Origin of the sequence: Pantoea sp. Fr+CA_20 (assembly GCF_024520835.1) — a bacterium.
GTDB lineage: Bacteria > Pseudomonadota > Gammaproteobacteria > Enterobacterales > Enterobacteriaceae > Pantoea > Pantoea allii.
In genome coordinates, this window is sequence record NZ_JALNPN010000008.1 from 57,672 (window position 1) to 114,725 (window position 57,054).

At 52.8% G+C, this 57,054-nt stretch carries 56 protein-coding genes (1 of these 56 cut by a window edge); 29 read left to right on the top strand and 27 right to left on the bottom strand.

Annotated features, from left to right (window positions below; genetic code table 11):
- Window positions 1-351 precede the first annotated feature (351 nt).
- The gene (locus tag NR177_RS12100; protein ID WP_145394549.1) at window positions 352-1,038 is read right to left on the bottom strand and encodes a hypothetical protein; all 687 of its coding nucleotides are present in this window, start codon (window positions 1,036-1,038) and stop codon (window positions 352-354) included.
- 592 nt (window positions 1,039-1,630) lie between these two features.
- On the opposite strand from NR177_RS12100, the gene NR177_RS12105 reads away from it, so the two are divergent.
- The 3 genes from NR177_RS12105 to NR177_RS12115 all read left to right on the top strand — a co-directional run bounded on the left by NR177_RS12105 (window position 1,631) and on the right by NR177_RS12115 (window position 3,320).
- The gene (locus NR177_RS12105) at window positions 1,631-1,819 is read left to right on the top strand and encodes a YjfB family protein (RefSeq protein ID WP_063877794.1); all 189 of its coding nucleotides are present in this window, start codon (window positions 1,631-1,633) and stop codon (window positions 1,817-1,819) included.
- A 361-nt stretch (window positions 1,820-2,180) separates the two neighbouring features.
- On the top strand, window positions 2,181-2,816 hold the full coding sequence (locus NR177_RS12110) for a LysE family translocator (protein ID WP_145394550.1): 636 nt from the start codon (window positions 2,181-2,183) through the stop codon (window positions 2,814-2,816).
- Window positions 2,817-3,104: 288 nt separating this feature from the next.
- A complete protein-coding gene (locus tag NR177_RS12115) occupies window positions 3,105-3,320 on the top strand; it encodes a YdgH/BhsA/McbA-like domain containing protein (protein WP_063877799.1) in 216 nt (71 codons plus the stop codon).
- Between the two features lie 3 nt (window positions 3,321-3,323).
- Here NR177_RS12115 and NR177_RS12120 read toward each other — a convergent pair whose 3' ends face one another.
- Window positions 3,324-3,455, bottom strand: a complete 132-nt coding sequence (locus tag NR177_RS12120) for a hypothetical protein (protein WP_255474497.1) — start codon at window positions 3,453-3,455, stop codon at window positions 3,324-3,326.
- 207 nt (window positions 3,456-3,662) lie between these two features.
- On the opposite strand from NR177_RS12120, the gene NR177_RS12125 reads away from it, so the two are divergent.
- Together NR177_RS12125 and NR177_RS12130 are read left to right on the top strand one after the other, a co-directional pair.
- On the top strand, window positions 3,663-4,979 hold the full coding sequence (locus tag NR177_RS12125) for a PAS domain-containing methyl-accepting chemotaxis protein (RefSeq protein ID WP_218995983.1): 1,317 nt from the start codon (window positions 3,663-3,665) through the stop codon (window positions 4,977-4,979).
- 172 nt (window positions 4,980-5,151) lie between these two features.
- Window positions 5,152-6,051 carry a LysR family transcriptional regulator gene (locus tag NR177_RS12130; protein WP_063877801.1) on the top strand — a complete coding sequence of 300 codons (900 nt, stop codon included), beginning with the start codon at window positions 5,152-5,154 and terminating at the stop codon, window positions 6,049-6,051.
- On the opposite strand, the gene NR177_RS12135 is transcribed toward NR177_RS12130, so the two are convergent.
- The 8 genes from NR177_RS12135 to NR177_RS12170 all read right to left on the bottom strand — a co-directional run bounded on the left by NR177_RS12135 (window position 6,026) and on the right by NR177_RS12170 (window position 13,815).
- Window positions 6,026-6,832, bottom strand: coding sequence for a substrate-binding domain-containing protein (locus NR177_RS12135; protein WP_256852971.1), 807 nt, complete (start codon window positions 6,830-6,832; stop codon window positions 6,026-6,028). The two genes, NR177_RS12130 and NR177_RS12135, sit on opposite strands and share 26 nt — an antisense overlap.
- 15 nt (window positions 6,833-6,847) lie before the next feature.
- Window positions 6,848-8,149, bottom strand: coding sequence for an MFS transporter (locus NR177_RS12140; protein ID WP_256853005.1), 1,302 nt, complete (start codon window positions 8,147-8,149; stop codon window positions 6,848-6,850).
- Between the two features lie 360 nt (window positions 8,150-8,509).
- Complete coding sequence (locus tag NR177_RS12145; protein WP_256852972.1) at window positions 8,510-8,740, bottom strand: hypothetical protein; 231 nt, start codon at window positions 8,738-8,740, stop codon at window positions 8,510-8,512.
- 135 nt (window positions 8,741-8,875) lie between these two features.
- Window positions 8,876-10,255 (bottom strand): carbohydrate porin, encoded by a 1,380-nt coding sequence (locus tag NR177_RS12150; RefSeq protein ID WP_172898128.1) that lies wholly within the window; start codon window positions 10,253-10,255, stop codon window positions 8,876-8,878.
- A gap of 183 nt (window positions 10,256-10,438) precedes the next feature.
- The gene (locus NR177_RS12155) at window positions 10,439-10,744 is read right to left on the bottom strand and encodes a PTS lactose/cellobiose transporter subunit IIA (RefSeq protein ID WP_063877804.1); all 306 of its coding nucleotides are present in this window, start codon (window positions 10,742-10,744) and stop codon (window positions 10,439-10,441) included.
- 11 nt (window positions 10,745-10,755) lie between these two features.
- Window positions 10,756-12,138, bottom strand: a complete 1,383-nt coding sequence (locus NR177_RS12160) for a glycoside hydrolase family 1 protein (RefSeq protein WP_063877805.1) — start codon at window positions 12,136-12,138, stop codon at window positions 10,756-10,758.
- Window positions 12,139-12,150: 12 nt separating this feature from the next.
- Window positions 12,151-13,488, bottom strand: a complete 1,338-nt coding sequence (locus NR177_RS12165) for a PTS sugar transporter subunit IIC (protein WP_256852973.1) — start codon at window positions 13,486-13,488, stop codon at window positions 12,151-12,153.
- Window positions 13,489-13,500: 12 nt separating this feature from the next.
- A complete protein-coding gene (locus NR177_RS12170) occupies window positions 13,501-13,815 on the bottom strand; it encodes a PTS sugar transporter subunit IIB (RefSeq protein WP_145394556.1) in 315 nt (104 codons plus the stop codon).
- 288 nt (window positions 13,816-14,103) lie between these two features.
- Here NR177_RS12170 and NR177_RS12175 point away from each other — a divergent pair, with 288 nt between their 5' ends.
- Window positions 14,104-15,069 (top strand): LacI family DNA-binding transcriptional regulator, encoded by a 966-nt coding sequence (locus tag NR177_RS12175; protein WP_096012587.1) that lies wholly within the window; start codon window positions 14,104-14,106, stop codon window positions 15,067-15,069.
- Here the strand turns inward: NR177_RS12175 and NR177_RS12180 are convergent.
- The 4 genes from NR177_RS12180 to NR177_RS12195 all read right to left on the bottom strand — a co-directional run bounded on the left by NR177_RS12180 (window position 15,066) and on the right by NR177_RS12195 (window position 18,467).
- Window positions 15,066-16,199 (bottom strand): ROK family protein, encoded by a 1,134-nt coding sequence (locus tag NR177_RS12180; protein WP_256852974.1) that lies wholly within the window; start codon window positions 16,197-16,199, stop codon window positions 15,066-15,068. The genes NR177_RS12175 and NR177_RS12180 overlap by 4 nt on opposite strands.
- 212 nt (window positions 16,200-16,411) lie before the next feature.
- A complete protein-coding gene (dnaC, locus tag NR177_RS12185; protein WP_063877809.1) occupies window positions 16,412-17,152 on the bottom strand; it encodes a DNA replication protein DnaC in 741 nt (246 codons plus the stop codon).
- The gene (gene dnaT, locus NR177_RS12190) at window positions 17,152-17,688 is read right to left on the bottom strand and encodes a primosomal protein DnaT (protein ID WP_063877810.1); all 537 of its coding nucleotides are present in this window, start codon (window positions 17,686-17,688) and stop codon (window positions 17,152-17,154) included. Before dnaT ends, dnaC begins: the two co-directional genes overlap by 1 nt.
- 173 nt (window positions 17,689-17,861) lie before the next feature.
- Entirely contained in the window at window positions 17,862-18,467 is a 606-nt protein-coding gene (locus tag NR177_RS12195) for a hypothetical protein (protein WP_096012569.1), read from the bottom strand.
- 210 nt (window positions 18,468-18,677) lie between these two features.
- On the opposite strand from NR177_RS12195, the gene NR177_RS12200 reads away from it, so the two are divergent.
- The 10 genes from NR177_RS12200 to NR177_RS12245 all read left to right on the top strand — a co-directional run bounded on the left by NR177_RS12200 (window position 18,678) and on the right by NR177_RS12245 (window position 28,884).
- Window positions 18,678-19,238, top strand: coding sequence for a DNA-3-methyladenine glycosylase I (locus NR177_RS12200; protein WP_063877812.1), 561 nt, complete (start codon window positions 18,678-18,680; stop codon window positions 19,236-19,238).
- A 116-nt stretch (window positions 19,239-19,354) separates the two neighbouring features.
- Window positions 19,355-20,017 carry an OmpA family lipoprotein gene (locus tag NR177_RS12205; RefSeq protein WP_063877813.1) on the top strand — a complete coding sequence of 221 codons (663 nt, stop codon included), beginning with the start codon at window positions 19,355-19,357 and terminating at the stop codon, window positions 20,015-20,017.
- 160 nt (window positions 20,018-20,177) lie between these two features.
- Window positions 20,178-21,161, top strand: coding sequence for a LacI family DNA-binding transcriptional regulator (locus tag NR177_RS12210; protein ID WP_096012570.1), 984 nt, complete (start codon window positions 20,178-20,180; stop codon window positions 21,159-21,161).
- 68 nt (window positions 21,162-21,229) lie between these two features.
- Complete coding sequence (locus tag NR177_RS12215; protein WP_256852975.1) at window positions 21,230-22,255, top strand: LacI family DNA-binding transcriptional regulator; 1,026 nt, start codon at window positions 21,230-21,232, stop codon at window positions 22,253-22,255.
- Between the two features lie 138 nt (window positions 22,256-22,393).
- Entirely contained in the window at window positions 22,394-23,143 is a 750-nt protein-coding gene (locus tag NR177_RS12220) for a sugar phosphate isomerase/epimerase (RefSeq protein WP_256852976.1), read from the top strand.
- Window positions 23,144-23,152: 9 nt separating this feature from the next.
- The gene (locus tag NR177_RS12225; RefSeq protein WP_256852977.1) at window positions 23,153-24,106 is read left to right on the top strand and encodes a sugar kinase; all 954 of its coding nucleotides are present in this window, start codon (window positions 23,153-23,155) and stop codon (window positions 24,104-24,106) included.
- Between the two features lie 33 nt (window positions 24,107-24,139).
- Entirely contained in the window at window positions 24,140-25,420 is a 1,281-nt protein-coding gene (locus NR177_RS12230; protein ID WP_063877818.1) for an MFS transporter, read from the top strand.
- 71 nt (window positions 25,421-25,491) lie between these two features.
- Window positions 25,492-26,466 carry a glyoxylate/hydroxypyruvate reductase GhrB gene (gene ghrB / locus NR177_RS12235; RefSeq protein WP_241568113.1) on the top strand — a complete coding sequence of 325 codons (975 nt, stop codon included), beginning with the start codon at window positions 25,492-25,494 and terminating at the stop codon, window positions 26,464-26,466.
- An 81-nt stretch (window positions 26,467-26,547) separates the two neighbouring features.
- Window positions 26,548-27,798 (top strand): valine--pyruvate transaminase, encoded by a 1,251-nt coding sequence (locus tag NR177_RS12240; RefSeq protein ID WP_256852978.1) that lies wholly within the window; start codon window positions 26,548-26,550, stop codon window positions 27,796-27,798.
- 174 nt (window positions 27,799-27,972) lie between these two features.
- Window positions 27,973-28,884: an EamA family transporter gene (locus tag NR177_RS12245; RefSeq protein ID WP_063877821.1), complete on the top strand. Its 912-nt coding sequence runs from the start codon at window positions 27,973-27,975 to the stop codon at window positions 28,882-28,884.
- Between the two features lie 76 nt (window positions 28,885-28,960).
- On the opposite strand, the gene NR177_RS12250 is transcribed toward NR177_RS12245, so the two are convergent.
- Window positions 28,961-29,878 (bottom strand): amidohydrolase, encoded by a 918-nt coding sequence (locus NR177_RS12250; RefSeq protein WP_256852979.1) that lies wholly within the window; start codon window positions 29,876-29,878, stop codon window positions 28,961-28,963.
- Between the two features lie 525 nt (window positions 29,879-30,403).
- Here NR177_RS12250 and NR177_RS12255 point away from each other — a divergent pair.
- Window positions 30,404-31,333, top strand: a complete 930-nt coding sequence (locus tag NR177_RS12255) for an Rpn family recombination-promoting nuclease/putative transposase (RefSeq protein WP_145394562.1) — start codon at window positions 30,404-30,406, stop codon at window positions 31,331-31,333.
- Between the two features lie 219 nt (window positions 31,334-31,552).
- Here the strand turns inward: NR177_RS12255 and ibpA are convergent, their stop codons facing one another.
- Window positions 31,553-31,969, bottom strand: coding sequence for a small heat shock chaperone IbpA (ibpA, locus tag NR177_RS12260; RefSeq protein ID WP_014332924.1), 417 nt, complete (start codon window positions 31,967-31,969; stop codon window positions 31,553-31,555).
- Window positions 31,970-32,251: 282 nt separating this feature from the next.
- Between ibpA and NR177_RS12265 the strand changes: the two genes are divergently transcribed.
- On the top strand, window positions 32,252-32,614 hold the full coding sequence (locus tag NR177_RS12265) for a YceK/YidQ family lipoprotein (protein ID WP_256852980.1): 363 nt from the start codon (window positions 32,252-32,254) through the stop codon (window positions 32,612-32,614).
- Here NR177_RS12265 and NR177_RS12270 read toward each other — a convergent pair.
- From NR177_RS12270 to dnaA, 6 genes are all read right to left on the bottom strand, one after another.
- On the bottom strand, window positions 32,595-33,848 hold the full coding sequence (locus tag NR177_RS12270) for a DUF3748 domain-containing protein (protein ID WP_256852981.1): 1,254 nt from the start codon (window positions 33,846-33,848) through the stop codon (window positions 32,595-32,597). The genes NR177_RS12265 and NR177_RS12270 overlap by 20 nt on opposite strands.
- Window positions 33,849-33,954: 106 nt before the next feature.
- Window positions 33,955-34,764, bottom strand: coding sequence for a sugar-phosphatase (gene yidA, locus NR177_RS12275; protein WP_256852982.1), 810 nt, complete (start codon window positions 34,762-34,764; stop codon window positions 33,955-33,957).
- Between the two features lie 190 nt (window positions 34,765-34,954).
- The gene (gyrB, locus tag NR177_RS12280) at window positions 34,955-37,363 is read right to left on the bottom strand and encodes a DNA topoisomerase (ATP-hydrolyzing) subunit B (RefSeq protein ID WP_063877827.1); all 2,409 of its coding nucleotides are present in this window, start codon (window positions 37,361-37,363) and stop codon (window positions 34,955-34,957) included.
- A 17-nt stretch (window positions 37,364-37,380) separates the two neighbouring features.
- Entirely contained in the window at window positions 37,381-38,466 is a 1,086-nt protein-coding gene (gene recF, locus NR177_RS12285; protein ID WP_256852983.1) for a DNA replication/repair protein RecF, read from the bottom strand.
- A 143-nt stretch (window positions 38,467-38,609) separates the two neighbouring features.
- Complete coding sequence (gene dnaN, locus NR177_RS12290; RefSeq protein WP_096012578.1) at window positions 38,610-39,710, bottom strand: DNA polymerase III subunit beta; 1,101 nt, start codon at window positions 39,708-39,710, stop codon at window positions 38,610-38,612.
- Window positions 39,711-39,714: 4 nt separating this feature from the next.
- Window positions 39,715-41,121, bottom strand: a complete 1,407-nt coding sequence (dnaA, locus tag NR177_RS12295) for a chromosomal replication initiator protein DnaA (RefSeq protein ID WP_063877830.1) — start codon at window positions 41,119-41,121, stop codon at window positions 39,715-39,717.
- Window positions 41,122-41,718: 597 nt separating this feature from the next.
- Here dnaA and rpmH point away from each other — a divergent pair.
- The 7 genes from rpmH to NR177_RS12330 all read left to right on the top strand — a co-directional run bounded on the left by rpmH (window position 41,719) and on the right by NR177_RS12330 (window position 47,316).
- Entirely contained in the window at window positions 41,719-41,859 is a 141-nt protein-coding gene (rpmH, locus tag NR177_RS12300) for a 50S ribosomal protein L34 (RefSeq protein ID WP_003849659.1), read from the top strand.
- Between the two features lie 14 nt (window positions 41,860-41,873).
- Complete coding sequence (gene rnpA / locus NR177_RS12305; RefSeq protein ID WP_013023999.1) at window positions 41,874-42,233, top strand: ribonuclease P protein component; 360 nt, start codon at window positions 41,874-41,876, stop codon at window positions 42,231-42,233.
- Window positions 42,197-42,454, top strand: coding sequence for a membrane protein insertion efficiency factor YidD (gene yidD / locus NR177_RS12310; protein WP_006121380.1), 258 nt, complete (start codon window positions 42,197-42,199; stop codon window positions 42,452-42,454). Before rnpA ends, yidD begins: the two co-directional genes overlap by 37 nt.
- A gap of 2 nt (window positions 42,455-42,456) precedes the next feature.
- Window positions 42,457-44,103 (top strand): membrane protein insertase YidC, encoded by a 1,647-nt coding sequence (gene yidC, locus NR177_RS12315; RefSeq protein WP_063877831.1) that lies wholly within the window; start codon window positions 42,457-42,459, stop codon window positions 44,101-44,103.
- A gap of 89 nt (window positions 44,104-44,192) precedes the next feature.
- Window positions 44,193-45,557, top strand: a complete 1,365-nt coding sequence (gene mnmE, locus NR177_RS12320) for a tRNA uridine-5-carboxymethylaminomethyl(34) synthesis GTPase MnmE (protein WP_256852984.1) — start codon at window positions 44,193-44,195, stop codon at window positions 45,555-45,557.
- A 241-nt stretch (window positions 45,558-45,798) separates the two neighbouring features.
- A complete protein-coding gene (locus tag NR177_RS12325) occupies window positions 45,799-46,389 on the top strand; it encodes a malonic semialdehyde reductase (RefSeq protein ID WP_063877833.1) in 591 nt (196 codons plus the stop codon).
- Between the two features lie 183 nt (window positions 46,390-46,572).
- Window positions 46,573-47,316 (top strand): 4'-phosphopantetheinyl transferase superfamily protein, encoded by a 744-nt coding sequence (locus tag NR177_RS12330; RefSeq protein WP_256852985.1) that lies wholly within the window; start codon window positions 46,573-46,575, stop codon window positions 47,314-47,316.
- A 45-nt stretch (window positions 47,317-47,361) separates the two neighbouring features.
- Here NR177_RS12330 and NR177_RS12335 read toward each other — a convergent pair whose 3' ends face one another.
- Complete coding sequence (locus NR177_RS12335) at window positions 47,362-48,675, bottom strand: NCS2 family permease (RefSeq protein WP_256852986.1); 1,314 nt, start codon at window positions 48,673-48,675, stop codon at window positions 47,362-47,364.
- 149 nt (window positions 48,676-48,824) lie between these two features.
- On the opposite strand from NR177_RS12335, the gene yieH reads away from it, so the two are divergent.
- Window positions 48,825-49,487 (top strand): 6-phosphogluconate phosphatase, encoded by a 663-nt coding sequence (gene yieH / locus NR177_RS12340; protein ID WP_063877835.1) that lies wholly within the window; start codon window positions 48,825-48,827, stop codon window positions 49,485-49,487.
- 3 nt (window positions 49,488-49,490) lie between these two features.
- Here the strand turns inward: yieH and NR177_RS12345 are convergent, their stop codons facing one another.
- Entirely contained in the window at window positions 49,491-50,486 is a 996-nt protein-coding gene (locus NR177_RS12345; RefSeq protein ID WP_063877836.1) for an acyltransferase, read from the bottom strand.
- Between the two features lie 281 nt (window positions 50,487-50,767).
- Between NR177_RS12345 and glyQ the strand changes: the two genes are divergently transcribed.
- The gene (gene glyQ, locus NR177_RS12350; RefSeq protein ID WP_109717925.1) at window positions 50,768-51,679 is read left to right on the top strand and encodes a glycine--tRNA ligase subunit alpha; all 912 of its coding nucleotides are present in this window, start codon (window positions 50,768-50,770) and stop codon (window positions 51,677-51,679) included.
- Window positions 51,680-51,688: 9 nt separating this feature from the next.
- Complete coding sequence (glyS, locus tag NR177_RS12355; protein ID WP_063877837.1) at window positions 51,689-53,758, top strand: glycine--tRNA ligase subunit beta; 2,070 nt, start codon at window positions 51,689-51,691, stop codon at window positions 53,756-53,758.
- A 320-nt stretch (window positions 53,759-54,078) separates the two neighbouring features.
- Here glyS and NR177_RS12360 read toward each other — a convergent pair whose 3' ends face one another.
- On the bottom strand, window positions 54,079-54,819 hold the full coding sequence (locus NR177_RS12360; RefSeq protein WP_256852987.1) for a MipA/OmpV family protein: 741 nt from the start codon (window positions 54,817-54,819) through the stop codon (window positions 54,079-54,081).
- Between the two features lie 621 nt (window positions 54,820-55,440).
- On the opposite strand from NR177_RS12360, the gene NR177_RS12365 reads away from it, so the two are divergent.
- The gene (locus NR177_RS12365) at window positions 55,441-56,001 is read left to right on the top strand and encodes an Ail/Lom family outer membrane beta-barrel protein (RefSeq protein WP_063877839.1); all 561 of its coding nucleotides are present in this window, start codon (window positions 55,441-55,443) and stop codon (window positions 55,999-56,001) included.
- A gap of 176 nt (window positions 56,002-56,177) precedes the next feature.
- Here NR177_RS12365 and NR177_RS12370 read toward each other — a convergent pair whose 3' ends face one another.
- Complete coding sequence (locus tag NR177_RS12370) at window positions 56,178-56,789, bottom strand: glutathione S-transferase (protein ID WP_256852988.1); 612 nt, start codon at window positions 56,787-56,789, stop codon at window positions 56,178-56,180.
- Between the two features lie 39 nt (window positions 56,790-56,828).
- A protein-coding gene (fdhE, locus tag NR177_RS12375) for a formate dehydrogenase accessory protein FdhE (protein ID WP_109717921.1) crosses the window boundary here: on the bottom strand, window positions 56,829-57,054 show its 3' end. 698 nt of this gene lie beyond the right edge of the window; only the last 226 of its 924 coding nucleotides appear in the window; the start codon falls outside the window, past its right edge — the gene reads right to left on this strand; it ends in the stop codon at window positions 56,829-56,831.

The following is a 57,054-nucleotide window of genomic DNA, read 5'->3' on the forward strand; positions in this document are numbered from 1 at the left end:
ACCACCCTGTTTTTTTATTAGAAGAAATCCTAAAAGCGGTTTCAGAATAAAATAGAGATGTCTGCTTAAACAAGTAAAAAATTGTGGTTGATGGCAGGGTTTAATAACTTTCAAACAACGTAAATCAAAAAAATATTCAACCCTACACCTGAGTCTGGCACCGAAAATGAAGAGTTAAATAGGCTGTTTTACCGTGTTGCCCTTTATTCTACAAATGAATATCACTCTGTTTAATCATGGAATTTTCACCCTTACATCGTAAGTTTGACGCTCAACATGCTAATTAAACGTAGTTAAGAAAGTCAGGATTAAAGCTTAAAGTGATTGAATTCATAACGCTTAAATTAACTTTTACGACGACCAGCCGCAGGCGTCAGCCATTGATGAGGCGTCTATACCCAGTTGCGTAAGAAATGCACCCATTAGCACTAATTCGCCGATAAACGCAGCGCCATCGGTTGCTAACAATGCCACCGCTTGGGCAGTAATCACGGTTGCCATGAGCACCCAGTTATACCAGGCCATGTTATCCTCAATTGCTCCCAGGATTTGGCGGATACCTGTTAATTTATAAATGGCAGAAATAAGGTTGAAGATTGCCGTTGCAGTATTCAGTGCCCCCTCTGCATTACTGATTGCCTGGAATAAACTGGAGAGTCCGTCCAGTTGAGTTCGGGTAAGGCCGTTAACAACTTCTGTAGCGGCTTCACCACAAACTTTACCTGTGATGCCAAGAAACTGAAAAAAAACGGTAAAACAATCAATCGCCACGATTATTTCTTTACTTGTGCATTCACTAATCGCAACCGATCTTCCGGCTGTTGATACAGAACGTGAACCTGACGAATCCGACCATGGAATATCATACTGACCGTGAACCAAGTCAAACATGTCACGAATTGCTTTATCTTTATCCAGCGTTTCACCAGCGGGAGGCGGATTTTCTGCAACGATTTTGTCGAGAAAAGGCGATGTTACGTTTTGAAATGTTAAAAAGTCTAATTCTTTTAAACTGTTATCAGAAAGAGGCTGGCTCATGAGTGACTATTCCTTTTGATATTTACTAAGAAAGTGGCTGTTTCCGGGTATGCTAACGGGTAATCCTGTTCGTAATTTTATTTAAAGTTAGCCCTTTTCTTTAAAAATTAAGATGGTTGTTTGCCTATTAATTTTTCAATATCAATAGGTGTTTTTTATTTTTTATGCGTTTTTGAGCATTAGTTAAGTTTAGATAGTTTAATGTTTTTAAAGAGTGTGGGAAAATAAAAAAATATAGTTTATTATTCTTTTTAAAATTTTTTATTTATTTTATTCAGTTGGTTGCGCCTTTTTGTACGACGATGGTGGTTAAGGTGGGTAGAGTTTTTCGCTCATAATTTTCATATTTTATATAAGTTTATTTTTTCAGAATCTCAATTTCACGAAAGTACTATGAGCGGCGCTGATATCACTATCCTAAAATCCTGTGTGGTGCTTAAATCTGGAAGAAATTTTCCTCTTTTCGTATTCATTCGTCAGAGTTATTAAAGTATTTTAGCCCCAGGCCGATACTTTATGCGCAACTGGCGAAATCCGTCGCCGGTATTATGTGACCCCCGTCTGGGGCTCAGTCAACATAAGGAGCAACTGCATGGATATACAGCAACTCACCACTCTGTCTGCAGGTTTAGAACAATGGCAGGCTCGCGGTGAAGCCAATGCGAATCTGTTGAAAAAAACGCTGAATCAACAGGCAGATACCATCACTACGCTTGTTGAGGGTGTGACAGCTCTTCCCTCTAATCCGGCTGTAGGGCGTAACATCAACACCACCGCCTGATAATGCCGTTACGGATCTCCGGGCGGCTTTCGCTGTGCCGCCCGTTTTAATGCATGGCGCGGTTTATTCCCTTGTCTGAATCTGGCTGAGTCAACGGCCTTGACTCAACGCTTTTATCACCGCAATTTCTTCCAGTATCCGTGAACCTCATCTGGATTAAATAGGGCATCGCTCATCTGTTGCCTGGGAATGCGATGTCTTCGCGCCTGTTATCGATTGGTTATTCAATGCCTAAAATACGTTTATTCGCGACGTACCCTTTAGATGTTCTTCGCACGACATTGAGGGGTTTTTTGACCGCTTTATGCTTCTTCACTATCACGGCCCACGCAGAGCGCCTTAAATCTGAGGAGCCATTGTTATGATGTCTTTTTCAACGGGTTTCCTGTTGAGCCTGTCGCTGTGCCTTGATATCGGCATTGCCAACATTGCCATGATTACGCTGGCGATGCAGCGTGGCTATTTTCAGGGGTTCTGGTTGGGAGTCGGCACCTGTGTGGGTGATTTGATTTATGCCGTTCTGGCGCTGGCTGGCATGGCGGTGTTGCTGCAGTTCGAGGTCGTACGGTGGATCATCTGGATAGGTGGTGGTGCTTTGCTGGTGGGGTTTACCATCAAAATGCTGCTGTCCGCCTTTCGTAACGTCAACGATATCGATACCACGCTGAGTGCGCCCAGACGGTCAATGTGGCGTGAGTTCCGGCACGGTATCGTGCTGGCAATGTCGTCGCCGACTGCCATTGTGTGGTTTGCCACGGTGGGTGGTGCATTGATTTCCCGATTCGGGCAGCAAAGCATTACGGGATCGGCACTGTTTCTGAGCGGTTTTTTTCTGGCGGGGATCGTATGGACAGCGGCCCTGTGCCTGGTCGGTAGCCTCGGCGGCAGGTTGTTAGGGCAAAAGCTATTGAGATATTCCTATATGGCTTCCGCGCTCATCTTTGCCTACTTTGCCTTATATGTGATCGTGTCAGGATATAAAGAATTTATTCTTTAGCACGAGTTGGCATTAGCAACAGGTTGTTAGTCCTGTCACGGCTTGTCCGTTTGCAAAGACGTTTTCTCACGCCACCCACTGTGCCTTGATAGATATCCCGTTCAGCGACGGCCAACATGATCTTCTGCCAGGCCACGCGCCACCGATCACAGGCGAGAGCTATCAGTGCAATAGATAGCATGATCACAATAACTGCACTTATTGTTAACTTTGTATTAATAACATTGGTTATCATAACCCCATCGAAAGCGAATTGCTTTCACACTTACAACATTAAGGAACAGGATTATGAAAACCATTAAAACACTGTCGATTGCTGCCGTTGCTGCACTGTCATTCATGTCGGCCTCAGCTTTTGCACAAACCGTTACCGCAACGGGTTCAACGCTGGACGGTACAGAAGCCAAAATTGCCGCTCAGGCCGAGCAGCAGGGCGCACAGTACAAAATCATCGAAGCCAATACGAACGATCGCGTTCACATGACAGCTGAGCTGTATAAATAAGCGTTACGGATGCGCCGGCGCGAAAAAGGGCTGCTTAATGAGCAGCCTTTTTTGTGTCTGCACAGACAGCAGCGCACCAACCTTGTCAGATTGAATCGCCGCCGTGCGCCGTTTGCGCTCTGCAAGCAGCGTCATGAATAAAAGGCCAGGCTTCCCCGCACATAAACCGCGCCAGATCAGCGTAATCTTGATGCCGTACCCGCTTCATTCAGCCATAACGTAAATTTTACAGAAGAGGTTAGCCCGGTCACAATCTTATGGTTGTTTATTCGCCATTGTCTCAAGCCCGTTCTTTATCCTGCCGATAAACCCTCCAGACCACTCAACATGGCAGTATAAAAAATGACAATTTTTAAAAAAATATTTTCTATTTTTCCTAAACACCAGCATAAACACGCCGCCGATTCGCTCAGAGCTTTGGACGATGCGGTTCCAATCATCGAATTTACCCCGGATGGCACCATCCTTCGGGCCAATGCACTGTTTCTAAGCAAGATGGGTTACGAAGCGCAAGAGATCGTGGGCCATCACCACAGTATGTTTTGCCCGCCATCAATGGTGAACTCATCTGAGTACCGCCAGTTCTGGCAGCGCCTTGCCAGCGGCAAGAGCTTCAGCGGCAAATATCTGCGTCTGGGCAAAGACAGCCATCCGGTCTGGCTGGAAGCCAGCTATGTCCCGGTGAAAGACAAACATGGCCGCGTCATCAAGGTCATCAAGCTGGCGGCAGATATCTCCGAGCGCATCAGTGAGGCACAGCAGCAGGATGCCCTGGTGCAGGCGATCAGCCGCTCAATGGCGGTCATCGCATTTAACAAAGCCGGGGAAGTGTTAGAGGTTAACGAAAACTTCCTCAAAGCAACGGGCTATAAAGCCGACGAGATTCTGGGCAGGCATCACCGTATGTTCTGTTCCGAGGAACTGCGCAGCAGCAAGGAATACCAGCTGTTTTGGCAGCGTCTCAATCAGGGCGAATTTTTCTCTGGGCAGTATCCGCGACTTAATCGTCATGGCGAAACTATCTGGCTGCGCGCGACGTATAACCCGGTTTTCGATGCCGATGGCCGGTTATATAAGATTGTAAAATTCGCCAGCGATGTTACCGAGCAGGTGCTGCAAAACCAGCAAGAAAATGAAGCGGCTCAGCACGCGTGGAAGATGGCGCAGCAAACCCGCGAAAGCTCGGTAACGGGTGCGGATGTGATTGAAGACAGCGTCAGAACCATGGCCGAGATCGCCAAAGAGATGAACAGCGTTTCCGCTGACGTCTTTGGGTTAAACGGCCAGTCAGATCGCATTGCCGATATGGTGCACACCATTCGCAACATCGCTGAGCAGACGCGATTTATCGCATTAAACGCGGCAATTGAGGCAGCCCGTGCCGGCACGTCCGGCCGCAGTTTTGCCATCGTGGCCGCCGAGGTGCGTACTCTGGCTGCCCGCATCAATGAAGCCACTGAAGAGATAGGTCGCGTGGTCTCCAGCAATAATCAGCTGGCAAAAAAGGTGCTGGAAGATATCGAAAATAACCTGAAAAACACCGCTCGCGGCGTCAACCTGATGCGCCAGGCCGGAGAGGTTATCGCCAGCATTCAGAGCAATTCGGAGCGGGCAGAAGAGGCGGTCAGAAACGTTTCACGCTCGACGTCGCCTATTTAGCGCTTAACCCTGCAGCAGCAGGTCATCCGTCTGCGCGGGTGACCTGCTGCCTGTCCGGCTGTTTTCTGTCAGGCGCTCCGCCAACATTTCACTTTGTTTGCCACCATTCGATAAGGCACTATTAGCCCTCTCTGTCCCTGCCACATCATTGTTGAAAGGAACGCCAGCCCACATGCCCGTCAATTTCGATCTCAACGATCTGTATGCGTTTCGCGCCCTGGTTGAATATGGCAATTTCCGTATCGCCGCGGAATCCATCTGCCTGTCCCAGTCGGCGCTGAGTCGCAGGATTGAGAAGCTGGAAACGGCGTTGGGGATAAAGCTGTTTGACAGGACCACCCGCCGGGTCACGCTGACGCTTTACGGCCAGACGTTCGCCGCGCGTTCCGAGCAACTGCTGACCAACTTTGAAGAAGTGATGGCGGATATCAGTAAAGTCAGCCAGGACAGAACCGGACTGGTGACGGTTGCCACGGTGCCTTCCGCCGCCTATTACTTTATGCCGGATGTGATTCGCCGCTTTCAGGTGCGCTATCCTCGGGTGCGGGTCAAGATTATTGACAGTAGCGCAGGCAACGTTATTGAAGCTGTCACCAGTGGTCAGGCAGATTTTGGCATTTGCTTCTCGGGCAACCCGCCGCCCAATACTGAGTTTTTACCGCTGGTGGAGGATGTTTACGTCGTGGCTTGCCGACACGATCATCCCCTTGCTAACCGCAAAAGCCTGACGTGGCAAGAGTTTTACCAGCAGGATTATGTCGGACTGGATAAGACCTCTGGCAATCGAAATCTACTGGATTCCGCACTGGGCCATGTTGTTCCGGCGCGCCCGAGCATCTGCGAAACCCGGCATGTAACAACGATGCTGGGCATGGTCGAAGCGGGAATCGGCATTGCTGCCGTTCCCGCGATGTCGATGCCGTCATCAGGCCATTCGGTGCTGGTTCACCTGCCGCTTACCGATCCGGTCGTGAAACGCACCGTTGGCCTGATCAGGCGCAGTGGACGCATACAGTCTTATATCGCTGCAGAGCTGGAAAAACTGATTACTGAACAGTATCACTCTGCTTAACGGGTTGCTGCGCGTTGACCGAGTGCAAACCCGTGGCATGGACGACTTCCTGAGCCGGGGCAGACGCCAGGAAATCCAGTAACGCTTTGCCTTCCTCAGGATGGTCTGCTTTGGCAGGAACCGCGCCGGCAAACCGGGTGATGTACTGCACGTCCTCAGGCAGTTCACCTACAAAGGTCACGCCCGGCACGGGCAGGAGTTCACTGACCTGCTGGAAGCCCAGCGCATAGTGGCCTTTTGCCACTTCAGACGCTACCGGGATGCGTTCCACCTCGTGCGCTTTGCCTTTCACCTTGTCTTCAATGCCTAACTTTTTAAACAACTGGCTGCTAACGTACTGACCGCTGGCGCTGTCTGAGTAGGCAATCGACTTCGCATTTAACAGGGTTTTACGCAGATCGGCATCCGTTTTGATATTGGGTTTGGCGTCGCCTTTCTTCACGACAATCCCGATCGGCGAGTCAGCCAGCTCAACGCGAGAGTCCGGTTTTATCCACTTACCTTTTTCCAGCTGACTAAGCGCATCGCCGACCATAATCACCACATCGGCTTTTTCCCCGCGCGCCAGACGGTTGGGAATCGCCTGCGGTGTTTTACCCATCGACGGCCCGGACACCAGAATAATGTTGTCGCCACTTTTAGCTTCAAACTGCGGTGTGAGTTTTTCCAGCGCGGCTTTAAAGCCGCCAGAAATCATCACGGTCACCTCTTTTGCCAGCACACCGGTGCTGACGGAGGAAAGGACCAGCGTGGCAAGGAGTGAGCGGTAAATTATTTTCATTATGGAATCCCTGACTTAGTGTTTAACGGCGGTTTGAAGATTTACAGTGCTGCGACGGTACAGATACAGCGTTGCCAGTAAGGCGCAGACGGCAGCAAAGCTCATCCAGTAACCTGGGGAGGCTTTATCGCCTGTGTACTCAATCAATGCGGTTGAAATCACCGGCGTAAAGCCGCCAAAGACGGCGGTTGCCAGGCTGTAGGCCAGTGAAAAGCCCGCCACCCGAACTTCCGCTGGCATGATTTCAGTCAGTGCCGGAATCATCGCGCCGTTATACAGACCATAGATAAATGACAGCCACAGCAGAACGCTGAGCATCATGGAAAAGCTGGGTGCAGCAGCCAGCATCGACAGGGCTGGGTAGGCGGTCGCCAGCGCGATCAGCGTCATGGTAACCAGTACAGGTTTACGTCCGAAACGGTCAGACAGCGCCCCGCCAACCGGTAACCAGAGGAAGTTAGAGATGGCAACCAGCAGCGTGACTAACAGGCTATCGGAGGCGCTGAGCATCAGCACTTTCTTGCCGAAGGTCGGCGCATAAACGGTGATCAGATAAAACGCTGTGGTGGTCATGGCCACCATCAGCATGCCTGCAATCACAACCTGCCAGTTGGCCAGCAGGGTTTTAAACACGTCGCGCATCGCCAGATGATGACGGCGGGCGTTGAACTCCTGGGTTTCTTCCAGCTTGCGGCGCAGGAAGAAAATGAAAGGCACAATCATGCAGCCAAACAGAAACGGAATCCGCCAGCCCCATTCACGAATCGTGCTTTCTTCCAGCACGGCGTTCAGGGCAAAGCCCATCGCGGCGGCGACCATAATGGCCACCTGCTGGCTACCTGACTGCCAGCTGGTATAAAAACCTTTGCGCCCCGGCGTGGCGATCTCAGCCAGATACACAGAAACGCCACCCAACTCCGCTCCGGCGGAGAAACCCTGCAGCAGGCGGCCGATTAACACCAGCATCGGTGCCCAAAGCCCGATGCTTTGATAAGACGGAATCAGGACGATCAGAAAAGTACCTGCCGCCATAATCGACAGGGTGACGATCAGGCCTTTACGTCTGCCGACCTTATCAATGTAGGCACCCAGCACCACTGCGCCGACAGGACGCATCAGAAAGCCCGCGCCGAAGACGGCGAAGGTCATCATCAGCGAGGCAAATTCACTGCTCGCCGGAAAGAAAGTGTGGGCGATATAGGTGGCATAGAACCCAAACAGAAAAAAGTCGAACTGTTCCAGAAAGTTGCCCGAGGTAACGCGTAATATTGCGCCGGCTCTGGCGCGGGTGGTCATCGGTGAAGTCGAGGAATGCATCGGTATCTCCAGTTTATCGTTGACGCTTTTTGCCGCGTCTGTTGCTGAAGACTGGATCAGGTAAATAAAGTAAATAAGCGCAATAAACTCATCGACTAATGCGCACTGTGCATCAATGGCAGTTAACAATTACCTGAGGCTATGCGCAACAAGCCTTTAACAAGATGGCGAGATAAGCGCTTACAGATGAGGGCCGGGAAACTTAATGCGCGTTTTGTGACAGGGTTCATACGGGTATTTGAATCAGAAAGCACAGCGTAAAGCGTTTGTAAGGCTATATCAGTCGATGCGGGCGCTCAGGGCGTAATGGCCGCAAAAAAGGGGGAGTAGTAAGACGTGCCAGCGCCGCTAGCCAGGCGATCAGCGCGGCTGAAAAAGCGCCGTTTCCACGGTGCCTCGCGCTATCAACGTTCTGCCCAGCCCTGACCACACAGGCGAGAAAATCCCCGTATGTCGACATACCCGGCTTCGCTGTCCTGAATAGCCTGAACCGATGACGTTGTTGCTGATAGCCATCAGGGTACATTTCTTATCTGAGGTCATGATGTGAAACAGCAGGGATACCGTTGAGACAGCAGGGCGTAACAGCAAGCGTGATCCTGACGACATAAAAGCCGATCGGGCATACGGCAGAAACGCCCGAACGGAGCGGTTTTATCAACGTTGCTGATAAACTTCTGTGCCTGTCATTCGTGAGAACGGGGTTATAAGGCTTGTCGCCTGTCCTCAGAACCAGGCTTCCCACATTGCACCCAGATTGAAGTCGTCCTGGATGTCGTTTTCACGGCCATTCACGCGCGCGGTGCGCGCATCGTCGACTTTGCCGCCGGTGACATAGAAGCGCAGCATGGGGCGGAACTCCGGTCCCATATCAATGGCGATGTTTTGCGACAGGGTCAGTTTCCAGCCATTGTTACTGCCGCCTTCATCATAGTTTACGCGCTGATAACCGGCTTCCAGCCAGGTTGAATGGACGTCATTCCAGAAATACATCGGGCGAACAATCGCGGCGTAGTTTTTCCGATTGTCGCTTTTCAGTCGACGGTTGTCGTAATCGTGATAACCCAGCAAATACTCCACCTGTGCCTGCTGGGTAAACTGATGCTTACCTTCAAAGCTGGTGTAGACAGTGCGAAGGCCCTCGGTTTTGCTGAAAACGCTGTTATCCGAGTTGTCAGAGTAGCGGGTAATCACTTTATTCACGCCGTGGTCGTTGGTGTGGCTCAGCACAAACGCGCCCTGCCAGGCTTTCAGGCGATCGTCACTGTCCACCGCTTTGGAGTCGAAACCGTAATTAGCGTAGATCTCCAGATCCAGTGCGCCCAGCTTCATGCCGTGAATTTTAGACGTCGCGGCGTAGTTGCCTTTATCCCCGGTACCCGAACCGCCCGTACAGGTGATGCGCGACGGATTGGACTCGTCGCTGAGCACTTCAGGGCTACAGGATTCCACGGCAGCAACAGCAGCGACGTCAAATTTTATCCCGCCCACGTCGAAGTTTTTCACCCCCGCGCCCTGGCCATCATGGTTCATCCAGAAATAATCATTGATGTTCTGCTGTGGACGCTGATGAAAGTCCCGTCCGGCCCAGAGATAGGCGTCAGGATTTGATGCCAGCACATTGGTGACGCCGGCATAGGCTTTTTTCAGGTTAACTTCATCGCCCCAGTGATCGATCATCACATTGACGTCCCAGATTGCACCACTTTGACTCTTAAATGCTTTGGAGAGCTGGAACTCGCCACCGTTGCCTTCGTTGCCCAGGCGGCCAATACCGGAGGCCCCGTTGTAAGAGCCGTCCACGCCAACATATTTCTGATCGCCGCTTTGGTAATGCGCACCGTAGCGTGCGTAGCCGCTGAACGTCACCCCAAACGGAATAGCCCGGTCCGGTGACTGAACCGGACTTTGTGGTTCGGTCACCTCATCCGTTGTTTTCGCCACTGCAGCATCCCTTTTTGCCTGACGTTCTGCCAGGGCTTTATCGACGGCTTTGGCGACGATGGCGTCGATTTGTTCCTGCGTAAATTCCTGTGCTGCGCTCACAGCAGGGCACAGCGCGGCGACCACCGCCAGAGGTAATGGAAGGTTTCGAATAATATTCATGGTTGTCTCGTTTGCACAGCGTCCTTCAGGTTGATTATGTTCAACCCGAATAACGGCGTGTGTTAATGAACAGACAATAACCATCCTGCACCGGTTAATTGATCACCAGAACAAGTTGATTTTTATATTATGGTATTTTCCAGAGGACGCTTATTTTTCCGTTTTTCTCCTGTGATATATCTTTTATTGCCGTTGATAGAGATGAATAATTTCTTCTGAGAGTTCACGCGCCAGTAACGACGTCATTAAATGATCCTGAGCATGAACCATAATTAACGTCATAGGCTGTCGCCCTTCGCCAGCGTCCTGCTCAATTAATCGGGTTTGCATTTGATGAGCCAGACGAGAATAGTCATCGGCTTCCCTTAGCCGATCTTTGGCCTCGTCGACGTTACCCTTTCTTGCCGCCTGCAGAGCTTCGAAACACAGGCTGCGGGCATGTCCTGCATTGACGATGATCGTCATTACGGCCTCTTCAAGTTCAATCATAATCGCTGCTCTCAATTAAAACCGTTATTTGCGGCAACCTCAGCAAACCATTTGCCGCTCTTTTTAATCGTACGTTTTTGCGTTGCCAAATCTAACTGCACAAAACCGTAACGGTTTTTATAGCCGTTCAGCCATGACCAGTTATCGATAAATGTCCACATATGATAACCCAGGCAGTTACAGCCTTCGCTAATGCCTTTATGGAGCCATTTAAGATGTTCGGAAACAAATTCGATACGATAATCATCCAGTATTTCACCGTTCTGGATAAAACGCTGTTCATTCTCTACGCCCATGCCATTTTCAGAAATAAAACAGCGTGGATTCCCATAATTAACGCGTAGGTTGGTCAGAATATCGTAAATACCGGGCGCGTAAATTTCCCATCCGCGGTATGGATTCATTTTTCGTCCTGGCATTTCGTAATGATCGAATAACCATTCCGGCATAAAAGGTGCCTCAGGATTGACGGCGCTATCCCGACACTTAACACGGCGCGGCTGATAATAGTTAACGCCCAGCAGGTCGATGATGCCATCGGCCATGACTTCGCGGTCCCCGGGCTGGCAGCGCGGAAGCTGATGGTACTGACTCAGTAAACTCATCAGATCCATTGGGTATTCGCCCTTAAGAACCGGATCTAAAAAGCTGCGGTTAAACAGCAGGTCTGCATGATGCGCGGCTTGTACATCTGCCGGATTCGCCGAGCGCGGATAGGACGGCGTGAGATTCAGCACCACGCCAATCTCGCCGTCATAACCGCCGTTACGCCAGGCCCGCACCGCCAGCGCGTGAGCCAGCACAGTGTGCCAGGCCACGGTCGCGGCGCGTCTGAAATCCACCACGTTCGGGTAGTGAAAATCATACAGATAGCCACCTTCGACCGGCACAATCGGCTCGTTAAAGGTAAACCAGTGCTTCACCCTGTCACCGAACAGGTCGAAACAGCGCTGGGCGTAGCGGCTAAACGCTTCCACCACTTCACGGTTCTCCCAGCCGCCTTTTTCCTGCATGGCCAACGGCATATCGAAATGAAACAGGGTGATAAAGGGCGTAATGCCTTGCGCCAGTAACGCATCGATCACCTTGTTATAAAAATCCACGGCTTCGGGATTCACTGTGTCGGTGCCGTCAGGCATCAGGCGCGCCCAGCTCAGCGACGTACGAAAGCTGTTGTGTCCTAACTGCTTCAGTAACGCGATATCGTGCTGCCAGTGCTGGTAAAAGCCAGAGGTGTTCTGCGGGCCAATGCCCTGATGGAAACGGTGGGGTTGCCGTGCAAACCAGCGATCCCAGGTGGTCGGGCTTTTACCGCCATTCAGGCTGTCACCTTCGGTTTGCAACGCCGAACTGGCGCTGCCCCACCAGAAATTTTCAGGAAAACGGTAGTTCATGTCACTGGCTCCTTAAGCGTGTGGATGACCGTGCACGGGATGGCCTGCTGGCGCGGCATCCTTGATTTTTTTCTCTTCAGCCTTAATCAGACTGCGTTCATAGGCTCGCAGGAAGGGTAGGTACATCAGCCCCGACATCAGCATACAAACAAGGCACATTACCAGCGGGCTGAGCGCCCAGTTGGCTGCCCAGGATGCACCAATCGGGGCGGGTGTGGTCCAGGGCGTGAGCGAAACCACCTGAGCGATCCAGCCGAGTTTTGTCGCGGTGTACGCCAGCACGGCGTTAATCATCGGAACGCACACGAAGGGGATAAACAGCAGTGGATTCATAATGACCGGGGCACCAAACAGGATCGGTTCATTGATATTAAAAAAGCTGGGTACCACGCCCATTTTACCGATGGTGCGCAGATGCAGCACCCGGCTACGCAGCAGGAGGAAGGCCAGGGGTAAGGTGGAACCCACGCCGCCAATCAGCAGGTAGTGATCCCAAAAGCCCTGCAGGTAAACATGCGGCAGGGCGGCACCGGCGGCCAGGGCTGCCTGGTTAGCAGACAGGTTAGCCATCCAAAAGGGGTTCATAATGCCGGTGACGATCAGGGCACCGTGAATACCGGCAAACCAGAATATCTGACAGAGCAGTACGGAAAGTAAAATGGCGGGCAAGGAGTCCGAAGCAGAGACCAGCGGCTCCAGTAAATGCATGATGGCCTGCGGCATAATCATGCCGGTTTGCGCTTCGATAAACAGGTTGAGCGGATGTAACGTTGCGATAATCACCAGGACTGGGATCAGAATCTCAAAGGAGCGGGCCACGCCGGTGGGCACTTCTTTGGGCAGTCGGATAGTGACATTATTTTGCTTTAGCCAGGCATAAACCCGGGTGGCGTAAATGGCGGTAATCAAGGCAGTAAAAATCCCCTGACCGGAAAGATACTGGGTTGAGATCTTTTCATCCGCATAGGGCGCGGCCACCAGTAAAAACGCCATAAACGCCAGCAAACCCGACATGATGGGATCAAGGTTAAACTGACGGCCCAGGCTGGCACCAATCCCGACCGAGATGAAAAAAGTCATAACGCCCATGCTGAGATTAAATGGCAGCATCAGCTGTTGGCGATAGGTGATGGAAAAGTCGAGCCACGCACGGGCAACGCTGTTAGTGGTGTCCGCTGAAAATGGCGGGAAGATAAATACCAACATAAACGACCCGATAATCATAAACGGCAGTGCCGCCGTAAAGCCGTCACGAATCGCTATCACATACTTTTGCTGACCTAACTTTCCGGCGAGTGGCGTAATGGACTGTTCAATTACCGTCACCATCGACTGATATAACGAACTCATAATGACACCTTTCTAGTGTGCCGCTTCAATAAGCGACAGAGCGTAATCCAGCACCTTGTCACCGCGTTGCATGCCGTAATCCGTCATATCAATAGCCCGGACAGGAATGCCGTGGGTGGCAGCTTTTTCAGAGAGCATGGCTAACATGTACTTTACTTGTGGGCCGAGCAGGACAACCTGATAGTTTGGAAACTGCGTATCAAATTCTGAAACGCCCCAGGCATCGATCTGCACACTGAGACCACGCTGTTCCGCAACCTCTACCATTTTACGTACCAGCAGGCTGGTGGACATGCCCGCTGAACAACACAACATAATCCTGATCATGAGTAACGCTCCTTTAAATGAAAACGTGGACGGATATGATTTGATACGATACGGAAACCGGTTTCCATTTGTCGCAAAAGGAACTGTGACAGGCGTCATGATCTTAAGGAAACGAGGTGTTTTATTACGATTCAGATCACGTAATTGGGGGTTTTTGTCGAAGATTGAGAAGAGATGGAAAATCGGTTTCCACAAAAAAATGAAAACGCTATACTGCCAATGGTGATAATTTGAGCCGCAGCGTTAGTCAGTAATTCAGGGGGCCTGTGGTTTTTTTAGGGGAAAATGATGTCTACTATCAACGATGTATCGCGTCTGGCTGGTGTGTCAAAAGCCACGGTGTCACGCGTGTTGAGTGGGTCACGCGGCGTAAAAGAAGCCAGCCGCGTCGCAGTATTAAAAGCGGTGGATGAACTGAATTATCGTCCAAACGTGATCGCTCAGTCATTGCTGAGCCAGTCCACCGGTTGTATTGGCGTAATTTGCGCGCAGGACAATATTAACCAGACGACCGGTTATCTTTATGCGCTGGAAAAACATCTTAGTCAGCACCAAAAACACCTGTTGCTCCGTTTCGCGAACAGCAAATCAGAAGTGATGCACTGTCTGAATGAGCTGACCTGTGGCTTGTGTGATGATGTATTGATTATCGGCGCTCGCTTCCCGCTCAATCTTCAGCAAAAAAACGTGATTCTGGTGGATTGTCTGGAAACAGGGGATGACGTGAGCAGTATCCAGTTCGATCACGCTTTCGCTGCTGAAACCGCCTGTCACTATCTGATAAGCCAGAATCGCCGCCAGATCGCCCTGATCCATCCTGACGGAATGGGTTTTTCCGAGCAGGTGTTGCTGGGCTATAAGCACGCCCTGGAAAAAAACTTTCTGCCTTTTAACCGTAACCTGGTGTTTATGGACTCCACATCCTCCTCGGTCGCCCTACAGGAGTTGTTGAATAACGCGTCCACGCTGAACTTTAGCGCATTGCTGGTGGCGGATGAACAGCAGGCCCAAAAAGTCATTCCACAGCTGCAGGCATTCAACAAACAGGTTCCCACCGATATTATGGTTTTTAGCCTGGCTGGATCGCTGAATTTACCCGGCATCCCAACCATTCCGGCGATTGAGTATTCAATGGACGCCATGGCTGCGCGCATCGTTAAGGCACTGACGGAACAGACGCGAAGCGTGCTGAACGCCTATGTGATGCGGGGTGACCTGATTATTCCCGATTTTCGCCAGCGCGAGCACCGTTAATCCATACGTTGCTCCATCTGCTCAATGATTGCCAGCGCCAGTCCTGTTGCCGGCGCAAGATGTGAGGTCAGGAAATGCACCTGAGTATGGGCGGCAATAAACGCCAGTTTGTTTGCCTGCGTCTGATTCAGTACGGCCTGGCAAAATGTCGGACTGATGCTCCAGGGGCAATCAATAATGATATTGGCGGGATTCAGTAACAGCATGATCTGGCTGAGCGCGATGCCCAGATAGTTGCCCGCCAGCTGCATGACTTCGTTCACCACGTTAGGTGCGCTGTCACGGCTTTGCCAGGTCAATCCCGGCTGACGCTGAGCCAGTTGCTGATTAATGGCGGGTTTGCTGATCATGGCTTCCAGACAACCCTGACGGTTGCAGCTACAGCGAGGGCCATTAGGTTGCACGGTAAGGTGACCGGCTTCACCTGCGGTCCAACTGTTGCCCGTGAAAACGACACCGTGCTGTACCAGCGCACCGCCAATGCCTTCAGCGATACGTAAATAAAAATGCCCGCTCTCGGCGGGCAATTTGAGTTGTTGTACAGACAGTAGCGCAGCCGCTCTGACGTTATTCATAATGCGAATCGGCAACTGTACCTGTTTGCGTAGGTTGCTCGCCAGGTCAACGTCCTGCCAGCCCAAATGGGTGGATAAATGCATCCAGCCCCGCCTGGGATCAACGACGCCAGGAAAACCCAGCCCGATGCCTAACAGACCCGGCCACTCCTCGGTAAGTTTGTCACATAAGGCGGCCACCTCGGCCAACAGCGGCCCCGGCCTGCTGGTATCTGTACGCAGGGTTTGCTCGGCAATCGTCTGGGAAAAATAATCACACACCTGCCAGTGAATCAGGTTCTTTTCCACCATGATGCCGGCGCTGACCAGCTTTTCCGGGCGCAGGGTGATATGAATTTTAGGGCGGCCCGCCGCAGAGACACTGGCCTTTCCCAGCTCCTGCACTAAATCCTGTTCCAGCAGGTCATCAATAATATGCGACACGGTATTTTTACTGATTGCCAGTATGTGTGCCAGATCCTGACGCGACGTGATACGCAGCTGACGCAGTTGTGCCATCACCCGCTTTTGGTTATTCAGCCGCATTAATGCAGGCCCTTTGCCAGTTACTTTCATGGCGGCTTACCCCAGATGTGAAAATCGGTAGCGGACCTACCAACGATGAAGTCTTATTAGTTTGATGTCTAATCAAAACTTAGCATTGGGCAGATAGGCTGCCAAACGGCAATAGCATCTGGACGGGGGAATTAAGTCAGAAATGGGTGCCAGGCCACACGATCGTGTAACGGCAGGATAACGCGCTGGCCCGCCTTAGCGGGCAGCACATATCAGTATTCATCACCGCGAACGCGGCTGCGATAGCTTTCCCAGTCAAAGCGAACCCACAAACTGTTGCCCAGGCGCATACGATCCATAACGCGCTCACCCAGCAACGCATTCATACCGGCGTGATCAAGGTTAGAGAGCATACCTGTGGGGCGTTTTGAGGATGAACGGCGGTCTACGATCTGGTTAATAATCACTTTCTCGTAGCGCGATTCACTTTGCATACCGATCTCATCGATCACCAGCAAATCAACGCTGCTGAGATCCTGAATCAGTCGCTCTTCCGTGATTCCGCTGCTGCCGCTAAAGGTGCCTTTCATGCTCGACATCAGGTCAGCTACCGTGACGATGAGCACGCTCTTACCCCGTAAAATCAGGTCGTTACCAATGGCTGCTGCCAGGTGATTTTTACCGGTACCGGGCCGGCCTGAGAAAACGAAGCTGGCAATACTGCCGTCAAATTCTGCCGCGTACTGGCGAGCAAGTTCCAGGGCTTTGCGCTGGCCTTCGTTTTCAACCCGATAGTTATCGAACGAGCAATTGATGTGTAACTCGCGAATACCAGAACGGCCCATGATGCGCTGCATTTTCATGGCGCGGTTCTCACGCACAATGGATTCTGAGCGCAGGCGGCCTTGTTCCTGATTCCAGGCCAGTAACTCTTCACCATTGGTGAACTTTGGGCGAGTGCCCGCGGGCATCATCCGTTTCAGACGGTTAAACAGATCGTTCGGCGTTTTCATTATTCACCCCGGAAACCATCAGGAATTGTGCTGTCAGGATTCGGCAACTGCGTAATATCACGTCTGGGCTGTCCGCCATTCGCGGCGCGGTTCATCTGCAGGCTGCGCGCCAGTTTCTGCTGCCACTGCACATGATGAAACAGACGGCCTTCGGCCTGCCAGTAAGCCACAAAGGCAGCCAGTTCGGCCGCCGTGACCGGCTCGCTTAGCGCCACGCCCCAGATGGCCGCCTGACGCGTAAAGTCAGCGTCCGGTTGCCAGCCATCATACATGGCAAATTTACCCACTGGCGTATGCAGCGTAGCAGAAACATCGTCATACAGGCTGTCATCCAGCGCCACATCAGTGGGTTGCTGAGAGGCTGCCTCAAGTGCCAGCAGCCGTGCCAGACGTGCTGGCGTGATGGCGTACATCACGGGCGTGTAATTTTCCAGCACCGCCAGCGTGCCGTCTTCAGCCTGCTGCAAGGCGCTGAGTGGATCCTGACGGAAAGCCTCAAGACCAATAAGCGTTGACGTTAAGATTTTGACTGACATGAAAAGACCTGCGGTTAACTTACACCGAACACCGGATAAAATAACCCGGTGCAGAAGCGCATATTGTACCTTTTTTAACGCGCAGGATCGCTGAAAAAGCGTTGTGGATAGCAACCCAACCTAATGCGTTAGCACAACCGTTGGGTTGACGTGGCAGTGTTTACCTGACGCGCTTAGCGCCGGGTTTGCCACAGATAGCGAAGCCCGGCCAGCCAGCACAGGCTGTAACCCAGCAGTTCAACGCCTTCTTCAGCCATATTTTTGACGCCTCGATTATAGTGATCGGGCATCAGGTGCTCCCACAGCGCGTTCATACCAAACAGCCGGGAGAAAACCAGCACAATCATCAATCCGGCCGCCATGACGGGCCAACGATTGTGATTCAGCAAATCCGCCAACGCGCTGATGGTTTGCTTAGGTGTTCGCATGGCTACCGCTAAACTGCCCAGCGCAATCGCCAGCGCAAACCACACCCAGCTACCATGACGGATGAGATCGAAGAAAAAATCCAGTTCACGGATAAGCATACAACTGTAAAAACCGGCAATTAAGGTTAAACCACCCCGTTGTTCGGGCCGATGACGGGCGGCAATAAAAAACAGCGCGGCAAGACTGACCAATAACAGTTCCTGCACGGTTTCGGTAAAAGACGCTTCATGCAGCGCATTATCCATCCAGACCACATCCACATAGAGGGGGCCGATCATTAAGGTGATAAACAGAGAAGTAAAAAGAAATACCGTGAGCTCACGGCCAATAAGGATTACATCGTTACGCATGGAGTTACCTGAAAATGACTATCGTTATCATTATATTTTTATTCGTCGCACCTGCCTTCGCTTTTTATGCGTGATCGATTCAGCGAACAACATAACCTGCGTTGATAGCCGAAGCGGCCTCGCAAATTACGCGGCTTAGGGTTCAAAACGTCAGGGATTGCCTCTACTATCGGGGAAATCAAAATAGCGCGCTATATAAGGACTAATGCAATGCAACGATGTGGCTGGGTAACGCAAGATCCTGTCTATCTGGCCTACCATGACAAGGAGTGGGGCATCGCGCAGAGAGATAAACAGGCGCTGTTTGAAATGTTGTGCCTGGAAGGCCAGCAGGCGGGGTTGTCCTGGATTACCGTGCTGAAAAAACGCCAAAATTACCGCGCCGCGTTTCACCAGTTTGATCCGCAGGCCATTGCGTTGATGGATGAGCAGGATATCGCGCAGCTTATGCAGAACAGCGGCATTATCCGTCATCCAGGCAAAATTGCGGCGATTATTGCAAATGCCCGAGCCATGTTGGCAATGGAAGCAGAAGGCGAGGATTTTGCCCGCTTTGTCTGGCAGTTCGTCGATAATCAGCCCATTGTCCATCATTTCGCCGACTATAAACAGAGCCCGACAACCTCCGCGCAGGCCATTGCGCTTTCAAAAGCACTCAAAACGCGTGGTTTTAAATTCATCGGCCCGACAATTTGTTATTCATTTATGCAGGCCTGCGGCCTGATTAACGATCATCAAACCAACTGTTTTTGCCATCCTGACAACATTTAACGCCGATCCTTTACAAAATAAGACATTGTCTCAGGATTTTCCTCACTTTTGCGCGGCATAATCAGTACCACTTGGGGGATAAGATGCCTCGTTGTGATGAACGTAAGGGATAAATAATGCAGAAAAAGTTAATTGCTCTCACCCTGTTGTTAAGCGGTAGCCTGGTGATATCGGGTTGTACCACCAATCCTTACACTGGCGAATCTCAGGCCGGTAAATCCGGTGTAGGTGCAGGCCTTGGCGCATTAGTGGGCGCAGGCGTTGGCGTACTTTCTTCCTCGAAGAAAGATCGCGGTAAAGGGGCATTAATTGGTGCGGCCAGCGGCGCGGCATTAGGCGGCGGCGTGGGTTATTACATGGATGTCCAGGAAGCGAAACTGCGCGACAAAATGAAAGGAACCGGCGTTAGTGTGACCCGTCAGGGCGATAACATCGTGCTGAACATGCCGAACAATGTGACCTTTGATTCCAGCAGCAGCAGCCTGAAACCGGCGGGGGCCAATACACTGACCGGTGTGGCAATGGTGCTGAAAGAGTATCCCAAAACGGCCGTCAATGTTGTGGGACATACTGACAGCACCGGCTCGCGTGCGTTAAACATGCGTCTGTCGCAGCAGCGTGCCGAAAGCGTTGCCAGCGCCCTGATCGTTCAGGGTGTCGCAGAGAATCGTTTGCATACTCAGGGCGCAGGGCCAGACAGCCCGATTGCCACTAACAGTACTGAAGCCGGTAAAGCGCAGAACCGCCGCGTTGAAATTACGCTCAGTCCGTTGAATTGATTATCCCGCCCCCGTCTCCGGGGGCGAAATACGGCTCGCTGTCATTTTTTCGACAATTTTCGGTAATAAAATTGGCAAGGGTTCCAGTTGGGAACCTGCGCACGGTGCCTGTCAACGCTTTATGCCAGAATGATTCAAATTGAACAATGGATAACGCATCATGTCACTGAAAGCCATTGCGTCAGTATTAGGTCTCTCCGTTACCACAGTGAGCCGTGCACTCAACGGTTATGAGGATGTGGCCAAACAAACACGCCAGCGTGTGGAAGAAGAAGCACAGCGACGTGGCTACCGTCCCAATGTTGCCGCCCGACGTTTAAAAACCGGACGTGCCAACGCGGTAGGACTGGTTTATCCGATGAGCGCTCCGCCACTCAGCGACACGCACTTTAACAAGATATTAGTGGCGCTCGATCAGCGTCTTTCTCACTACGATATCGATCTCCTGTTATTAACCGATAAACCGCATGACGGGCAGCGTTCACTGATTCGCATGCTGCGCAGCCGGGCGGTCGATGCGATCGTCGTTACGCACACCTCACCTCATGACGAGCGCCTGCTCAGCCTGCAGCAGAAAGGTTTTAATTTTCTGACGCTGGGACGGAGTGATGCACAGCAGGATCATGCCTGGTTTGATGTCGACAATGCCGCCGGTTCGGTTCTGGCCGTGAAGCACTGTCTGGCGCTCGGCATGCAACGTATCGCCTGGCTCGGTGGCAACGAGACCTGCACGTTTGTGCGCGATCGCCGCCAGGGTTATCTGAATGCGCTGGATTCCGTGCCACCTTATGCCACCGCCGTGGTTGAACCGTCGCGTCGGGCGGGTTATCAACAAATTACAGACTGGCTGGCGCAAGGGCTGCAACCTGAGGCAATTATCACCGATTGCAGCGCGCTGGCGGAAGGCGCGCTAATGGCACTGCAGCAGGCGGGTCGCCTGCAGGGTAAAGACGCCATCACCTTAATTGCCTGGGACGGGCTACCGGCTGATGCCATTATCGATTACCCGATTATCGCCATTCGCCAGGCCAGCGAGCAGCAGAGAGGGGAGCAGGTAGCGACGATGATAATGCGCCTGCTTGAAGGCGCGCCGTTGGCGCAACTGCAGGTACTGTGGCAACCCTGGCTGCAACTTCCCCAATGACGCTATCTTTTTTGCCATGTTGTATGCCTGTGGTAGTCTCGCCGGATGCTTAATTTGCGGAAGACTTTATGAAAAGCAGGCCGTCTCGCGCCACGATCAGCGATGTTGCTCACGCGGCAAAAACCGGTAAAACCAGCGTCTCACGCTATTTAAACGGCGAGCAACATTTGCTCTCTGCCGATTTAAAAGCGCGCATCGAGCAGGCGATTAGCGATCTTAACTATCGGCCAAGTCAGATGGCGCGTGGCCTGAAACGCGGGCGTACCCGACTGATTGGCCTGATCATCGCCGATATTACGAATCCCTATTCTGTGGACGTGATGTGCGGCATTGAAGCCGCCTGCCGCGAATGTGGCTTTACATTGCTGATGTGTAATACCAATAACGAAGTCGATCTGGAGCAGCATTACCTGCAGTTGCTGAGCAGCTATCAGGTTGAAGGCATTGTGGTCAATGCGGTTGGCATGCATGAAAAGGTTCTGAGCCGGTTACAACAGTCGTTGCTGCCCATGGTACTGATCGATCGAAAAATCCCTGATTTCCCGTGCGATGTTGTCGGGCTGAATAATGCCGAAGCGGCAGAAACGGCCACCGGCCATCTTATTGATAACGGCTATGAGGCACTGCTGTTTCTCAGTGAACCGCTTGGAAGCGTGAATACGCGTCGGGAACGGCTACAGGCGTTTCGCCAGCGTTTGGCTGCGCATCCCGCGATCGTCCATGAGAACGCCGAGGTCGCGCTGCACCAACCGGAGCTGATGGATAACGTCCTGCGCGACTTTCATCAGCGCCATGCGGGAAAACGCTGTGCGGTAATGGTTGCCAATGGCGCGCTAACCCTGCAGGTGGCCCGCTCTCTCCAGCGTCTTGCGCTGCACTGGGGCAGCGACATTGGTCTGCTGGGATTTGACGAGCTTGAGTGGGCTGCATTGGCCGGGGTGGGTATTACCACCTTAAAGCAGCCGACCTGGCAAATCGGTTATCACGCGCTTGAGCGTCTTATTTCCCGTATCGACGGTCACGATCATCCCCCTTGCGAACAGGTTTTCTCGGGCGAACTGATTGTTCGCGGTTCCAGCCAACGCCTGCGCTGATTTTCAGACTCTTCCTTTCGATTACGTGCTCACTTCGTGAGCACGATCATAATTCCGCGTTTTGCCACTTTGCTTTGGAACCGGTTCCATTTAACGTTTTTGTAACGCAAATGCCGATTTTCACATCAGGAGCCTGTAATGAAGCCCGAAATCATCGTCGTGACCGCTGCTTATGGTCATCAACAGGTTGCTGCACTGGGCGGGCAGTTAGCGCTTTTGCCCATTATCCAGCAGGCCGGTGCCGACGGTGTGGAAATCCGCCGTGAACTGTGTGATGACACCACGCTAACGCATTTACCCGCGCTGGCGCAGGCGGCGCGGCAGCACCAGTTACGCGTCAGTTATTCGGTGCCCGACACCTTGTTCAGCGAGGACGGCAGGCTAAACCCACTGTTGAAAAGCTACTTTAGCGAAGCACTTCAGCTCAATGCACAACGGTTGAAAGTGGCGCTGGGAAACTTCACAGGTGCGCTGTACAGCGAAATGCTGCGTAAGCTTATGACGGAATATGGCATTCCCCTCACCGTAGAAAATGATCAAACGCGCTTTGGTAAGCAGCAGCCCATGTTGCGTTTCTTCAACGCTGCCCAGGAGGCGGCGCTGCCGATCGGCATGACGTTTGATATGGGCAACTGGTACTGGACGGATGAAGACCCGCGCCAGGCGGCGGACCTGCTGGCGGGCCATGTGGGTTACGTGCATGTCAAAGCGGCGGCGGCGCAGGGAACCAGCTACCGCGCGATAGCGCTGGATGACGCTCCGCCTGGCTGGCAAAGCCTGTTACACCGGTTACCTGCAACAGCGCCTCGCGGCATTGAGTTTCCGCTGGAAGGCAACGATTTGATTGCGGTTACGCGCCATTATGTGACGCTGCTGCGTAACGTCTGAGGAGTACATATGACAACCCATCCAAACGGCACGCTTGATGTGATCACCATCGGTGAGGCCATGGCCATGTTTGTCGCCCGTGAAACGGGCGATTTGGTCGCTGTAGAAACCTTTGTTAAGCGTGCCGCTGGCGCTGAACTGAATGTGGCAATCGGTCTGGCGCGCCTTGGCCTGAAAGTGGGCTGGGTAAGCCGCATTGGGCAGGACGCCTTTGGTCGCTTTATCTGTCAGGTGCTGGATAAGGAAAATATTGACCACCGCCAGGTGATCGTCGACTCGCAGTATCCCACCGGTTTCCAGCTTAAATCCAAAGTCGATGACGGTTCAGATCCGCGGGTGGAGTACTTCCGTAAAGGCTCCGCTGCCAGTCATCTGTCGCCAAAGGATTTTGACCACGACTATTTCGGTTCCGCGCGCCATTTGCATCTTAGCGGCGTGGCGGCGGCGATTTCAGACAGCTCGCTTGCGCTGACAAAGCATGCGGCTAAAGAGATGCGGGCACGAGGCAAAACTATTTCGTTTGACCCCAATCTGCGACCTGTGTTGTGGCGCAGCGAAGATGAAATGCGCAAGCAGCTCAATCTGTTAGCGGAATACGCGGACTGGGTACTGCCTGGAGAAAAAGAGGGCTATATCTTAACCGGCTATCGTCAGCCGCAGGATATCGCCGATTTTTATCTCGATAAGGGCGTGAAAGCGGTCATCATTAAAACCGGTTGTGACGGTGCCTGGTACAAAACGGCCAGCGGTGAGCAGGGCCAGGTTGAGGCGATGAAAGTCGATAACGTCGTTGATACTGTGGGGGCGGGAGATGGTTTTGCCGTGGGTGTGGTGAGTGCGTTGCTGGAAGGGAAGCCACTGGTACAGGCGATTCGTCGGGGTAACAAAATAGGTTCACTGGCGATTCAGGTTATTGGCGATAGCGAAGGTTTGCCGACACGCCAGCAGTTAGGCGATGCGTAGCCCAGCCCGCAAACACAGACAGAGGAGTTTCCGATGAAAACGCAGACTATCGCGCCAAAACGCTGGTGGTTCATCATGCCCATCGTGTTTATTACTTACAGCCTTGCCTACCTTGACCGTGCAAATTTTAGTTTTGCGTCGGCAGCGGGCATTAATGACGATTTGGGCATCACGAAAGGCATGTCATCATTACTGGGCGCCCTGTTCTTTCTGGGATATTTCTTTTTCCAGATCCCTGGGGCAATTTATGCCGAACGCCGCAGTGTAAAAAAACTGATTTTCTGGTGCCTGATTCTGTGGGGCGGCTGTGCTTCACTGACCGGTATCGTCAGTAACATTCCCATGCTTGCGGCCATTCGTTTTGTTCTTGGCGTTGTCGAAGCCGCCGTGATGCCCGCCATGCTGATTTATATCAGTAACTGGTTTACTAAATCTGAACGCTCGCGGGCCAATACCTTTCTGATCCTGGGCAATCCGGTCACGGTATTGTGGATGTCAGTGGTGTCCGGTTATTTAATCGAGGCCTTCGGCTGGCGGGAAATGTTCATTTTTGAAGGCATTCCCGCGGTTATCTGGGCCGTGGCCTGGTGGTTCTTAGTGCAGGACAAACCGTCGCAGGCGCGCTGGATGAGCGAGGCAGAAAAAGCCGCGCTGCAGGCTGAGCTGCAAAAAGAGCAGGAAAGTATTAAGGCGGTACGCAACTACGGCGAAGCCTTCCGCAACCGCAATGTCATCATTCTCTGTTTGCAATATTTTGCCTGGAGCATTGGCGTTTACGGTTTCGTACTGTGGTTGCCTTCAATTTTGCGTAATGGCACTCAAATGGGCATGGTTGAAGCCGGCTGGCTGTCAGCCGTACCTTATCTGGCGGCCACCATTGCGATGGTGCTGGTTTCCTGGGCCTCAGACAAAACGCAAAACCGTAAGCTGTTTGTCTGGCCACTGCTGCTGATTGGTGCACTGGCGTTCCTGGGCTCGTATCTGGTCGGCTCCGGCAATTTCTGGCTATCCTATACATTACTGGTGATTGCGGGGGCGGCGATGTACGCGCCATATGGACCGTTCTTTGCCATTATTCCGGAAATGTTGCCGCGTAATGTCGCGGGTGGTGCAATGGCATTGATTAACAGTATGGGCGCGCTGGGTTCCTTTATCGGTTCCTGGATTGTGGGTTATCTGAATGGTGCGACCGGCAGTCCTTCTGCCTCCTATATCTTTATGGGCGGCGCGTTACTGCTGTCAGTGGTACTGACGCTTATCGTCAAACCCGCACAGAATAAGACGCCGCCGCTTCACGGGGCGAAACCGGCCTGAAAGCGTAAGCGTTAGCACCTTCTCCGGGCGACCTTAGCGTTGCCCGTCATTCATTTACAGGGAGCTCTCTGATGAAACCCGCCGTCATTCTCTATAAAAAATTGCCTGACGATCTGCGTGCGCGCCTTGCAGAACATGCCACGGTGACCGAAATCGACGATCTGTCGCCAGAAAGCCAGCAGCAGCATGAAAAGGCGCTGCAACAGGCCGAAGGATTATTAGGCTCGGGCGGTAAAGTCAATGGGGCGCTGCTGGCAAAAATGCCTAAGCTACGGGCCTGTTCCAGCGTTTCTGTGGGCTATGACAACTTTGATGTAGAGGCGCTAAATCAACGTGGCGTGGTGCTAATGCATACGCCAACGGTGCTGACAGAAACAGTCGCCGATACCATTATGGCACTGGTCCTCAGCAGCGCACGACGCATTCCGGAACTGGATGCCTGGGTAAAGGCGGGTAACTGGCAAAAAAGCATTGGCCCGGATCGCTTTGGCACCGATGTGCACCATAAAACCTTGGGAATCCTTGGGATGGGCCGCATTGGAATGGCGCTGGCCCAGCGGGCGCATTTCGGTTTTGGCATGAAAATTATCTACCAGGCTCGCCGCCAGCATGAGCAGGCCGAATTACAGTTCGCGGCGCAACGCTGTGAATTGGAAACGCTGCTAAAACAGAGCGACTTTGTGTGCATCAGCCTGCCGCTGACCGAAGAAACCCACCATTTGATTGGCGCGGAACAGTTAAAGCTGATGAAGCCTGATGCCATACTGATCAATGCTGGTCGTGGCCCGGTGGTGGATGAAAAGGCGCTGATTGCCGCCCTGCAGGACGGTACTATTCGTGCCGCCGGACTGGATGTGTTCGAGAAAGAGCCCTTACCCACTGACTCGCCACTGCTGTCGTTGCCGAATGTGGTGACGCTGCCGCACATTGGTTCAGCAACCCATGAAACCCGATACGGGATGATGCAGGATGCGGTAGAAAATCTGATCGCAGCGCTGAACGGAAAGGTAGAAAAAAACTGCGTTAATCCGCATGTGCTGACGTAATCCCTACGGCTTTCCATTGCGCCCGCCGGGAGCGGGCGTTATGGTGGTTCACCCATTCTTTATTACAAATTTTTAACCGTTATGGCCTTTTCTCAGTTCGGCGACAAATTTACTCAGCATTCTGGCATCTCACGTCTGATGGAAGACATGGGCGCAGGCTTACGTACGCCTGGCACTATCATGCTCGGCGGCGGCAATCCTGCGCAGATCCCGGCAATGAACGACTATTTTCAGCAGTTGCTGCAGCATATGCATGATGAGGGCAAGCTGAGTGAGGCCCTGTGCAATTACGATGGCCCACGCGGTAAAGCGGTGCTGCTGGATGCGCTGGCGGCGATGCTGCGCGAGCAGCCTGGCTGGTCCATCACTGCACAGAATATCGCCCTGACCAATGGTAGCCAGAGCGCGTTTTTCTATCTGTTTAATCTGTTTGCGGGCCGCCGCAGTGACGGTAGCAAAAAACGTGTGCTGTTCCCACTGGCACCAGAATACCTGGGTTATGCCGATGCGGGCCTGGATGAGGACCTGTTTATTTCGGCTAAACCGAATATTGAGTTGTTGCCGGAAGGACAGTTCAAGTATCACGTCGATTTTGAACATTTACCTATGAATGACGACGTCGGCCTGATTTGTGTCTCGCGCCCAACGAATCCCACCGGCAATGTGATTACTGATGATGAACTGTTGCAGTTGGATGCGCTGGCGCAGCAGCATGAGGTTCCGCTACTGATCGATAATGCTTATGGTGTGCCGTTTCCGGGCATTATTTTTAGCGATGTCCGGCCTCTGTGGAATCCCAATATCATTCTTTGCATGAGTCTGTCCAAGCTCGGTCTGCCTGGCGCGCGCTGCGGCATTATTATCGCTGATGAAAGCACCATTGCGGCGATTGGCAACATGAACGGCATTATCAGCCTGGCACCAGGCAGTATTGGCCCGGCCATCGCCTGTGAAATGATCCAGCGTGGCGATTTGCTGCGACTGTCTGAAGCGGTGATCAAGCCTTTCTATCAGGACAAGGTTAGGCAGACGATCGCCATTATTCGTCGTTACTTAACTGCGGATCGCTGCCTGATACATAAACCCGAAGGGGCAATTTTCCTCTGGCTGTGGTTTCGCGATTTGCCGATCAGTACGGAGTTGCTGTATCAACGACTTAAGGCGCGAGGTGTGCTGATGGTACCCGGACACTTTTTCTTCCCTGGGCTGGAACATGACTGGCCGCGCACACATCAGTGCATGCGTATGAACTATGTGCCGGATGCTGAAAATATTGAAAAAGCGGTACAGATCCTTGCAGACGAAGTGGAAAACGCCTGGCGCGACAGCTGATTTTGCGGCTGCATCATCATAAAAGGCCGCCGTGTGCCCATGGCTAACCTGTGCTTTAACGTGAAGCTGCCTCAACCTGGTGTTGCCGGGCAGTAGACGACTATTTTTGCATTATCGGTCAACGCGGTTGGGCTCATGGCTGTTGTGGCCTGAGACGAGCAAAAGGAGTGTGCTGTGTCGGGAAAAGATATGCTGTTGGCCCTTTGTGTGGTGGTTGCCTGGGGCGTGAACTTTGTGGTGATCAAACTGGGCCTGCAGAATATGCCGCCCTTTTTGCTGGCCGGACTGCGTTTTGCTCTGGTCGCCTTTCCCGCCATTTTGCTGGTGCGTCGTCCTGCCGTACCACTGCGCTGGATTTTACTGTACGGCATGACCATCAGTTTTGGGCAGTTTGCGTTTCTGTTTTTGGCGATCAAGCTGGGCATGCCGGCAGGCCTGGCCTCGCTGGTGCTTCAGGCACAGGCGTTCTTTACGTTGCTACTCGGGGCGCTGTTTCTGGCAGAGAAACTCCGCTGGAATCATATCGTGGGTATTATTATCGCCACTCTGGGTATGTTTTTGTTGGCTACCTCGGGAATGGCGGGCCAGAGTGCAGCCGGTATTACGCTGACGACGATGATGCTGATGCTGGCGGCGGCGTTCTCCTGGGGACTGGGCAACATCACGAATAAGATCATTACGCGTCACTATCCCGTACCGGTGATGTCATTGGTGGTCTGGAGCGCCCTGGTTCCGGTTCTTCCTTTTATTGGCTGTTCGCTGCTGTTTGACGGTGAATCGGCGATAATGAGTAGTCTGACGCAGATTAACCTGCAAACGATACTGGCGCTCGTTTATCTGGCGTTTGTCGCGACCATTATGGGCTACGGCATCTGGAGTACCTTGCTCAGCCGCTATGAAACATGGCGCGTTGCGCCGTTGTCTCTGCTGGTGCCTGTGGTGGGGATCGTCAGTGCGGCCTTGTTGTTGGGGGAAACGCTATCACTCCAGCAGGTTGTGGGCGCAGCGGTAATTATTGTCGGGCTCCTGGTGAATATGTTTGGTGGCATGATCAGGCAGCGATGGTTTATGCGTTCGCAAACATAAATCATCCGGCTGAGAGTGCAGGCATCTGACGAGCGTACCATATCCTTTACTGCATGTTTATCCGAGGGCGCGGTTATCAGCCGTAGAGCTCAGATGGGTTATCACGCAGAATAAACATCCTGTCTGCGGACGAGGGTGCCCAGCGCGCCAGTAAATCGAGTATGGCGGCATCATCGGGCTTATCGTGTTCTTCTTTTGTAGGATGTTGCCAGTCACTTCCCCACAACAGGCGGTTAGGCCGAATCCTTACCAGTTCCGCGGCGACCTGACCCACGTCCTCATAGCCCGGTGGGCCGACGCGGGACTTGATGTATGGCCCAGACAGTTTTACCCAGGTGTTACCTGCTTCAAGGAGACGGGTTACTGTCTGGAAACAAGGAGATGTGATTCCCTCTGGTTGCGGAATATGCCCCATATGATCGATAACCAGTTTTGTGGGCAGCGCCGCCAGGCGCGATTCCAGCTCAGCCAGTTTTTCGCCGGGCGCAACGACCTGAATATGCCATCCCCACTGTGCTATTCGGGAAGCAAGAGGCTCCAGATTATCCAGAGATGTTCCTCCTCTGCTCAGATTAAAACGAATACCACGTACGCCATGCCGATCCATTTCTTGTAGCTCTGCATTACTCACTGACGTATCGATAACGGCCACGCCCCTTGCCTGGCCTGCACTCTGCTTAAGGCCCTCCATCAACAGCCGGTTATCTGTGCCGTAGGTTGAAGGCGTGACAATGACCATGCGGTGAAGTCCCAGGCGGGCTTGCAACGAGGAGTAATCGGCAAGCGATGCATTGGCGGGTTGTAAGCTTGCACCGGGTACAGCAGGATATTTATCGTCATAAAGGTGCATATGGCAGTCCACGCTGCCTACGGGGACGTTCAACACAGGTTGTTTTTCCCCTGAGCTAAAAGGCGTGTTGCTGAGGGCGTTAAAAACGGTAAGCGCACTTAGTGCACCTCCGGCTTGTAAAATAAAGCGTCGGGTTATTGCCATAAAGAGACTCCACGTATGTCGGAAAGGACGTTTAATGCAGTGTCGTATTCGATAATAATCTAACCTGTCCTTTTGGTAGCCTCTAGCAATAAGCGTTTTTCGTCAACACGATTGATCCGGCTAAACGTGATCCTGTATGAGCCTATGGGAATTAAACAGTATAATTTTTTTCAAAAAATTAATTCTTATGATCAACTTCTGAATAAGTTGTTATTACATACACATGATTTACATGAAAATATAGATTGAGTTATCTAAGCATTATTCATCATGGAATTTTTTGTGATGTATCTGCTTTTTTAAAATCATGGAGGAGCTGGTCTTTTTTAGTAGAACCCGATTGGCAAGCGCTAATATGGAACCCATTACTCATAAAAGAGCGTTAACCTGGACACCTCGCCTTCTGCATGAAAGTATCACCCTCCCTGGCAAGATAAAAGACCAGATACATCGCACGACGCTCTCAACCTTTTGCGTTATTCCCGGGCTGAGAAACGCTGATTCTTATCATTCAGGCCCGATGCCATGAAGAAGAAAAACTCAACGCCAACACCACACGATGCGACTTTCCGCCAGTTTTTAACCCAGCCTGAGATTGCGCGCGATTTCATGGATCTTCATCTTCCTGACGAGCTGCATGCTATTTGTGATCTGAGTACCTTAAAGCTGGAGTCAGGTTCCTTTGTCGAAGCGGATCTGCGTCAGTATTTCAGCGATGTGCTTTATAGCCTGAAAACCGCATGCGGTGAGGGATACATTCATGTGCTGATTGAGCACCAGTCTTCACCCGATAAACATATGGCGTTCCGGCTTCTGCGCTATGCGGTTGCGGCGATGCAGCGCCATCTCGACGCCGGTCATAAAAAGCTGCCGCTGGTTATACCGGTGCTGTTTTATATGGGTAAACGCCGGCCCTATCCTTATTCCACCTGCTGGCTGGATGAATTTATCCAGCCAGCGCTGGCCAGCAAACTGTACAGTACATGTTTTCCCCTGGTTGATATCACGGTTATACCTGATGATGAAATCGCGGGCCATCGCAGTATGGCCGCACTGACCCTGCTGCAAAAGCACATCCATCAGCGCGATCTCGCCGATCTGATGGACAGACTTGTCCCTGTGCTGCTGTCCGGTTATCTTTCATCATCACAGGTCGTATCCTTAGTACATTATATTATGCAGGCGGGGGAAACCCTGGCCGTCGAGGCTTTTATCCAGGAACTCGCCCGGCGGGTACCGCAACACGGAGACGCGCTAATGACTATCGCACAGCAGCTTGAACAAAAAGGCATTCAGAAAGGCATTGAGCGAGGGATTCAGCTCGGACGACAGGAAGGCCGCAATGAAGGTAAACGCGAAGTCGCGCGAACCATGCTGCAGAATGGTCTCGATCTCTCTACCGTAATGAAAATGACGGGCCTGAGCGAAGAAGAGCTGGCACAGATTCAGCACTGAGTTTAACGCCACCGCAACGTGCTCCATGAGGCTATTGCAAACCTGATGCCTCATTATGCTTCGCTTTGCCCGTTCCCGCGTCAGTCGCCGCATCGCCCTGATACGCGCTTCAACGAGGCAGGCTGCAAAACGTCTTATTACCAATGTCATCCATAAAAAAACGGCCACAGCAGCAATGCTGTGGTCGTTCTCCAGAATGACTCAGCCGTTACGGCCGTTTTATTTCAGAATTTCAATCCGGCGTGGTTTTGCTTCTTCAGGCACCAGACGCTCAAGATCAATGCTCAATAACCCATTTTCCAGACGCGCATCACGCACGACGATATGGTCAGCCAGCTGGAATTTGCGCTCGAAATTACGCTCGGCGATGCCCTGATAGAGATACTTACGTTCAGTCTGCTCTTCTGGATGGGCACCACGCACGATCAGCACGTTATCGTGGGCAGTAATATCAAGTTCACTCTGGGCAAAACCGGCCACCGCGATGGTAATGCGATAATGGTTTTCATCAACCAGTTCCACATTATAAGGAGGATAACCCCCATTGCTCTGATTTTGATTGGACTCAAGCAGGTTGAACAAACGATCAAAACCGATAGCAGAGCGATAAAGTGGAGACAGATCAAAGTTACGCATAAAAATACTCCTGAATGTCAGCAAGTTTTGGCAACCTTCCAGCAGTGGACAGGTTGTGTCGTACCGCATTGCCCCTTACGGCGGCAACCTTAACGGCCTGCTATAAAAATGGGTGCAGGTAACATGCTTTCAAGGTGCCGTACGTAATTTTTTCGCCAAATCGGTGAAATGACATACACTCAGGGGTACATAGCCGGACCAGAACGGACTTCACTAGCGGGTGATAAGGTATTCTGGCGAGCCAACTCAGTCAGGTGTTGCCAGGACTGAAGGGATGACGATATGAAAATGATGAAAAGGTTACCGCTGGCAGGCGTGATGTGCTGCGTGGTCGTTTCAAGTGGATGTTCCAGTGTGATGACGCATACCGGGGCAAGCCAGGGCTATTATCCGGGCACGCGCGCCAGCGCTGATATTCTTACCGACAGCAATGCCAGTTGGGCGCTTAAGCCGCTGGCGCTGGTTGATCTGCCTTTTTCTGCGGTAATGGATACGCTGTTGTTACCCTGGGATTATTATCGTAGCGATAGCGACCAACGTCTGGATTCACCGCGCGCCCGGGTGCTGCAGAGCGAAAAGCTGGCGCACACCGAGGAAAACCTGGCCCATGCTCAACCCATGCCCGCTATGCAACCGCAACGGTAAACAGTTGCCGCCAGCCCTCTTTTTCACGCATAAAAGCAATCTGCTTTCCGTCTGGTGACCAGACCACGGCCTCACCGGACGGTGCCTCACGACGTCGTACCGTCAAGCGTTGACACTCACCGGTTGCCACGCGGCAAAGCATAACGCTGTTATCGCAGATAAAGGCAATGGCTTCGCCACAGGGCCGCCAGCTAAACGCCGACTGGATGCTGCTGGGCAGGCGGGTTACCTGATGGGGTTTGCCGCCGTTAGGCGACACGCGCCAAAGCTGGATCACCTGCTGGCTGTCTGCCATTAAAAACGCTATCGCACTGCCATCTGGCGAACTTCGCAGCCAGTGGCGAGGTTGTAACGCCAGTCCTTGAGTCGTCGTTATGCGGCGTTGCCGAACGCCAGCCGGCGGCGCAGGTAGATGATCGTTATCACCTTCCAGCGGTAAACCTCCCGGCATTGCATACGCTTCCAGCGCTTCAGGCAGATCGACGACAAACACTTCGGGACACTTTTCCCCTGTAGTGGAAAGGGTGTCACCGATAAAGGCGATGGCCCAGCGTTGCCAGCTACCGTCAGGTTTTTGATAGCCCTGGTTGCCAATCCAGCACTCTTCATATGCCCGGTTTATTTGGTCGCTACCCGGCTGCGGACTGGCGGTCGTTTCACTAATTAACACGCAAAAATGGCTGCCATCGTATTCGCGCGGGTGCTGCTTTTCTGGCTTAACCGAACGCAGTGGTACGGCGATGCCGACATTACGCAGGTCAAGACGCTGATCCCGCTCGTGCATTACGTGATCGTTATAGGTGAAGCTAATGCGTGTGCCATCCGGGCTAAAAACATGCACGTGGGAGCCGCCACGCAGGGCACCTGGCGTGAAGGGCGGCGTGATATCGCATGCATCCAGGTTTTCGGCCTGGCCCTCTGCCACGATCACGCCACGCCGATGATGAAAATCGTAATGCCAGCTTTCGTCAGGATGCTCAGGCCCATGGATACAAACGTAACGTGGGGGCAATGTCGGACTTACGGTGACGACGCCAACGTGCGCGCCATCCTTTGCCTGATATACCACCTCCACTTCGCCCGTGTTCACATTCACGCGCTCAATGGTCTGGCTGGTAAAAGAAGCGCCGGAAGGCCGCACATCAAATGCCAGCCACTGGCTGTCAGCGGTCCAGACGTTGATGTTCGTCAACTGATGGTGGCGCGATGCAAAGGTGATCTGTTTTTCAGACATAGCAAAATCCAGTGAACAGGGGGCGGCAAATTACGCGCGTGTATTTATGGATGAAACAGCCTCATAAGAGGCAATCAACGGCGGCCTCACCCTGCGTCAGAACAGGCTAAAGCACCCATTTTTCAATCGCGTGCGCAACACCATCTTCCCTGTTGGTTTTGGTGACGAACTGCGCAATCTGCTTAACCGATTCAATGGCATTGCCCATTGCCACACCGGTGCCTGCGTATTCAATCATGGCCAGATCGTTTTCCTGATCGCCTATCGCCATCACTTCTTCCGCTTTAAGTCCCAGTTTTTCAGCCAGCATTTTTACACCGTAGCCTTTATTCACCCGGCGATCGAGAATCTCCAGGTAATAGGGCGCACTCTTCAGGATGGTGTAAGTTTGATGTGCATGTTGAGGTAACTTTGCAATCGCCGCATCGAGCAGGGCGGGCTTATCAATCATCATCAGTTTCGGGAAGCGAGTGGTCGGGTCCATCTCTTCCACGGCGCGATAGCGTACCGGAATACCGGTCAGGCTGGATTCGTGAATAGTGAATTCGCTGATGTCTTTGTTTGGCGTGTAAAGATGCGACTTATCAAAGGCTTGAAAATGCACGCCCAGTTCCCGAGCCAGCTTCTCGACATACAGATAATCGTCATAACCCAGCGTCACATCCGCGACCACCTCGCCATCTTCGGCCCGGTGAACCATGGCACCGTTATTGCTGATGCAGAACTGTCCGCTGGTTTGCAGATCCAGCTCCATCAGATAACGTTCAATGCCAACGAAAGGCCTGCCGGTCGCTAACACAATGGAAACACCCTTTTCCCGGGCGCGGTTCAGCGCTGTTTTTACCCCTGGCGTGATCTCATGCTGCGGATTCAGCAGCGTGCCATCCATATCAATTGCGATCAGTTTTATAGCCATAGCATCCTCGTTGTGTCAGGTTTGCTGCAATGCTAGCGCGATTCAGCGCATATTGACCAGTTCGTCGGCGCTTTATCGCACGCTTACACCATAATCTGGCCACCGCCTGTCTGGCGATGCGCAAATCGGGCAGCGGTATCAGGCAAAAAAAAACCCTTCCAGAGGAAGGGTTTTGCTCATCGCAGGGCGATTAGATGTCAATATTTGCGGCTTTCAGCGCATTCTCTTCGATGAAGGCACGGCGTGGTTCAACCGCGTCGCCCATCAGTGTAGTGAACAGCTGATCGGCAGCAATCGCATCTTTGATGGTCACGCGTAACATACGGCGGCTGTCCGGGTCCATGGTCGTTTCCCACAGCTGCTCCGGGTTCATCTCGCCCAGACCTTTATAGCGCTGGACCGACAGACCGCGACGCGACTCTTTCTCCAGCCAGTCAATCGCCTGTTCAAAACTGCTGACAGGCTGACGGCGTTCGCCGCGTTCGATATAGGCATCTTCTTCCAGCAAACCGCGCAGTTTGCCGCCCAGAGTGCAAATCTTGCGGTATTCTGCACCCTGCAGGAACTCGGCATCCAGAGGATAGTCGGTATCCACGCCATGCGTACGGACGCGTAAAACTGGTTCAAAGACGCTCTGCTCACGGTTTTCACGAACCTGTGCCAGATAGGTGCTGCCGTGCGCTTCGCGTTCGGTCAGGTAGCTAACCAGGCCGTTGATCCACAGGGTCACTTGCGCTTCGTTGCTGATATCGCTCAGGGTATCGTGATAAATCAGCGCACGCAGCATGGCGACCGGATAACGGCGCTCCATACGTTTGATCATCTTCTGGGTGCTGTTGAATTCAGCCACCAGCGTTTCCAGTGGTTCGCCGCCTAACGCCGGTGCGCTGGCGGTGGTGTGCAGCGAGGTACCGTCAAGGGCAATAGCAATCTGGTACTGAAGCATTGCCTCATCGTCCTTGATGTACTGCTCCTGCTTGCCTTTTTTCACCTTGTACAGCGGCGGCTGCGCGATATAAACGTGGCCACGCTCGATAATTTCTGGCATCTGGCGATAGAAGAAGGTCAACAGCAGCGTACGAATGTGTGAGCCGTCGACGTCCGCATCGGTCATGATGATGATGCTGTGATAACGCAGTTTATCTGGATTATATTCATCGCGGCCGATGCCGCAGCCGAGCGCGGTAATCAGCGTTGCCACTTCCTGAGAAGCCAGCATCTTATCGAAGCGCGCTTTCTCGACGTTCAGGATCTTACCTTTAAGCGGCAGAATGGCCTGATTCTTACGGTTACGGCCTTGCTTGGCAGAACCGCCCGCGGAATCACCCTCCACCAGGTAGATTTCTGACAGCGCCGGATCGCGCTCCTGACAATCCGCCAGTTTGCCTGGCAGGCCAGCCAGATCCAGCGCGCCTTTACGGCGGGTCATCTCACGGGCACGACGTGCAGCTTCACGGGCGCGTGCAGCATCAATAATTTTGCCGACAACGATTTTCGCATCGCCCGGATTTTCCAGCAGATATTCAGCCAGCAGTTCGTTCATCTGCTGTTCAACGGCCGATTTCACTTCTGAAGAAACCAGTTTGTCTTTGGTCTGTGAAGAGAATTTCGGATCCGGTACTTTTACCGAAACCACTGCAATCAGCCCTTCACGCGCATCGTCACCGGTCGCGCTGACTTTGGCTTTCTTGCTGTAACCCTCTTTATCCATATAGGCATTCAGGGTGCGCGTCATCGCCGCGCGGAAACCGGCAAGGTGCGTACCGCCGTCGCGCTGTGGAATATTGTTGGTGAAGCAGTAAATGTTTTCCTGGAAGCCGTCATTCCACTGCAGTGCCACTTCTACGCCAATGCCATCTTTCTCGGTAGAGAAATAGAATACGGTGGGGTGAATAGGCGTTTTGTTCTTATTCAGATACTCAACAAAAGCGCGAATGCCGCCTTCATAGTGGAAGTGGTCATTTCTTGCATCACGCTTGTCTTCCAGACGAATCGACACGCCAGAGTTCAGGAAGGACAGTTCACGCAGGCGTTTCGCCAGAATGTCGTATTCGAAATCGGTAACGTTGGTAAAGGTGTCATGACTTGGCCAGAAACGGATGCGGGTACCGGTTGCGTCGGTATCGCCAGTGGCCGCCAGTGGCGCTTGAGGCACCCCGTGCACATAGATCTGCTGATGCACTTTGCCTTCGCGACGAATGGTCAGCTCCAGCTTCTGCGACAGGGCGTTAACAACGGAAACACCCACGCCGTGCAGGCCGCCAGACACTTTATAAGAGTTGTCATCAAACTTACCACCGGCGTGCAGGACGGTCATGATGACTTCCGCTGCCGACACACCTTCTTCTTCGTGGATGCCGGTTGGGATACCACGTCCGTCATCCTGTACGGAGACAGAGTTATCCGCATGGATGGTGACGACGATATCTTTACAGTGACCGGCGAGCGCTTCGTCGATTGCGTTATCCACGACCTCGAATACCATGTGATGCAGACCGGTTCCGTCATCGGTATCGCCGATGTACATGCCCGGGCGTTTGCGTACCGCATCAAGCCCTTTCAGGACTTTGATACTTGAAGAGTCATAAGAATTCGACATCAACGTTTCTCGCTCATTTAATCTTTAGGTTGAACCGCTATTTTACCCTGTTCCACGCGGAACATCTTGCCCTTTTCGTCAGTCATGTCGATTACATGCTCCGAAGAGATGGCGCTGACAAAGACCTGTGCCTGGGTAGCTTTCAGTCGTTGCGCCAGCAGGCGACGACGGCTGTCATCCAGTTCAGAGGCAAAGTCATCAATGAGGTAAACACAACGGCGTCCGCTCTGGCGGGTCAGGAACTCGCCCTGCGCCAGACGCAATGCACACATCAGTAGCTTAAGCTGACCGCGTGAGAGTAAATCTTCCACCGGCGTACCTTCGGCACGAATACGGAAATCCGCTTTGTGCGGGCCGCTGGCGGTATAAGTCAGGGCACGATCGCGTTCGAAGTTGCGTTCAAGCAGCTCGCCATAATCGCTTTCTTTGTCCCAGCCACGCTGGAACGAAAAACGCAGATCAAATTCGGGTAAGAACTGTCCACAGGTGGTGACAATTTCGGCTGAGATGGCCGCGCTGTATTCGGCGCGCCACTGGCTGATCTGCTCGGCCAGCGGGACCAGTTCCTGATCCCAGGGACGAATCTGGCTGTAGCGCGTGACCTGGCGCAATGCCGCATTGCGTTGCTTAAGCAGGCGGCGGAGGTTGCTCCAGGCATTAAAAAAGCCTGGCGTATTATGAAAACAGCCCCAGTCCACATAGGCTCTGCGATATTTGGGGCCACCGTTAAGTAGAGTAAAACCTTCTGGCGTAATTAACTGCATCGGCAACAGCTGCGCCAGCTCAGCGACTTTGTGACCATCGCTGCCATCAATGCGGACTTTGCTTTCTCCGGCCCGGTTTTTACTCAGCCCCACCGAGAGCTCGCGTTCATGACCTTCCAGCCGACCGTGCAGCACAAACGCCGCCTGATCGTGACGAATCACCCGGCCCGCCTGTAAACTGCGGAAAGCACGGCCGTGTCCCAGTGTATAAATCGCCTCAAGCACGCTGGTTTTACCGCTACCATTCGCACCCACCAGAAAATTAAACCCTGGCGCTAACGCTAAGTCGGCCTGTTCAATATTACGAAAATCTTTTATCAGCAGGCGGGTTAAAGCCATGAATCAATCCAGCGTGAAGGGCAAATGAGGTTTATCAAATCTCAGTGGTTCCGGACGTTAGCGGTTCTGCTTGTTTTCACACGCTCAGCGCGCCTGGCGCATACAACGTATGTGACCAGAAAGGCGCACGAAAAGCCCGTGTTCTACAAACGCATTGGCATGACGACATAGGCCGCTGCCGGACTTACCACATCTTCGATCTGCACGCTTGATACCGAATCTGTCAGCAGCAGACGCACATTCTCGCACTTAAGGGCATTCAGCACATCCAGTACGTAACTGACGTTGAAGCCAATTTCGAGTTCGCTGCCGTTATAGCTGACATCCAGCATCTCTTCCGCTTCTTCCTGCTCAGGATTATTGGCGGTAATTTTCAGCTGATTTTCGGTGATATGCAGCCGAACGCCGCGAAATTTCTCATTAGAGAGAATCGCCGCACGGGCAAAAGCCTGTTTCAGCAGATCGCAGCCTGCTTCCAGGACTTTATCCGGGTTCTTAGGCAATACCCGACGATAATCAGGGAAACGGCCATCCACCAGCTTGGAGGTAAAAATATAGTCGCCAACGTGCGCGCGGATATTACTGCTGCCAATCTGCACCTGAAGCGGCGTATCACCGCCGTCCAGCAGGCGTAACAGCTCGATGACCCCTTTACGCGGCACAATCACTGAATGGCTTGGCAGCGCCTGGCCAATGGGCATTGAGCAGACCGCCAGACGGTGACCGTCGGTAGCAACCGTACGCAGCTCTTCGCCTTCCGTCTCAAACATCATACCGTTCAGGTAATAACGTACGTCCTGGTGGGCCATAGAGAACTGGGTGGCTTCGATCAGGCGTTTTAGCGTGGCCTGAGGCAGCGTGAATTCAACTTCGTTCTGCCAGTCATCCAGATTGGGGAAATCGCTGGCGGGCAGCGTAGAGAGCGAAAAGCGGCTCCGGCCAGAGCGCACTAACATGCGCTCGCCTTCCAGCGTTACGTTTATCTCCGCGCCTTCCGGCAGGCCACGGCAAATATCCAGGAATTTGCGTGCCGGAACGGTCGTCGCGCCGGTCTCGTGCGCCTGGGTTAGCGCAACCCGTGCGACCATTTCCATTTCTAAATCGGTGCCGGTCAGCAACAAAGAGCCTTCATTAACCTGCATCAGCAGGTTGCCGAGGATTGGCAGCGTCGGGCGACCACCTAATGGACCACTGACTTGCTGCAGCGGCTTTAGCAACTGTTCACGTTCAACAATAAATTTCATAGCGTCACGAAGATAATGTTCTGATGAGATTTGAGAAATCTTCTTTGATGTCGTGGCTTTCTTCACGCAACTGCTCAATCTTACGGCAAGCGTGAAGCACCGTGGTATGGTCGCGACCACCAAAAGCGTCGCCGATTTCCGGCAAACTGTGGTTGGTCAGCTCTTTAGCCATCGCCATCGCCATTTGACGCGGACGTGCTACCGAGCGCGAACGGCGCTTAGAGAGCAGGTCTGCGACTTTAATTTTGTAGTACTCAGCAACGGTCTTCTGAATATTATCAATAGTGACCAGCTTCTCTTGCAACGCCAGGAGATCCCGCAGCGCTTCGCGAACGAAATCAATCGTAATCGCCCGGCCGGTAAAATTGGCGTTGGCGATGACCCGGTTCAGTGCCCCTTCCAGCTCGCGCACATTGGAACGTAAACGCTTGGCAATAAAGAAGGCTACTTCGCCCGGCAGGCGGATATCGTTTTCATCCGCCTTTTTCATCAGGATCGCGACGCGGGTTTCCAGTTCTGGCGGTTCGATCGCTACCGTTAAGCCCCAGCCAAAGCGCGACTTCAGACGATCTTCGACGCCGTTGATCTCTTTAGGATAACGATCCGAGGTCAGGATGATCTGCTGATTGCCTTCTAACAGGGCATTAAAGGTATGGAAAAACTCTTCTTGAGAACGCTCTTTGTTGGCAAAGAACTGAATGTCATCGATCAGCAGCGCGTCAACCGAACGGTAGTAGCGCTTAAACTCTTCGATAGCATTATTTTGCAGCGCTTTAACCATGTCCTGCACAAAGCGCTCGGAGTGCATGTAAACCACTTTGGCATTGGGTTTACGCGCAATAATGCCGTTACCTACCGCATGCAACAGGTGGGTTTTACCCAGGCCCGTACCGCCATAGAGAAACAGTGGGTTATAGGCCCCGCCAGGATTGTCAGCCACCTGGCGTGCCGCCGCGCGTGCCAGCTGGTTCGATTTACCTTCGACAAAGTTATCGAAGTTATGGCGATTATTGACGTTAGAACGATAAGTTACATCCGCTGGCGCAGGCACATTATCCCAGCTTGGGCGCATAATCTGCGCAGGCGCCGGGCGGTTTTGAACGGGTGCAGCCGGAGCGCTGACGCTGGCCATGACAGGCTGATTGACCGCTGCGGCTTGTTGAACCGGGCGCGTGCCCACCTCAAAACGCAACAACGGTACGTTGACGCCGCAGAATTCATTCAGCAATGCATTGATGCTGTTAAGGTATTTATCCCGAACCCAGTCGAGTACGAAGCGGTTAGGAGCATATAAGGCAAGCGTATTGTCGTTTAATTCAGCCTGAAGTGGACGGATCCACATGCTGAATTCGGTGGCAGGAAGCTCATCCTGCAAACGGGCAAGACACTGTTGCCAAAGCGTAAGTGACACGGCGGACTCCACTCGTACAAATTCGATAAGAAAAGTAGGCGCTAATCTAAGAAACGTTCATTTTTGACACAGACGAAAGAAAGCGCCTGCGACCGCTATCAGCGGTTTTCCATCCTGCAATCATTGGAGGATCGTCAGAGGAAGGGCGGATCATAGCGCAAAGCGCGACAGAGATCTTCCCTTTCTACACAGTTTTTATCCTTTTTATCCACAGGACATGAACGCGGAAGAAAGTTTACGCTTGTGGTAGAAAAAACCACCTGGGATCGCGCTGAATGATTCAATTTTTCGGACGAGCTCTCGTTTTTGCTTACTAACGCGCCCATTTGATCGCAATAAGATCCTGCGCGATCCTTGCGCTTTAACACAGACCCCGTATAATTCTTCCCCCGGCGTTGTCGCGTCATGCTCAATGCCCGGACTCAGCGGGCTGTAATCCGGGTTTCTGGTACCGCGACAAGCGAAGTAAATTGACTCGGGACTGTACAATTATTACAATCCCGCCTCTTTATTAAAGACACATTGAGGCGTCGGTCTGTTTTTTGGTCCGGAAACGCGTCACCCAGTGAAAATTTTCAAGTTTAGGTAGAAATCGCCATGAAACGCACTTTTCAACCGTCCGTACTGAAGCGCAACCGTTCACACGGCTTCCGTGCTCGTATGGCAACTAAAAATGGTCGTCAGGTTCTGGCACGTCGTCGTGCTAAAGGCCGCTCTCGTCTGACCGTTTCTAAGTAATAAAGCTAACCCTGGTGGGTAAGCTCGCATTTCCCAGGGAGTTACGTTTGTTAACTCCCACTCATTTCACTTTCGTCTTTCAGCAGCCACAACGGGCTGGCACGCCGCAAATTACTATTCTCGGCCGCCTCAACGCGCTGGGGTATCCCCGCATCGGTCTTACTGTCGCGAAAAAACATGTGAAACGCGCCCACGAACGCAACAGGATCAAGCGATTGACCCGCGAAAGCTTTCGTCTGCGTCAGCATGAATTACCGTCGATGGACTTTGTGGTGGTTGCGAAGAAGGGTGTTGCCGATCTCGATAACCGTATGTTGGCGGAAGCGTTGGAGAAATTATGGCGTCGTCACTGTCGCCTGGCGCGCGGTTCCTGATCGTCCTGATACGCGTTTATCAACGCGGCATCAGTCCATTACTGGGGCCACACTGTCGGTTTCATCCGACCTGCTCTCAATACGGAATTGAGGCCTTACGCAGGTTTGGCGTGATAAAAGGCAGTTGGTTGACTTTAAAACGCGTATTAAAATGCCACCCTTTGAACCCGGGTGGTGACGATCCTGTGCCGCCAAAAACCTTTGATACCAGAGAACATTAACGATGGATTCGCAACGCAATCTCTTTCTCATCGCTTTTCTGTTCGTGTCTTTCATGATCTGGCAAGCCTGGCAGACGGACCATGCTCCGAAGCCTTTGCAGACCCAGACCACGCAGAACACAAACAGTGCAGCCGGTGATGCTGCAGGCCAGGGTGTACCGGCCAGCGGCCAGGGTAAAACGATCACCGTTAAGACTGATGTCCTGTCATTAACTATCAACACCCGCGGTGGCGATGTTGACCAGGCACAACTGCTGACTTACCCAGATAAGCTGGGTTCTGATAAGCCGTTCGAGCTGCTGGAAACCACACCGTCGTTTGTTTACCAGGCGCAAAGTGGCTTAACGGGTCGTAATGGTCCGGATAATCCTAACAATGGTGCGCGTCCGCTGTATAACACCGCCCAGGACCATTTCGAACTGGCTGACGGTCAGAGCGAACTGCGTGTGCCGATGACGTTCACCGCTGAAAACGGCGTTGTCTATACCAAGACATTCGTGTTCAAGCGTGGCGACTATGCGGTTAATGTTGACTACAACATCAACAATACCAGCCAGCAGCCGCTGGAGTTGTCGATGTTTGGCCAGTTAAAGCAGACCATCGATTTGCCTAAACACCGTGATACCGGCAGCAACAACTTTGCGTTGCACACCTTCCGCGGTACGGCTTACTCCACCAGCGAATCGAAATACGAAAAGATTAAGTTCGATACCATCGCGGATAACGAAAACCTCAATACCAATACCAGCAATGGTTGGGTAGCGATGTTGCAGCAGTATTTTGCCACCGCATGGGTGCCGCGCACCCAGGGCGCGAATACGCTTTACACCAGTAATCTGGGTAATGGCGTTGCCGCCATCGGCTATAAATCCGCGCCGGTAACCGTCGCGCCGGGTGCACAACAGACGCTGGATGCCACGCTGTGGGTTGGCCCGGAAATTCAGGACAAGATGGCTGCCATTGCGCCTCACCTTGACCTGACGGTTGACTACGGTTGGTTATGGTTCATCTCTCAGCCGCTGTTTAAACTGTTGAAGTTCATTCACAGCTTTATCGGTAACTGGGGCTTCTCGATCATCATCATCACGTTCATCGTGCGTGGCATCATGTACCCGCTGACCAAAGCGCAGTATACCTCGATGGCGAAAATGCGCATGCTGCAGCCGAAGATTCAGGCGATGCGTGAGCGTTTAGGTGACGATAAGCAGAAGCAGAGCCAGGAAATGATGGCGCTGTATAAAGCAGAAAAAGTGAATCCGCTGGGTGGCTGTTTGCCGCTGGTGATTCAGATGCCTATCTTCCTTGCCTTGTACTACATGCTGTCCGGCTCGGTAGAACTGCGTCATGCGCCGTTCATTTTATGGATCCACGATCTGTCAGCACAGGATCCGTACTATATTCTGCCGATTCTGATGGGCATCACCATGTTCTTCATTCAGAAGATGTCACCGACCACCGTGACCGATCCGATGCAGCAGAAGATCATGACGTATATGCCTGTGATTTTCACCGTGTTCTTCCTGTGGTTCCCGTCAGGTCTGGTGCTGTACTACATCGTCAGTAACCTGGTGACCATCCTCCAGCAGCAGCTGATTTATCGCGGGCTGGAAAAACGTGGCTTACACAGCCGCGACAAGAAGAAAGCGTAAAGCCGTCGCGGGAGGTCTCCCGCGCTAAAAACGGTTATGCTCAGGCGGTCAAAGCGACCGCCTTTGTTTTTTGTAGTGAGAGAGAATTTATGAGCCATAGCGATACCATTGTTGCTCAGGCAACCCCGCCCGGACGCGGCGGCGTTGGCATTTTGCGTATTTCCGGTCCGCGAGCCGCCGAGGTTGCGCAGCAGATATTGGGTAAACTGCCCAAACCGCGTTATGCCGACTATTTATCGTTTAACGATAGTGACGGCAGCGTGCTGGATCAGGGGATCGCGCTATGGTTTCCCGGCCCCCACTCATTCACCGGGGAAGACGTGCTGGAATTGCAGGGGCACGGCGGCCCGGTGATTCTGGATCTGCTGCTGAAACGGATTGTGGCGCTGCCGGGTCTGCGCATTGCCCAACCGGGTGAATTCTCTGAGCGTGCCTTTCTGAACGACAAACTCGATTTAGCGCAGGCAGAAGCCATTGCCGATCTGATTGATGCCAGCTCAGAACAGGCGGCACGATCGGCGGTCAACTCACTGCAGGGCGCATTCTCTGTCCGTATTAATCATCTGGTGGAAGCACTGACTCATCTGCGTATCTATGTTGAGGCAGCGATTGATTTCCCCGATGAGGAGATCGATTTTCTGTCTGACGGTAAAATCGAAGGGCAGTTGAATACGGTCATCAGCGATCTTGATGCCGTGCGTGCCGAAGCCAAACAGGGCAGCCTGTTGCGCGAAGGCATGAAGGTTGTCATTGCCGGTCGGCCGAATGCCGGAAAATCCAGCCTGCTGAATGCACTTGCCGGACGTGAAGCGGCCATCGTGACCGATATCGCCGGTACAACGCGCGATGTACTGCGTGAGCACATTCATATTGACGGTATGCCGTTGCATATCATTGATACCGCCGGGTTACGTGAAGCCAGCGATGAAGTGGAGCGTATTGGTATTGAACGCGCCTGGCACGAAATCGAACAGGCCGACAGAGTGCTGTTTATGGTCGATGGCACCACTACTCACGCAACCGAACCGGCTGAGATCTGGCCAGATTTTGTCGCACGCTTGCCGCCCCAGTTGCCGATTACCGTGGTGCGTAATAAAGCCGACATCACCGGTGAAACACTGGGCCTGACAGAAGTCGATGGTCATTCGCTTATCAGGCTTTCTGCCAGAACCAGCGAAGGCCTGGACACATTGCGCGACCATCTCAAACAGACTATGGGCTTTGCCGATAATATGGAAGGTGGCTTCCTGGCACGCCGTCGTCATCTGCAGGCACTGGAGCGTGCTGCGACGCATCTGGAACAGGGCAAATATCAGCTCTTAGGTGCCTGGGCAGGCGAGTTGCTGGCAGAGGAGTTGCGCCTTGCGCAGCAGGCGCTCAGCGAAATTACCGGGGAATTTACCTCGGACGATTTGCTGGGACGCATTTTTTCGAGCTTCTGTATCGGCAAATAATGTACAGCACGTAACCCGTCAGCGGCATGGCAAAAACAGAACGCCGCCGCTCAGGGGATAAACCGTAATGTGTTGCTTATTCGTTATTGTGGCGTAGGTTATTATTGTTAAGGATGCTCTGCCCCGCGTTTTTTGCTGTGCATTGACGGTCAAAAAACGCGATAAGACGTGCCGGAATGCATCCAAAAACCTGAACTCACCGTATAGGTTGAATACTGGATGTCTTCCCTGGAGAGTTATAATGACTACATCGCTTGATGATAACGCGCTGAATACCCTTTTTTACCATGCCCGCACTCACAATCACTGGCAGCAAAAACCCGTGGACCCGGCCCTGCTGGAGCAACTCTATCAGCTCGTTGCCCTGGCCCCAACTTCTGCAAACTGCTCGCCGGGACGCTTCGTTTTTGTCACCTCCGCGGAGGGGAAAGAAAAGCTGAAACCGGCGCTGGCGTCAGGCAACCTTGAGAAAACCATGAATGCCCCGGTTACCGTTATTATTGCCTGGGACAGCGAATTTTATCAGCACCTGACGATGCTGTTTCAACATGCCGATGCGCGTAACTGGTTTACCAACACACCGGATTTGGTCAAAGAGACGGCCTTTCGTAACAGTAGCCTGCAGGCAGGATATTTTATTCTGGCAGCGCGCGCGTTGGGGCTGGATGCCGGGCCGATGTCGGGTTTCGATCCGTTAAAAGTGAACGAGGCCTTTTTTGCCGATACCACCTGGCAGGCCAATCTGTTAATTAATTTGGGCTATGGCATCCCGGATAAGCTTCATCCCCGTTTACCCCGTCTGAGCCTTGAGCAGGCGTGCCAGTTCGTCTGACATCCCTGAGCGTTACGGTCGTTTCGTAGCGCCCATCCCTGACGGTTTATGCTGCCTGCCGTGCGGGTGTCAGCCTGATGCTTTTCTGAAAAGCGAAGGGTTTACGGTATGCCGAATGCGGCAGCCAGAAAAAGCGCTTATAATCCTGCTGATGATTATCTGACCATTCTCATGGAGCGACAGATGGCTGGTCATTTTGTTCGTTGGGCAGGCAACCCCGGCCAACGGCTCGTTGACATGACAATGACGCAGGACGTTATCGACAGCGTGCGACACGTGGCGGATAAACGTCGCGAGCGCTTTCTGGCGGCGCGCATTATATTGAAGCAGCTCATGCAACGCGTTTATGGCTTTCATCATCTTCCTCCGATAGTTAACTGCCATAACGGCCGCCCGGCCTTCGTGGACCCCGATCTCCCGGACTTTAATATTGCCTACGCAGGGAATACCGTTGGCGTACTGCTGGCTGAAGAGCGCAGTCAGGTTGGGCTGGAGATTGATATCGTGCGGGCGCACAGTCGTCAGACGCAGGAGCAGATGATGCAGGGCTTAAGTTCGGGAGAAATCACCTGGATTAATGCTCAGCAAGACGTGCCTGAGGCGGTGACGCAGATTTGGACGCTACGTCGCAGCGTGATGAAACTCCAGGGGGGAGATGAAACAGGACTGACGTCGCTCCAGCTGTTACCCGGCGCCGGACGCCTGCGTTCAACGCTTCATACCGATCTGCAAATTCTGTGTGATGCCGAGCCCACGCTGGTGTGGTCCTGTGCTTTATCACCTCAGGTACGGCACTTGCACTTATGGGAAATAACCGGCGACGGCCAGTGGTCTGAACTGCGTGATATCACCCTGGACAAGCCGGATGCCGGTACGCAGATGATACGTCTGACGACGCTGAATGGACGCGCGCTGGCCTTATCCTGACCGCTGAGGCCAGTCGCCAGCACGCGCAAAGTCGTTTATCGCCGCTTAGTGTCCGTCGATAAACGCGATTTTAAGCACAAACAGTACTGCGACGATCACCACGCAGGGACTGATTTCACGCCAGCGCCCCGTGCCCAGCTTCATCACACAGTAAGCAATAAAGCCCAGCGCGATGCCTTCGGTGATTGAGAAGCTAAAAGGCATCATTGCTGCCGTAACGAACGCGGGGACGGCTTCCGTCAGATCGTCCCATTTCACCCGCGACAGGCTGGCCGTCATCAGTACGCCAACGTAGATCAGCGCGCCTGCTGCGGCATAAGCCGGAACCATGGCCGCCAGCGGCGACAAAAACGTCACCAGCAGGAACAGAAGACCGGTAACCACTGCCATCAGGCCGGTACGACCGCCTACGGCGACGCCAGAGGTACTTTCAATATAGGCCGTAACGGACGAGGTGCCCGCCAGCGCGCCGGTCACAGAACTTATACTGTCGACATACAGCGCCTGCTTCATCCGCGGAAAAGTACCCTTTTCATCGGCGAGTCCGGCTTTATCGGTAACACCAATGAGCGTACCGGACGAGTCAAACAGATTGACCAGCATAAAAGAGAAGATAATGCCGGCCATGCCAACATTAAATGCACCTGTAATATCGACCTGACCGACCACCGAGGTGATGGAAGGGGGCGCAGAGAATACGCCAACAAACTTAACGTCGCCCAGCATCCAGCCAATCGCCGTGGTGACGATCATCGAAATCAGCACGGCGGCGTGAATATTGCGTGACGCCAGAATAGCGATAATAAAGAAACCCAGTGCGCCCAGCAGGACATGATGTGAGCTGAGATTACCCACAGTGACCAGCGTATCCGGGTTCGCCACAATGATGCCGGCGTTTTTTAGCCCCATCATCGCAATAAATAACCCAATGCCAGCGGTAATGCCGACGCGCAGGCTGAGCGGAATGTTGGCGATCATCCAGTAGCGGACGCGCAGCAGCGTCAGGATTAACAGTCCCAGCGCCCCCCAAAAGATTGCGCCCATTCCTACCTGCCATGAGTAGCCCATGGCCCCCACGACGACGAAAGCAAAAAAGGCATTGAGGCCCATCGCGGGTGCCAGCGCCACCGGCAGGTTAGCGAACACGCCCATCAGAATGCTGCCAAACGCGGCAATCAGACAGGTCGTCACAAACACCGCCTGGGTATTCATGCCTGCGACACCCAAAATCTGTGGGTTAACAAAGACGATGTAGACCATGGTCAAAAACGTGGTAATGCCTGCGATGACCTCGGTACGAACCGTTGTACCATGTTCCTGCAACTTAAATACGCGCTGAAAAAGGCCGTGTTTGTTCATGCCATTTATCCAGAAGAAAATTTCACCGGCGCGTATCCTGGCGATTTTGCCCCTGCAATACAATGATTTTTCGCAACCGATTGCCATTATCGCAATTCGACAGGGTTACGTTAAAGTGTAAGGGCACCCACATAAAAGGATTGAGTCAGATGTCAGCAGAATGCGTCTTTTTCGATTGCGATGGTACCCTGGTCGACAGTGAAGTACTGTGCACCCGCGCTTATGTCACCACGTTTGCCCGTTACGGTATTACGCTCTCCCTGCAGGAGATGTTTGAAAAGTATAAAGGGGTAAAACTGTATGACATTATCCGCGATGTCGCGGAATCGCACCGGATAACCTTACCGCTGGAGGAGGTTGAACCTGCCTACCGCAGCGAAGTGGCGCGATTATTTGATCTTGAACTGAAGCCGATCGCCGGGGCGAAGGCGCTGGTGGAGCAGATGAAGGTGCCGGTGTGTGTGGTATCCAACGGCACGGTCAAGAAGATGCAGCACTCGCTGGGCTTGACCGGCATGCTGGACTATTTTGCCGATCATCTTTACAGCGGTTACGACATTGGCCACTGGAAACCCGAGCCAGAACTGATGTTTCACGCCGCCCGGCACATGCAGGTCCCTGTTGAACGCTGTATTTTGGTGGATGACTCTGAAGCGGGCGCGCAGGCCGGTATCGCCGCCGGCATGCCGGTGTTCTATTACTGTGCCGATGCACATAACCCGGCGCTTGATCATCCACTGGTCACGGTGTTTACGGATATGGCCGCGTTGCCCGGGCTATGGCGCGCCCGGGGTTGGAATCTGACAACATAGCCCTCAGGTCACCCAGTGCCGTCTGTCTATCCGACTGAGTATCATCGCCAGGAGTAAACTGCCTGCCAGGGTGACTGTGAACACGGCAGGCAGATCCAGCCAGGGCCGCGTCATATCGTCATAGTGATTGGTGCGGATGAAATGAATAAACAGCGCGTGAAAACCGTAAATGGGCAGCGAGTAACGTGAAATCGTCGCTAAACCGGGCAAGGTTCGTTGATTAAAGGCATTTTTGAACACCAGCAGGGCGCTGATAGCCGCAATAAAAACCAGCGGTCCGCAGTAGAGATACCAGGTGTCGTTAAACGCGCCGTTGACGATTAGCGCCCGTTTGGTGCCAAGCATAATGCCGGTCACGCAGGCCAGGAAAGCCACCGCCGCGAGCGCAGTCACGCCGCGCCTGTCTGTTTCCATGGTTCCGATAGCCCGGCCTAACAGCGCGTAGAGCAGGTAGTAAATACTGTCTCCGCTCATATACAGGTTAATCGGCAACCAGTGGAATCGTCCCCATGACTGATCCATGGTATTGGGATTCGCCAGCACCACCAAAACCAACACCAGCAACGCGACGTAGCGCGGTCGTACGCTTTTTACCTGAATCAGTGGCGACAGCAGGTAAATGCCAATCAGCGCGAAGAAAAACCACAGATGGTAAAACACCGGCTTCTGCAGCATTTTTAAAATCGAGCGTCCTTCACCTATGGGCGTCAGCAGGCTGATATAGACCAGCGAGACGGCACTGTAAAACAGCAGGCACCCCACAAGCCGCCATAAATGACGTGGCTGCGCACTGCGCTCCCCAAAGAACAGGTAGCCGGAAATCATAAAAAACAGCGGCACACAGATGCGCGACGTCGAGTTGAACAGGTTGGCCACGTCCCACCAGTGACCTTTTATCGCCATCGGCCCGGCCAGATACCAGGTGGTAGTGTGGATGACGATGACCATCAGGCAGGCAATCGCCCGCAAATTATCTATCCAGTAAATCTTTTGCGACATGGTTTCCTCTGGCGCAGTGCGTCCCGGTGCAAAGCGTAGCCAGTCGCGTCGCAGTCAACAAGCGCGTTGACAGGGATTCAGAACCCTCTGTGCGCAAGATCGCATGAAAAAAGCCAAACGGCACAGGTTAATTTCGCCGTTCAGCGGCGCTTTGGTGCCGAACGGCGTCCTAAAATCTACGTTCGGGGCTGCACGGCAGGATTTCCGGCTGCACATCGCGCGGTCAAAGGGTATACTGTCGCACTCTTTTTTTATCTAGCCGAACCGCGTGCGAACTCATCATGCAAAAGTTTGATACCAAGACCTTTCAGGGCCTGATCCTGACATTGCAAGATTACTGGGCGCGCCAGGGCTGCACCATTGTTCAGCCACTGGACATGGAAGTGGGCGCTGGTACTTCACACCCAATGACCTGCCTGCGTGCACTTGGCCCGGAGCCGATTGCCGCTGCCTATGTGCAGCCGTCCCGCCGTCCTACCGACGGTCGCTACGGCGAAAACCCGAATCGCTTACAGCACTATTACCAGTTTCAGGTGATCATCAAGCCCTCGCCAGACAACATTCAGGAGCTGTACCTTGGGTCGCTGAAAGCGTTGGGTATGGATCCGACTGTGCACGATATTCGCTTTGTCGAAGACAACTGGGAAAACCCGACGCTGGGCGCCTGGGGACTCGGCTGGGAAGTGTGGCTGAACGGCATGGAAGTGACGCAGTTTACCTATTTCCAGCAGGTCGGCGGCCTGGAGTGCAAACCGGTGACCGGCGAGATCACCTATGGTCTCGAGCGCCTTGCCATGTACATTCAAGGCGTTGACAGCGTTTACGATCTGGTCTGGAGCGACGGTCCGCTAGGCAAAACGACCTACGGCGACGTGTTCCACCAGAACGAAGTCGAGCAGTCTACTTACAACTTCGAATACGCCGATGTGGATTTTCTCTTCACCTGTTTTGAACAGTATGAGAAAGAAGCGCAGCATTTGCTGGCGCTGGAAAAACCGCTGCCACTGCCTGCTTACGAGCGCATCCTGAAAGCCGCGCACAGCTTTAACCTGCTGGACGCGCGTAAAGCGATCTCGGTGACTGAACGTCAGCGCTACATTCTGCGTATTCGCACCCTGACCAAAGCCGTGGCTGAAGCCTATTACGCTTCTCGTGAAGCGCTGGGCTTCCCGATGTGCAATAACAAAAAGTAAGAGGCAGCCATGACTGAGAAAACGTTCCTGGTGGAAATCGGCACCGAAGAGCTGCCACCGAAAGCATTACGTAGCCTGGCGGAAGCCTTCGCGGCGCAGGTTACGGCCGAGCTGGATGCGGCCAATCTGAACCATGGCGAGGTGCTCTGGTTCGCCGCGCCGCGTCGCCTGGCGCTGAAAATCGCGAATCTGAGTGCCGCCCAACCTGACCGTGAAGTTGAAAAGCGCGGGCCTGCAGTAGCCGCAGCGTTTGATGCAGACGGCAACGCGACGAAAGCCGCAGAAGGCTGGGCGCGCGGTAATGGCATTACGGTTGATCAGGCTGAACGCCTGAGCACCGATAAAGGCGAATGGCTGGTTTATCGTGCCCAGGTTAAAGGTGAGGCCGCTCAGGCATTACTGCCGGGAATGATTGCCACGGCCCTGAGCAAACTGCCTGTGCCTAAACTGATGCGCTGGGGTAACAGCGACGTGCAGTTTGTGCGTCCGGTGCACACCGTTACCATGCTGCTCGGTGATGAACTGATCCCCGGTACGATTCTGGGCATTCAGTCAGACCGCGTTATTCGTGGTCATCGCTTTATGGGCGAAAGTGAAATCACGCTCGAGAACGCCGATCAGTATCCGGATGTGCTTGAAAAGCGCGGCCAGGTGATTGCCGACTATCAGGTCCGCAAAGCCATGATCAAAGCCGATGCGGAAGCCGCGGCACGTCGTTTAGGCGGCGTAGCCGACCTGAGTGACAGCCTGCTGGAAGAGGTGACGTCGCTGGTGGAATGGCCGGTTGTATTAACTGCCACCTTTGAGGAAAAATTCCTCAAAGTGCCTTCTGAAGCGCTGGTTTACACCATGAAGGGCGATCAGAAATACTTCCCGGTTTATGACGCCGCTGGCAACCTGCTGCCGAACTTCATTTTTGTGACCAACATTGAGTCCAGCGATCCGCAGCAGATCATTTCAGGTAATGAAAAGGTCGTTCGCCCGCGTCTGGCGGATGCCGAATTTTTCTTTAATACCGACCGCAAAAAACGCCTTGAAGATCATCTGCCACGCCTCGACACCGTGCTGTTCCAGAAAGAGCTGGGTTCGCTGCGTGACAAAACTGACCGCATTCAGGCTCTGGCAGGCTGGGTTGCGGCGCAGATGGGGGCGGATGTGAACCACGCGACGCGCGCAGGCTTGCTGTCGAAGTGTGACCTGATGACCAACATGGTGTTTGAGTTTACCGACACGCAAGGCGTGATGGGCATGCACTATGCGCGTCATGACGGCGAAGCCGAAGATGTTGCCGTGGCGCTGAACGAGCAGTATCAGCCGCGATTTGCGGGGGATGATTTGCCCTCCAGTCCGGTAGCCTGCGCACTGGCGATCGCCGATAAGATGGACACCCTGGCCGGTATTTTCGGCATTGGTCAACATCCTAAAGGCGATAAAGATCCCTTTGCACTGCGTCGTGCCGCCCTTGGCGTACTGCGCATTATCGTAGAGAAAAATCTGCCGCTCGATCTGCAAACGCTGACGGAAGAAGCCGTACGCCTGTATGGCAGCAAGCTGAGCAATGCCAATGCGGTTAATGACGTCATCGACTTCATGCTGGGGCGCTTCCGCACCTGGTATCAGGAAGAAGGTCACAGCATTGATACATTGCAGGCGGTACTGGCACGTCGTCCGACCCGTCCGGCAGACTTTGATGCACGCATGAAGGCGGTATCACACTTCCGTACGCTGGATGAAGCTGCCGCACTGGCCGCTGCCAACAAACGCGTCTCTAACATTCTGGCGAAATCGACCGAACCGCTGAATGACAGCGTGCAGGCGTCATTGTTGAAAGAGAACGAAGAAATCCAGCTGGCCACCTTTGTTACCGCCCTGAGCAGCAAACTGCAGCCTTACTTTGCAGAAGGTCGCTATCAGGATGCGTTAATTGAGCTGGCCCAACTGCGTGAAGCGGTAGACAACTTCTTTGACAAAGTCATGGTGAATGCAGAAGACCAGGCGGTGCGGATTAATCGTCTGACGCTGCTGTCGAAACTGCGCGAACTGTTCCTGCAGGTCGCCGATATTTCACTGCTGCAGTAACCCATGCAGAAGCGCTAAAGAAGGGACGAGAAATCGTCCCTTTTTTTATTCAGTTGTCCCGTCCTGAATAGCGTTGAGATATTTTAGATTTGAAAAACAGTCGGTCAGGCCTGAATAGCACCACTGCTGCGGCAGGTGATTTTGTGCCGTCCGTCTTTTAAACGGGCATCCTTTTCACAACAGAGTGCAATAGCAGCACATTTTTTCTTTCGTCAGCGTCAAGACGGCCATTTTTATCCGCAACCCGTTTCAGCACGCGTTGCGGAGATCACCGCTTGATGAATCAACCTCGCCCGGCGTTATCGGCCAGATAGCTCGCCTTAAAAGGTCCAGGTCACACCGGAAGAGAGCGTCCAGTAATACTGTTGATCCGTCATCGGACTGTCGCGAAGTGCGCCAGTGAGGAAGGTCACTTTGGGTTGCAGATAAATATGCAAAGGCGTAACAGGATGCCAGTCAAATGCCAAAGCAAGCCACGGCGTAACGCCCTGATGGTTCCAGGAAGATAAACCGCTGCGGGCAGATTCCTGTGCGTTCACACCATAGTAATAGCTTGCCTGTTGCTTATTAAGCCAGTCAACGCCGACCTGTGGATAAACATCTAGCTGCATGAAAGAGACCTGTCCCGCCCATGCGACCGTCCCCAGCACTCCCCGGCTTTCATTCAGCGTATCGGCAGACAGTTCGGTTCTGAAGGCACCCACAGGCGTTATTTTCTGGTAGCTAATGCCGCCCATCATGGTGCTGTGGCGAATACGTAACTGCCGCAGCGCCGAATCAGATGACTGACCGGGATCGAATTCGTTATCCAGATACCACCAGCGCGCTTTGAATTGTGTGGTGTCATCCTTGATGAAATACGCACCAACTTCGGTGCCATCAATGTAGACATGATTGTTGTCATAGCCCGCATAAGGCAGGCCTGAATATTGGGTTTTGTACTGGTGATAAGGCGTAAAGTTCGCTTCGCCCTGTGCACCCAGGGTCAGCCCCTCAGCCCAGGCGTGCGTGATATTACCGGCCAGGAGGCAACACAATGCCGTTCTGAAGAGTGATTGCATGATAGATATTTATCCGGTTTTCGTCTGCCTGAGGCGATGGACTGTCAGGTCTCACAGCCCGTAAAAGGAATGCGCGTAAATAACAACATTCAGCCTGCTTGATGCCGCCTTTTCCCCTGGTTTGCGGCCTGCGCGTGCCGTTCAGGCTCAGGAAAAGGCGATGGCAAAAGATATATCGGACTCGATGCCGCAATGCAAGATATGGCGATACTTATTGTCACGGGGTCATCATCCGCTTATTTTCGCCATTACGGGTTATTAACGGGCTGCGGTGACTCAACATCAACCTGTTCTCAATCAGTTCTGATTTAAGCGACTATTACCCTTTCGTTTATTGTGGGAATGTCGTGTTTTTTGTTAAGGTCCCGCTCCGCCAGATAGCCGTTAATTACCGTTACTTTGCCGTGAGTTAATCACGCCTTTTGTTATCTGTAGTAAAGCTGAATAAACGATGTCTGGCGTAAATAGCCTGTTTTATTTCGAATGAAAAAGGGCTGAATACTATCGGGCTCACAGCATTTTTCTTGAAAGGATCACGCTGTCAGTCGCAGAGAATGAACAGGACGCGCGCGTCTGTATAGAGGCTATGCGCCGCCTGCCTTGTTATATCAGGACAGTTTTATGAAGAAGATTATTATTTCCACTCTTTTCCTCGCCTTACTGAGTGATGCGGTGCCAGCACTGGCGACGCAAACCCTGTCAGTAGGCTATGCGCAGAGTAAAGCGGAAGATTTTAAAAATATGCCCGGTGTAAATCTGCAATATCGCTATGAGTGGGATTCACCGGTTAGCGTGCTTGCTTCTTTCACCACGCTGGAGAACAGTGAAGACAGCAACCGTTCTTTTTTCTCGCTAAATACGTCCGATCATGTCAGCGCAGAATATTATTCTTTGCTGGCGGGTCCGGCATATCGCCTGAATAACATGGTGAGTCTTTACGCGCTTGCGGGTTTTTCCCATACCGCCATGCGCCGTCATTATAACGGTTATGATAATCAGGGAATGCCTCAGCATATTGATTTTTCAGACAGCACTAATGCGTTTGCTTACGGTGCCGGCATTATCATTAATCCGGTTGATTATCTGTCTGTTACGCTGGGTTATGAAGGTTCCCGAACCCGGGTTGAAGATGAGCCGCGCGCAGTTAATGGTATTAACATCGGTGTGGGTTACCGTTTCTGATTACACCTTTAGTCAAATGGCCAGCACTGCAAGCCAGCTGTGCATCGCATCATGCGCGAACTGCACCTTATGCCATTCAGAAGACGGGTAATGCAGAAAATGCGCGCTGTGTAATCCTTTCGAAACAGGCTGTCAGCCCTGCTACCGGCATCAGGGCTGACCATCTGCTTCGTCCATCAGGATGCGGGTGGCGCAGTACGGGCGAAACTTTCGCGCTGAAACAGATTTTCTGCCAGTTTGACTAAGGCCGGACGTTCAACACACCAGTTTGGCACGACGCGACGAAAATTCAGATAGCCAATCATGCAGCCCGTGGCAATATCTGCCAGGTTAAGCGTGCCATTGTTAATCCATTTTCCTTCCATCACGTAGCCTTCCAGGCTGTCCAGCCCACGCTGAATTTTCTCGCGATGGCGCAGTAAAACCTCTTCTGACTGCATATCGCCAGGCCGCAACTGCTCACGCACAATCACCAGCGCCGCGTCACTGATGCCATCAGCCAGCTTCTCTAACTGACGAACCTTCAGTGACTCAAGTGAGTCACCCGGCAGCAGAGCAGGAACCTGACTGCGCTGTTCCAGGTACTCAGCAATAATGCTGGAATCAAACCAGGTCTGCTGATCCTCAGTGACCAGCGCAGGGACTTTCCCTAACGGATTGTATTGCGGAACGTGGCTGTCGTCACTGTAGGGCGAAGCATTGACGAATTCAAACATCATGCCTTTTTCCAGCATAATGATGGAGATCTTTCGTACAAAAGGGCTGGTATAGCTGCCAATCAGTTTCATTGCGTGACTCCGGTTGAGCGGGGTTTCTTCAGCAAAAAACTATTCACCGGGAAACATAAAGGGATTCAGACTGCTTCGTGCAAAGCCTTCCTGCTCCATGCGGGCATCCAGCACCAATGAGGCGAGATCGTCCGCAACGGGTTCCATTGCCGGGTTCTTCTCCTGATACAACATTTTCAGGTAGCTACCGCAATCACCACAGCTTTCAGCTTTAACCGCCGCATGTTCACTGTCCAGCGACCAGTAGTGAAGATCGCGGGATTGC

Excerpts from the sequence above, each read along its gene's own strand:
- NR177_RS12100 (WP_145394549.1), bottom strand. The coding sequence starts at position 1,038 with ATGAGCCAGCCTCTTTCTGATAACAGTTTAAAAGAATTAGACTTTTTA.
- NR177_RS12105 (WP_063877794.1), top strand. The coding sequence starts at position 1,631 with ATGGATATACAGCAACTCACCACTCTGTCTGCAGGTTTAGAACAATGG.
- NR177_RS12110 (WP_145394550.1), top strand. The coding sequence starts at position 2,181 with ATGATGTCTTTTTCAACGGGTTTCCTGTTGAGCCTGTCGCTGTGCCTT.
- NR177_RS12115 (WP_063877799.1), top strand. The coding sequence starts at position 3,105 with ATGAAAACCATTAAAACACTGTCGATTGCTGCCGTTGCTGCACTGTCA.
- NR177_RS12120 (WP_255474497.1), bottom strand. The coding sequence starts at position 3,455 with ATGACGCTGCTTGCAGAGCGCAAACGGCGCACGGCGGCGATTCAATCT.
- NR177_RS12125 (WP_218995983.1), top strand. The coding sequence starts at position 3,663 with ATGACAATTTTTAAAAAAATATTTTCTATTTTTCCTAAACACCAGCAT.
- NR177_RS12130 (WP_063877801.1), top strand. The coding sequence starts at position 5,152 with ATGCCCGTCAATTTCGATCTCAACGATCTGTATGCGTTTCGCGCCCTG.
- NR177_RS12135 (WP_256852971.1), bottom strand. The coding sequence starts at position 6,832 with ATGAAAATAATTTACCGCTCACTCCTTGCCACGCTGGTCCTTTCCTCC.
- NR177_RS12140 (WP_256853005.1), bottom strand. The coding sequence starts at position 8,149 with ATGCATTCCTCGACTTCACCGATGACCACCCGCGCCAGAGCCGGCGCA.
- NR177_RS12150 (WP_172898128.1), bottom strand. The coding sequence starts at position 10,255 with ATGAATATTATTCGAAACCTTCCATTACCTCTGGCGGTGGTCGCCGCG.
- NR177_RS12155 (WP_063877804.1), bottom strand. The coding sequence starts at position 10,744 with ATGATTGAACTTGAAGAGGCCGTAATGACGATCATCGTCAATGCAGGA.
- NR177_RS12160 (WP_063877805.1), bottom strand. The coding sequence starts at position 12,138 with ATGAACTACCGTTTTCCTGAAAATTTCTGGTGGGGCAGCGCCAGTTCG.
- NR177_RS12165 (WP_256852973.1), bottom strand. The coding sequence starts at position 13,488 with ATGAGTTCGTTATATCAGTCGATGGTGACGGTAATTGAACAGTCCATT.
- NR177_RS12170 (WP_145394556.1), bottom strand. The coding sequence starts at position 13,815 with ATGATCAGGATTATGTTGTGTTGTTCAGCGGGCATGTCCACCAGCCTG.
- NR177_RS12175 (WP_096012587.1), top strand. The coding sequence starts at position 14,104 with ATGTCTACTATCAACGATGTATCGCGTCTGGCTGGTGTGTCAAAAGCC.
- NR177_RS12180 (WP_256852974.1), bottom strand. The coding sequence starts at position 16,199 with ATGAAAGTAACTGGCAAAGGGCCTGCATTAATGCGGCTGAATAACCAA.
- dnaC (WP_063877809.1), bottom strand. The coding sequence starts at position 17,152 with ATGAAAACGCCGAACGATCTGTTTAACCGTCTGAAACGGATGATGCCC.
- dnaT (WP_063877810.1), bottom strand. The coding sequence starts at position 17,688 with ATGTCAGTCAAAATCTTAACGTCAACGCTTATTGGTCTTGAGGCTTTC.
- NR177_RS12195 (WP_096012569.1), bottom strand. The coding sequence starts at position 18,467 with ATGCGTAACGATGTAATCCTTATTGGCCGTGAGCTCACGGTATTTCTT.
- NR177_RS12200 (WP_063877812.1), top strand. The coding sequence starts at position 18,678 with ATGCAACGATGTGGCTGGGTAACGCAAGATCCTGTCTATCTGGCCTAC.
- NR177_RS12205 (WP_063877813.1), top strand. The coding sequence starts at position 19,355 with ATGCAGAAAAAGTTAATTGCTCTCACCCTGTTGTTAAGCGGTAGCCTG.
- NR177_RS12210 (WP_096012570.1), top strand. The coding sequence starts at position 20,178 with ATGTCACTGAAAGCCATTGCGTCAGTATTAGGTCTCTCCGTTACCACA.
- NR177_RS12215 (WP_256852975.1), top strand. The coding sequence starts at position 21,230 with ATGAAAAGCAGGCCGTCTCGCGCCACGATCAGCGATGTTGCTCACGCG.
- NR177_RS12220 (WP_256852976.1), top strand. The coding sequence starts at position 22,394 with ATGAAGCCCGAAATCATCGTCGTGACCGCTGCTTATGGTCATCAACAG.
- NR177_RS12225 (WP_256852977.1), top strand. The coding sequence starts at position 23,153 with ATGACAACCCATCCAAACGGCACGCTTGATGTGATCACCATCGGTGAG.
- NR177_RS12230 (WP_063877818.1), top strand. The coding sequence starts at position 24,140 with ATGAAAACGCAGACTATCGCGCCAAAACGCTGGTGGTTCATCATGCCC.
- ghrB (WP_241568113.1), top strand. The coding sequence starts at position 25,492 with ATGAAACCCGCCGTCATTCTCTATAAAAAATTGCCTGACGATCTGCGT.
- NR177_RS12240 (WP_256852978.1), top strand. The coding sequence starts at position 26,548 with ATGGCCTTTTCTCAGTTCGGCGACAAATTTACTCAGCATTCTGGCATC.
- NR177_RS12250 (WP_256852979.1), bottom strand. The coding sequence starts at position 29,878 with ATGGCAATAACCCGACGCTTTATTTTACAAGCCGGAGGTGCACTAAGT.
- NR177_RS12255 (WP_145394562.1), top strand. The coding sequence starts at position 30,404 with ATGAAGAAGAAAAACTCAACGCCAACACCACACGATGCGACTTTCCGC.
- ibpA (WP_014332924.1), bottom strand. The coding sequence starts at position 31,969 with ATGCGTAACTTTGATCTGTCTCCACTTTATCGCTCTGCTATCGGTTTT.
- NR177_RS12265 (WP_256852980.1), top strand. The coding sequence starts at position 32,252 with ATGAAAATGATGAAAAGGTTACCGCTGGCAGGCGTGATGTGCTGCGTG.
- NR177_RS12270 (WP_256852981.1), bottom strand. The coding sequence starts at position 33,848 with ATGTCTGAAAAACAGATCACCTTTGCATCGCGCCACCATCAGTTGACG.
- yidA (WP_256852982.1), bottom strand. The coding sequence starts at position 34,764 with ATGGCTATAAAACTGATCGCAATTGATATGGATGGCACGCTGCTGAAT.
- gyrB (WP_063877827.1), bottom strand. The coding sequence starts at position 37,363 with ATGTCGAATTCTTATGACTCTTCAAGTATCAAAGTCCTGAAAGGGCTT.
- recF (WP_256852983.1), bottom strand. The coding sequence starts at position 38,466 with ATGGCTTTAACCCGCCTGCTGATAAAAGATTTTCGTAATATTGAACAG.
- dnaN (WP_096012578.1), bottom strand. The coding sequence starts at position 39,710 with ATGAAATTTATTGTTGAACGTGAACAGTTGCTAAAGCCGCTGCAGCAA.
- rpmH (WP_003849659.1), top strand. The coding sequence starts at position 41,719 with ATGAAACGCACTTTTCAACCGTCCGTACTGAAGCGCAACCGTTCACAC.
- yidD (WP_006121380.1), top strand. The coding sequence starts at position 42,197 with ATGGCGTCGTCACTGTCGCCTGGCGCGCGGTTCCTGATCGTCCTGATA.
- yidC (WP_063877831.1), top strand. The coding sequence starts at position 42,457 with ATGGATTCGCAACGCAATCTCTTTCTCATCGCTTTTCTGTTCGTGTCT.
- mnmE (WP_256852984.1), top strand. The coding sequence starts at position 44,193 with ATGAGCCATAGCGATACCATTGTTGCTCAGGCAACCCCGCCCGGACGC.
- NR177_RS12325 (WP_063877833.1), top strand. The coding sequence starts at position 45,799 with ATGACTACATCGCTTGATGATAACGCGCTGAATACCCTTTTTTACCAT.
- NR177_RS12330 (WP_256852985.1), top strand. The coding sequence starts at position 46,573 with ATGGCTGGTCATTTTGTTCGTTGGGCAGGCAACCCCGGCCAACGGCTC.
- NR177_RS12335 (WP_256852986.1), bottom strand. The coding sequence starts at position 48,675 with ATGAACAAACACGGCCTTTTTCAGCGCGTATTTAAGTTGCAGGAACAT.
- yieH (WP_063877835.1), top strand. The coding sequence starts at position 48,825 with ATGTCAGCAGAATGCGTCTTTTTCGATTGCGATGGTACCCTGGTCGAC.
- NR177_RS12345 (WP_063877836.1), bottom strand. The coding sequence starts at position 50,486 with ATGTCGCAAAAGATTTACTGGATAGATAATTTGCGGGCGATTGCCTGC.
- glyQ (WP_109717925.1), top strand. The coding sequence starts at position 50,768 with ATGCAAAAGTTTGATACCAAGACCTTTCAGGGCCTGATCCTGACATTG.
- glyS (WP_063877837.1), top strand. The coding sequence starts at position 51,689 with ATGACTGAGAAAACGTTCCTGGTGGAAATCGGCACCGAAGAGCTGCCA.
- NR177_RS12360 (WP_256852987.1), bottom strand. The coding sequence starts at position 54,819 with ATGCAATCACTCTTCAGAACGGCATTGTGTTGCCTCCTGGCCGGTAAT.
- NR177_RS12365 (WP_063877839.1), top strand. The coding sequence starts at position 55,441 with ATGAAGAAGATTATTATTTCCACTCTTTTCCTCGCCTTACTGAGTGAT.
- NR177_RS12370 (WP_256852988.1), bottom strand. The coding sequence starts at position 56,789 with ATGAAACTGATTGGCAGCTATACCAGCCCTTTTGTACGAAAGATCTCC.